This window comes from Streptomyces sp. NPDC050161 (assembly GCF_044460025.1).
Lineage (GTDB): Bacteria > Actinomycetota > Actinomycetes > Streptomycetales > Streptomycetaceae > Streptomyces.
Genome location: NZ_JBITJM010000011.1, coordinates 56,972 through 113,969 on the forward strand (window position 1 = coordinate 56,972; position 56,998 = coordinate 113,969).

Below are 56,998 nucleotides of genomic sequence, written 5' to 3' on the forward strand. Positions count from 1 at the left end.
AACCCCACCTACAAGGGCGCGGTGAAGCCCTTGAACGACAAGGTGGCGATGCGGTTCTTCGGCAGCTCGTCCGCCATGGAGAAGGCCCTGCGCAAGGGCGATATCGACCTGATGAACCGCGGTCTGTCGCCCAATCAGGTCAAGGGCCTGAAGAACTCCAGGGACGAGCACATCGCCCTCCAGGAGATGCCGGGCCAGGAAATCCGCTACCTCGCCTTCAACACGAAGGACCCGTCGGTCTCCGACCGGGCCGTACGCCAGGCGATGGCGCAGCTCGTCAACCGCTCCCAGATGCTGCGCGACGTCTACTCCTACGCCGGCGACCCGCTGTACTCCCTGGTGCCCACCGGCCTCACCGGCCACATCAACTCCTTCTTCACCAAGTACGGCAACCCCAGCGTCCCGGCCGCCCGCAAGATCCTTGAGCAGGCGAACATCCAGACCCCGGTGAAGCTGACCCTGACGTACACCGAGAACCACTACGGCGCCAGCACCGCCAAGGAGTTCGCAGCCCTGCAGAAGCAGCTCAACGCCAGCAAGCTCTTCGACATCGACGTCAACGGCATCAAGAACTGGCAGCAGTTCCGCACCGACTCGTCCGAGGGCAAGTACGCGGTCTACGGCATGGGCTGGTTCCCCGACATCCCGGACGCCGACAACTACATCGCGCCCTTCTTCGGCAAGGGGAACTTCCTCAACTCCCCGTACCACAACGCGAAGATAGAGCAGCTGATCCCCGCCACCCGGCAGCAGACCGACCGCAACGCCGCCGGCACCGGCTTCAAGGAGGTCCAGAACATCCTCGCCGATGACGTCCCGATACTCCCGCTGTGGCAGGGCAAGCAGTACGTCGCCGCCCGTGACGACATCACCGGTGTGGAATGGGCGCTCAACTCCTCGTCCGCGCTGCAGATCTGGGAGCTGGGCCGCGGCGTCGCCGACTGACCCACCGCGGGAGGCCCCGGCCGCACCCGCACCGCACGAAACGGCGGGGCCGGTCCTGATCCCAGGACCGGCCCCGCCGTCATGACCACCGCCCGCCGGCGGCCCGCGCCGCCTACTGCGCCCCGGGGCGCACCAGACCGCTCTCGTACGCGTAGACCGCCGCCTGCACCCTGTCGCGCAGCCGCAGCTTCGTCAGCACGTGTCCCACATGCGTCTTGACCGTCGTCTCGCTCACGAACAGATCCGCCGCGATCTCGGCGTTCGACAGGCCGCGGGCCACCAGCTTCAGCACCTCGACCTCGCGGTCGGTGAGTGTGTGCAGGGTGTCGGGCACCGATTCCTCGCCCGACGGGAGATGACCGGCGTACTTGTCCAGCAGCCGGCGCGTGATGCTGGGCGCCAGCATCGCCTCACCGGCGGCCACCACCCGGATCGCCTGTACCAGCTCGACGGCCGGCGCGTCCTTGAGCAGGAAGCCGCTGGCCCCCGCCCGCAGCGCCTCGACGACGTACTCGTCCAGGTCGAAGGTGGTCAGCACCAGCACCTTCGCCGGGCCGTCCTTCGCCGGACCGGTGATCTGGCGGGTCGCCTCCACCCCGTCCATCCGCGGCATGCGGATGTCCATCAGCACCACATCGGGCTGCAATGCCCGCACCTGGTCCAGTGCCTGCAAGCCGTCCCCGGCCTCGCCGACGACCGCCAGGTCCTGCTCGGCCTCCAGAATCATCCGGAAACCCGTACGCAGCAGCGGCTGGTCGTCGACCAGCAGGACGCGGATAGCCACCAAAGCTCCTTCGTTAGACCGGCTCCATTCTGCCCTGCTCAGAGCCGCTCCCGTCCGCCGGGCGGATCGTGAGCGGATAGACCGGGGGAGTGCCGCCGAACTCCGGGCAGTGCGCCTGATGGTCGCACCAGCCGCACAGCTTCGTCGGCCGCGGACGCCAGTCGCCGGACTCCGTCGCCTTCTCGATCGCCGCCCACAGCGCCAGCAACTTCCGCTCCACGCCCCGCAGTTCGGCCTCGCCCGGGTCGTACGTGATGACGTCGCCGCTGCCCAGATAGACCAGCTGCAACCGGCGCGGCACCACCCCGCGCAGCCGCCACATCACCAGCGCGTAGAACTTCATCTGGAACAGCGCGCCCTCGGCGAACTGCGGACGCGGCGCCTTGCCGGTCTTGTAGTCGACGATCCTGACCTCGCCCGTCGGCGCGACGTCCACCCGGTCGATGAAACCGCGCAGCCTCAGCCCCGAATCCAGCGCCGTCTCGACGTACAGCTCACGGTCCGCGGGCTCCAGACGCGTCGGATCCTCCAGCGAGAACCACCGCTCCACCAGCGCCTCGGCGTCCGCCAGCCAGCCGGCCAGCCGCTCGCCCTCCGGATCGTCGGCGAACAGCTCCGCCAGCTCCGGCCGCCTGCCCAGCAGCTTCTCCCACTCGCCCGCCACCATCGCGCGGGCACCGGGCGCCGTACGCTCCGCCGCCGGCGCATCGAAGAGCCGCTCCAGCACCGCGTGCACCACGGTGCCGCGGGTCGCCGCCGGGCTGGGCTTCTCCGGCAGCTTGTCGATCACCCGGAAGCGGTACAGCAACGGGCACTGCATGAAGTCGCTCGCCCGCGAGGGCGACAGCGCGACAGGACGCCCCGGCGACCGCTGCGCCCCGCGCTGCGCGCCGGGACCTTCCGCCCCCTGCCCGCCCTGCCCGTCCCGCGGCGCCGCCGCCCCGTCCGCCTCGGCAATCTCGGTGCTCGTTCCCATGACACCCGACCCTACGGCCAGGCACTGACAACGCCCGCCACCACGGCAGGGACCGGGGGCCCGCAGCGGAGCGGCCGGGCACGCTCCGCATACCATCGACGCCAGACCCCTTCGCGCTGCATGATCGAGAGATCACGCCGCACCGGCGCGAAGGCCGTATTCGACGAGGGGACACCGTGGACGAGAGCGGGAAGCCGCAGGACCCCCAGGAGTCCGTGCAGCCCCAGCCGCCCAACCCGCCCGAGCCGCCCGAGGGCCCCAAGAACTCCAAGGGCCGCAAGGCACCGGTACCGGGCCGCAAGAAGGGCGGCGGCATCCTCATGGGCCGCCCCTTCGGCGTGCCCGTCTACGTCGCGCCCAGCTGGTTCCTCGTCGCCGCCCTGATCACCTGGGTCTTCGGCGCCCAGCTCGAACAGGTCCTGCCCGAGCTGGGCGGCGCCCGCTATCTCGTCTCGCTCTTCTTCGCCGTCGCCTTCTACGCCTCGGTCCTCATCCACGAACTCGCGCACACCGTCGCCGCGCTCCGCTTCAAGCTCCCCGTACGCCGCATCCAGCTCCAGTTCTTCGGCGGCGTATCGGAGATCGAGAAGGAGACCGAGACCCCCGGCAGGGAATTCGTCCTCGCCTTCGTGGGCCCGCTCCTCTCCCTCGTCCTGTCCGGCGTCTTCTACGGCGGCATGCAGCTCGTCGAGGCCGGCACGGTCCCCGGCGTGCTGCTCGCGGGGCTGATGATCTCCAACCTCATCGTCGCGGTCTTCAACCTCCTTCCCGGGCTCCCGCTCGACGGCGGACGGATGCTGCGCGCCGTCGTCTGGAAGATCACCGGCAACCCGATGTCCGGCACCGTCGCCGCCGCCTGGATCGGCCGCGCGCTCGCCGTCACCGTCCTGATCGGCCTGCCGCTGCTCACCCACACCGGAGCGCTCGGCGGCCCCCGCCCCGACATCGGCAGCGCCGACTCCCTCACCGACGCCCTGCTCGCCGCGATCCTGGCCGCCATCATCTGGACCGGAGCGGGCAACAGCCTCCGGATGGCCCGGCTGCGCGAGCGCCTCCCCGAGCTCCAGGCCCGCACGCTCACCCGGCGCGCCGTCCCGGTGGAGAACGCCACCCCGCTCTCCGAGGCGCTCCGCCGCGCCAACGACTCCGGGGCCCGCGCCCTGGTCGTCGTCGACGGGCACGGCGAACCCACCGCCGTCGTCCGCGAAGCCGCCATCGTCGGCGTCCCCGAACACCGCCGCCCCTGGGTACCGGTCGGCACCCTCGCGCAGGACCTCAAGGACGGCATGCGGGTTCCGGCCGAACTGGCCGGCGAGGACCTCCTCGAATTCCTCCGCGCCACCCCGGCCACCGAATACCTCGTCGTCGAGGAGACCGGCGAGATCTACGGCGTGCTGTCCACCGACGACGTCGAGCGGGCCTTCGTCTCCGCCATGGCCCGCCACTCCTGACCCGCCCGCGCCCCCGACGGGACGCCCGCTGGTCCTGGGCGTCCGCCGGGCCCGGTAGGCTGGTCACATGTCCGAACCGACCGGTGCCGCCCGCCGTCGCGGGCCCTTCAAGGTCGGGGACCAGGTCCAGCTCACCGACCCCAAGGGACGCCACTACACCTTCACGCTCGAAGAGGGAAAAAGCTTCCACACCCACAAGGGAGCTTTCCCCCACGACGAGCTGATCGGTGCTCCCGAGGGCAGTGTTGTCCGTACCACCGGGAACGTCGCCTACCTCGCGCTGCGCCCGCTGCTCCCCGACTACGTCCTGTCCATGCCCCGCGGCGCCGCCGTGGTCTACCCCAAGGACGCGGGGCAGATCCTGGCGATGGCCGACATCTTCCCCGGCGCCCGCGTCGTCGAGGCGGGAGTGGGTTCCGGCTCGCTCAGCAGCTTCCTGCTGCGCGCCATCGGCGACCAGGGCATGCTGCACTCCTACGAGCGCCGCGAAGACTTCGCCAAGATCGCCACCCAGAACGTCGAGCGCTACTTCGGCGAGCCGCACCCGGCCTGGACACTCACCGTCGGTGACCTCCAGGACAACCTCTCCGACACCGAGGTCGACCGGGTCATCCTCGACATGCTCGCCCCCTGGGAGTGCCTGGAGGCCGTCTCCAAGGCGCTGGTCCCCGGCGGCATCCTCTGCGCATACGTCGCCACGACCACGCAGCTGGCCCGCACCGTCGAGGCGATCCGCGAACACGGCACCTTCAACGAGCCGTCGGCATGGGAAACCATGGTCCGCACCTGGCACGTCGAGGGCCTCGCCGTCCGCCCCGACCACCGCATGATCGGCCACACCGGCTTCCTGCTCACCGCCCGCCGTCTCGCCGACGGCGTCGAGCCCCCGCTGCGCCGCCGCCGGCCGGCCAAGGGCGCGTACGGCGACGACTACACCGGCCCGGGTTCCGCGTCGGGCGGCGCCAAGGACGCGCCGTCGGGCGAATCCGCCGAGCGCGGCTGACCGCCGACTTCAGGCCACCGAACCACCGGGCGCCGCCGACGAGTTCCCCCTTCGGGAACCGTCGGCGGCGCTCCTTCGTTTCCGGCGTAAAACTCCGGTCCGGCTGGTTCCTGGGCGTCTTGTCCTGTGGAACGATGCTGGGCACTCCCACCGCCACAGCACTTCACAGGAGTTACCTCGCGTGCAGCCCTTGGCAGGCCAGGATCTTTCGCACACCCAGCCCCGCCCCATGCACTGGCTCGCCACGGCCACCGCCGTCGCCGCGGTCGTCGCTGCGGCTTCCTTCGTCCAGCCCCCTGATGCGAAGGCCAATCCGACCGCATCGGGCCACCCCGCGGCGGCTCCCGACCCGCGAGCTGTGACCTTCCCCGTCGACTGCGGCCCGAACCGCCTCGACGTGGTGAAGAAGGTCTCAGGCGACCTCGACGGCGACGGCACGATCGAGACCATCGCGGCAGTCCGCTGCCACAGCGCCACCGGCACCCCGCCCAGCGGCGTCTACGTCCTCGCGCAGCCGACCGGCAAGGGGAAGACCCCCCGCATCGTCGCCACGCTCCTGGCGCCCTCCCAGCGGCTCGGCGTCCAGGACCTCTCCCTGGACGCCGGCGAGATCTCCGCATCGCTCCTGGGGTACTCCACGACCGACGTGCCGCGCTGCTGCCCCGATGTGCACACCACCGCCAAGTGGCAATGGAAGGGCGGGAAGTTCGTACGGAACGAACTCCCCGCCGCTGTCGGCACCGCGCGTATCTGACCGGTCACAGGACGTGCCCCGGAGGAGGCGGCGGCCCGGTGCCGTAACCGCCGTCTCCCCGCCGCCCGGCGGCTATTCCGCCTCCGGGCCGTAGACCTCCACCTGGTTGTCGACCCGGCGGACGTGGATGCAGTCCCCGGGGCACTCCTTCGCCGAGTCCCGTACGTCGTTGAGCAGCGGCAGCGGAACGGGCGTTGTCGCTCCCTTGTCCTGGAGCAGCTCGTCGTCGGAGCTCTTGACGTAGGCGAGTCCGTCGATGTCCAGCTCGAAGACCTCGGGCGCGTACTGCGCACAGATCCCGTCCCCGGTGCACAGGTCCTGATCGATCCAGACTTCAAGCTCTGGAGTGGCTTCTTCCTGCGCGGTCATCTCGCCTGCCGTTCCTGCGTACGTGAAGCGTTTTTGTCTAAGTGGTGCCAGCCCTGACGGGTGTTGACCGTCCCGACGATACAACCGGTCGCTTTCCGATGTTGTTCGGTGGGTATTCCCTTGGTGAGCGGACGTGCGCAAGGGTGAAGATCGGACACACCCCGACCGTCTTTTCGATCTAGGGGTTTCAACCCGCACCGGCCCAGGTAGGGTCAGGAAGCGTCCAGCTCCCCTTGGAGGAGGTGAGGACCGTGGCAGCCCACGACGACGACATCAACCGCGGCATCCGGCCGGGGCGGGGGTCTGAAGACCCCGCCGGCCAGGTCGCCTATCTCGAGCAGGAGATCGCCGTCCTGCGACGCAAGCTCGCCGACTCTCCGCGTCATACGAGGATTCTCGAAGAGCGGATCGTCGAGCTGCAGACCAACCTGGCCGGCGTTTCCGCGCAGAACGAGCGACTCGCCAATACTCTCCGAGAGGCCCGCGACCAGATCGTCGCGCTCAAGGAGGAGGTCGACCGGCTCGCACAGCCGCCGGCCGGCTTCGGCGTCTTCCTGCAGATGAATGAGGACGGCACGGCCGATATTTTCACCGGAGGCCGAAAGCTCCGGGTGAATGTCAGCCCCAGCGTGGAGACGCACGACCTCAGGCGCGGCCAAGAGGTCATGCTCAACGAAGCGCTCAATGTGGTCGAGGCCATGGAGTTCGAGAGCGCCGGGGACATCGTCACTCTCAAGGAAATCCTTGAGGACGGCGAGCGCGCCCTGGTCGTCGGGCACACCGACGAAGAACGGGTGGTGCGGCTCGCCGAGCCGCTGCTGGACATCACCATCCGCCCCGGCGACGCCCTGCTGCTCGAACCCCGCTCCGGCTACGTCTATGAAGTCATCCCGAAGAGCGAGGTCGAGGAACTCGTCCTCGAAGAGGTCCCGGACATCGACTACACCAAGATCGGCGGTCTGGGCGGCCAGATCGAACTGATCCGGGACGCGGTCGAGCTTCCGTACCTCTATCCCGACCTCTTCAAGGAGCACGAACTCCGCCCGCCCAAGGGCGTGTTGCTCTACGGCCCGCCCGGCTGCGGCAAGACGCTCATCGCCAAGGCGGTCGCCAACTCCCTTGCCAAGAAGGTCGCCGAGGTGACCGGCCAGCCCGCGGGGAAGAGCTTCTTCCTCAACATCAAGGGCCCCGAGCTCCTCAACAAGTACGTCGGCGAGACCGAACGGCACATCCGGCTGGTCTTCCAGCGGGCGAGGGAGAAGGCCAGCGAGGGCACGCCCGTCATCGTCTTCTTCGACGAGATGGACTCCCTCTTCCGCACCCGCGGCTCCGGTGTCAGCTCGGACGTGGAGAACACCATCGTCCCGCAGCTGCTCTCCGAGATCGACGGTGTGGAGGGCCTGGAGAACGTCATCGTGATCGGCGCCTCGAACCGCGAGGACATGATCGACCCGGCGATCCTGCGCCCCGGCCGCCTCGACGTGAAGATCAAGATCGAGCGTCCGGACGCGGAAGCGGCGAAGGACATCTTCTCGAAGTACCTCACCGAGCGCCTGCCACTGCACACCGACGATCTCGCCGAGCACGGCGGCTCCCGCAATGCGGCCGTCAGCGGAATGATCCAGTCGGTCGTCGAGCAGATGTACGCGGAATCCGAGGAGAACCGCTTCCTGGAGGTCACCTACGCCAATGGTGACAAGGAAGTCCTGTACTTCAAGGATTTCAATTCCGGCGCGATGATCGAGAACATCGTCGGGCGTGCGAAGAAGATGGCCATCAAGGCATTCCTCGAACACAATCAGAAGGGTTTGCGGGTCTCCCACCTCCTCCAGGCATGCGTGGACGAGTTCAAGGAGAACGAAGACCTGCCGAACACCACCAACCCGGACGACTGGGCCCGTATCTCCGGTAAGAAGGGCGAGCGGATCGTCTACATCCGCACCCTGGTCACCGGAAAGCAGGGCGCGGACACCGGCCGTTCCATCGACACGGTGGCGAATACCGGCCAATACCTGTAACACCGCTCTCCGGCTGCGGATGTCCTGCACGGGGCGTCCGCAGCCGGATGCATTTCCGGGGTCGCCGGGGCAGCCCCGGGCAAAGCGCCGGGCGGCGGTCAGGGAAACCGGACGGGAGCAATGACTGTAATGATCTCCCCAGCGCCGCAAAGGCGTTCTAGGCTCGTCAGTACCGCGGCGTCACGCTGTGCGGGAGCGGGGATCGCACACGGACCGGAAGCGCAGCGGTACTTGAGCGCCGACCCCATCCGGGGGCGCCGCCGGGCAAGGAGGGCCGCATGACCGTACGGCGAGTAATGGGGATCGAGACGGAGTACGGAATCTCCGTCCCCGGACACCCGAACGCCAATGCCATGCTCACCTCGTCCCAAGTCGTCAATGCCTATGCGGCGGCGATGCACCGGGCACGGCGTGCCCGTTGGGATTTCGAGGAGGAGAATCCGCTGCGGGACGCCCGCGGCTTCGACCTCGCCCGCGAGGCCGCGGATTCCAGCCAGCTCACCGATGAGGACATCGGCCTCGCCAATGTGATCCTCACCAATGGCGCGCGGCTGTACGTCGACCACGCGCACCCCGAATACAGCGCCCCGGAGGTCACGAATCCGCGGGACGCCGTGCTGTGGGACAAGGCGGGCGAGCGGATCATGGCCGAGGCCGCCGAGCGGGCCGGCCAGGTACCCGGCGCCCAGCCGATCCTCCTCTACAAGAACAACACCGACAACAAGGGCGCCTCCTACGGCACGCACGAGAACTACCTGATGAAGCGGGAGACGCCGTTCTCGGACATCGTGCGGCACCTGACGCCGTTCTTCGTCTCCCGCCAGGTCGTCACCGGCGCGGGCCGCGTCGGCATCGGCCAGGACGGGCGGGAGCACGGCTTCCAGCTCAGCCAGCGCGCCGACTACTTCGAGGTCGAGGTCGGCCTGGAGACGACGCTCAAGCGCCCGATCATCAACACCCGCGACGAACCGCATGCGGACGCCGAGAAGTACCGCCGGCTGCACGTGATCATCGGTGACGCCAACCTCTCCGAGATCTCGACCTACCTGAAGCTGGGCACCACCTCGCTGGTCCTCTCCATGATCGAGGACGGCTTCATCGCCGTCGACCTGGCCGTCGACCAGCCGGTCCGCGCCCTGCACCAGGTCTCGCACGACCCCGGTCTGCGACACCTCATCACGCTCCGCAGCGGCCGTACGCTCACCGCGGTCCAGCTTCAGATGGAGTACTTCGAGCTGGCCCGCAAGTACGTCGAGGACCGCTACGGCGCGGACGCGGACGAGCAGACGAAGGATGTGCTCACCCGCTGGGAGGACGTGCTCGGGCGGCTGGAGAACGACCCGATGAGCCTGTCCGGGGAGCTGGACTGGGTCGCCAAGCGGGAGCTGATGGAGGGCTACCGCCGCCGCGACGGCCTGGACTGGGACGCGGCGCGGTTGCACCTCATCGACCTGCAGTACGCGGACGTGCGGTCCGACAAGGGCCTGTACAACCGCCTGGCGGCTCGCGGCAGGATGAAGCGGCTGCTGGAGGAGCCCGAGGTCCAGCGGTCCCGGCTGCAGCCTCCCGAGGACACCAGGGCCTATTTCCGCGGTCGCTGCCTGGAGCAGTACGCGGACGACGTCGCGGCTGCCTCCTGGGACTCGGTGATCTTCGATCTGCCGGGCCGTGACTCTCTGCAACGGGTTCCCACTCTGGAGCCGCTGCGCGGGACGCGTGAGCACGTCAAGGATCTGCTGGACCGCTGCCGCACGGCCGAGGAGCTGGTGAGGGCGCTTTCCGGCCACTGAACCGGCAGGGATTCGCGGCTGATCCACGGCTGAAAAGGCCGCGGGGCGGGAATCATCGAGGTGACTCCCGGGCGTTGCAACAAGTGCAGGGCCGATGTCAGAGCCAGCTTGTAGGGTCGGATCTTGAGAGTCACATCGAGCGGGGCGAACCGAGCGGGGTGAGGGAAATGGCGACCAAGGACAGCGGCGGCGGGCAGCAGAAGGCCACGCGTTCCACCGAAGAGGTCGAGGAGCAGACGCAGGAGGCGGAGGCTTCCGACGACCTCAAGGAACGCCAGGAAAAGCTGTCGGACGACGTCGATTCGGTGCTGGACGAGATCGACGACGTGCTCGAAGAGAACGCCGAGGACTTCGTGCGGAGCTTCGTTCAGAAGGGCGGAGAGTAACCGGACCGTGGTCCGGGCGCGGCGCCGGTGGCGTTCTGCGGAGCGCCACCGGCCCGGTCCGGAGCGCCAAGGACCCATCCCACGGGGCCGTGCGGACCGCCTGGCGGCATGTCAGCCGGCCAGGTCCGCACGGCCGGTGAGGCCGCTGCAGCCCGGTTCGGGAACTCATGTGGATCACGGCCGCAGGACGGGTAGGGTCCGGGTCGTACAGTGCTTCAGCTGCATCGCAGCCTGGGACAATTCAAGCATCGGCCGGCCACCCGGAGGCGGACGGCCGAGTATCCGGAAGGAAACGTGTGGAAGCCAACACTCGTAGCACCGGGCGTCTACCAGCTGCCTTCCTGACGCCTGGATCCTCGTCGTTCATGGACTTCCTCGGCGAGCACTCTCCCGATCTGCTGCCGGGCAACCGCCCGCTGCCGCCCGTCCAGGGCGCCATCGAGGCACCGCACGGCACGACCATCGTGGCGGCGGCCTTCCCCGGCGGCGTGGTGCTCGCCGGTGACCGCCGGGCGACGATGGGCAACGTCATCGCACAGCGCGACATCGAGAAGGTCTTCCCGGCCGACGAGTACTCCGCTGTCGGCATCGCCGGCACGGCAGGTCTGGCCGTCGAGATGGTCAAGCTGTTCCAGCTGGAGCTGGAGCACTTCGAGAAGGTGGAAGGCGCCCAGCTTTCCCTGGAGGGCAAGGCGAACCGTCTCTCCACGATGATCCGGGGCAACCTCGGGATGGCCATGCAGGGCCTCGCCGTCGTGCCGCTGTTCGCGGGCTGGGACGTCGACCGGGAGAAGGGCCGCATCTTCTCCTACGACGTGACCGGCGGGCGGTCCGAGGAGCACGGCTTCGCGTCGACGGGATCCGGTTCCGTCTTCGCCCGCGGCGCCCTCAAGAAGCTGTACCGCGACGACTTCACGGAGCATCAGGCCGCCACAGCCGTCGTTCAGGCGCTCTATGACGCCGCTGACGACGATTCGGCGACCGGCGGCCCGGATCTGGCCCGCCGGATCTACCCGATCGTCACGGTGATCACCGAAGACGGCTTCAAGAGGTTCACCGACGCCGATGTCTCGGAGATCGCCCGTGCCATTCACGAGCGCCGCCTCGAACAGCCCGACGGCCCGCGCGCCGCGGTGCTCTGACGGGACGGACGGTCCGGAATGCGCGTGCCAGTGAGAGAGTCATTGACAGAAAGGGACGGATAACCGGTGTCGACGCCGTTCTATGTCTCACCCCAGCAGGCCATGGCCGATCGCGCCGAATACGCCCGCAAGGGCATCGCGCGCGGACGCAGTGTCGTGGTGCTGCAGTACACCGACGGCGTGGTATTCGTCGCCGAGAATCCCTCCCGGGCCCTGCACAAGGTCAGCGAGATCTATGACCGCATCGCTTTCGCGGCGGTCGGCAAGTACAACGAATTCGAGAATCTGCGGATCGGCGGTGTGCGCTACGCCGATCTGCGCGGCTACACCTACCACCGCGAGGACGTCACCGCACGCGGCCTCGCGAACGTCTACGCACAGACGCTCGGCACGATCTTCTCCAGCGCCGCCGAGAAGCCGTACGAGGTCGAGCTGATCGTCGCCGAGGTCGGCAGCGCCGCCGAGGACGACCAGATCTACCGGCTTCCGCACGACGGCTCGATCGTGGACGAGCACGGTTCGGTCGCGGTGGGCGGCAACGCCGACCAGATCAGCAGCTACCTCGACCAGCGGCACCGCGACGGCATGACGCTGGGCGAGGCGCTGAAGCTGGCCGTCGACTCGCTGTCGCGGGACAACAACGGCGGTGAACGCACCCTGACCGCCGAGCAGTTGGAGGTCGCGACGCTGGACCGCACGCGTCCGCAGCAGCGGAAGTTCAAGCGGATCCTGGGCCGCCAGCTCTCCCGGCTGCTGGATGAGCACGCCACGGCGTCCGGCACCGAGCCGGCCGCGGACGAAGCGGGCTCAGGGGACGCGGACACGTCCCAGGGGAGCGACGACGCGTCCGGCGAGAAGGACGCGAAGAACGCGAAGGGGCCGGAGAAGGGCTCCGAGGAGTAGTCGGCGCCGTACGGCGTCAGGGCAGCGCGTCCCGGTGGGTCACCGCCGGGGCGCGCTGTGCTGTGCGGGCGGCTCCGGGGGCGTACGCGTCACGCGGGCGCCGGGCCCGTGGAGCCGCGGGTGACCAGTTCGACCGGCAGGGTGCGGGCCGGGGCGGGGCGGCCGTCGAGCGCCGTCATCAGGGCGTGCATGCCGGCCGCGCCGAAGTCCTCGGCCGGCAGCCGTACGGTCGTCAGCTCCGGTTCGACGGCCACCGCCAGCGCCAGATCGTCGAAGCCGGTGACCGAGACGTCCTCCGGCACCCGCAGGCCGAGCCGCCGCACGGCCTTGCAGGCGCCGGCGGCCACGATGTCGTCGTCGCAGACCAGGGCCGTCGGGCGGGGCCCGGGGCCGGTCAGCGCGGTGTGCGCGGCCGTCAGGCCCGCCGTGACGCCGAGCGCGGTCGGTACCCGGCGCAGCTCGGCGCCGGGGATTTCGCCGAGCGCCCGGTCGAGCGTGCGGGCGCGCAGCGCGAAGGTCCAGGAGTCGATGTCGGCCGCGAGATGGCCGATCCGGCGGTGGCCGAGCCCGAGGAGATGGGTGGCCACCTGGCGGATGCCGTCGGCGATGTCGAGGTTGACGGTGGCGGCGGCCCGGTCGTCCTGCGGGTCGTTGTCCAGCATGACGAGGGGGAGTCCGGTGTCGCGGAGTGCGGCGAGCGCGTCGACGGCCATGGATGAGGCGATCACGCCGTCGAGGGTGGCGCGGGCCGAGCCGAACGGGTCGGGGGCCGGGCCGATGCCTTCGGGCGAGGGGTAGAGGACCACGCCGAAGCCGCGGTCGGCGGCGGCCCGGGACGCGCCGGAGTGGACCAGCGCGAAGAATTCCGTGGTGAGCGCGGGGACGACGAGGAGCGCGGTGCGGGTGTGGCCCATGCGCAGGCTGCGGGCCGCGAGATTGGGGCGGTACCCGAGGTCGAGGGCGGCGGCCCGGACGGACTCGGCCTTGGTCGGGGAGACCCGGCCGCGCCACTTCTCGCCGAGCACGAGGGAGACGGCGGCCTGCGAGACCCCGGCGGCCCGTGCCACGTCCCGGCTGGTGACGCGGGGTGCGGCCGACGGCTGCGCGCCGCGGTCAGGGGTCGTGTCGTTGCTGCTCACCGCTGGCTGTCTCCTGGTGGTCGGCCGGGCGGGCTGGACCGCCGCATGGCGCCATGATACGTATAACGCGCCACGTTATACGTATCATGTCCGGGCTGCCCGAGCCGGACGGAGAGGGGCCGGGATGGCCGCGGGATATGCGGAGCTGCTCAGGACCCGGCATGCCGCCCGGCTGCTGACCGGAACCCTGATCGGCCGGCTGCCGAACGCCACGGCTGCCCTGGCGGTGGTCCTCTTCGTCCGCTCCGAGGGCGGCAGTTACGCGCTGGCCGGCGCGCTCTCCGCCGTCTACGGCGTGTGCACCGCGATCGGCCAGCCGCTGCTCGGCCGGGCCGTCGACGTGTACGGCCAGCCCCGCGTCATGCTGCCCGCGGCCGTGGTCTCCGCCCTGGGGATGGCGCTGCTCGCCGTCGTGGGGATCGAACCGCTGTCCTTCGCCTACGCAGCCGCCGTGATCGCGGGGCTGTTCACGCCGCCTCTGGAGGGCGGGCTGCGGGCCCTGTGGCCGGGGGTGCTCAAGCGGCCCGAGCGGGTGCACGCCGCGTACGCGCTGGACGCGGTGGCGCAGGAAGTCATGTTCGCGGTGGGGCCGTTGCTGGTGACGCTGTGCGTCGCGGCCTGGTCGGAGCAGGTCGCGCTGCTGGTCATCAACGCGCTCGGCGTGCTGGGCGCGCTCTCCGTCGTCGTCTCCCCGCCGTCGCGGCAGTGGCGCAGCGGCCCGCGCGAGGCGCACTGGCTGGGTGCGCTGCGCTCGCCCGGCCTGCTGGTGCTGATCGGCTCGTTCTTCTTCGTCGGGCTGGCGCTCGGCTCCATAGCGGTGGCCGCGGTGGCGTACGCGGACGGGCACGGCGACGGCATGGTCTCCAGCTATCTGCTCTCCGCGCTGGGTGCCGGGGCGCTGGTGGGCGGCGTCGTCTACGGGGCCAGGGAGTGGCCGGGGAGTCCGGAGGGCCGGCTGCGGCTGCTCGTCACCCTCCTGGCGCTGGGGTATCTGCCGCTCGTCCTCACCCCTGGTGTGGCGGGGATGACGGCGCTGACCGGTATCGCCGGTGTGTTCCTGGCGCCGGCGCTGGCGTGTGCGTTCGTGGTCGTGGACCGGCATGCTCCGCACGGCACGGTGACGGAGGCGTTCTCGTGGCTGGTGACGACCTTCGGCGTCGGTTCGGCGGTCGGTGCGTCGGTGGTGGGGCCCGCGGTCGAGCGCGGTGGCGCGGCGGCGGGATTCGCGGTGGCGGGCGGCGGTGGAATCGCCGCGCTGCTGGTGCTTTTGTCGACGAAGCGATTTCTCGGGGATCCCGTGGCGCGGACGGTTGTTGCGGCCCCGGCGGAAAATGATCGAAACGGGGCCGTCGAACCCGGTTTCAGAGCACGCCATCAGGCGTAATGTTCAGTCATGGACCGCCGCATTTTCGGGCTGGAGAACGAGTACGGCGTCACGTGCACGTTCAGGGGACAGCGCCGACTGTCGCCTGACGAAGTGGCGCGGTACCTCTTCCGCCGTGTCGTGTCATGGGGCCGCAGCAGCAATGTCTTCCTGCGGAACGGCGCCCGCCTGTACTTGGACGTGGGTTCGCACCCGGAATACGCAACTCCCGAGTGCGACAACGTGACCGAGCTGGTCACTCACGACAAGGCCGGCGAGCGCATTCTCGAAGGTCTTCTCGTCGACGCCGAACGCCGCCTGCACGAGGAGGGAATCGCGGGCGACGTCTATCTCTTCAAGAACAACACCGATTCGGCGGGCAACTCCTACGGCTGCCACGAGAACTATCTCGTCGCCCGCCACGGGGAGTTCTCCCGGCTCGCGGACATCCTCATTCCCTTCCTCGTCACCCGTCAGCTGCTGTGCGGCGCGGGCAAGGTGCTGCAGACCCCGCGCGGCGCCGTCTACTGCGTCAGCCAGCGTGCCGAACACATCTGGGAAGGGGTGTCGTCCGCGACGACCCGTTCGCGGCCGATCATCAATACCCGGGACGAACCGCACGCGGACGCCGAGCGCTATCGCCGACTGCATGTGATCGTCGGCGATTCGAACATGTCCGAGACGACCATGCTGCTGAAGGTCGGGGCGACCGATCTCGTCCTGCGCATGATCGAGGCGGGCACCGTCATGCGTGATCTGACGCTGGAGAACCCCATCCGGGCGATCCGTGAAGTCAGCCATGACATCACCGGGCAGCGCAAGGTGCGGCTGGCCAGCGGGCGTGAGGCGTCGGCGCTCGAAGTCCAGCAGGAGTACTACGAAAAGGCGGTGGATTTCTGCGAGCGCCGCGGAATCCGCACGGGAACCGTCGAACGCGTCCTGGAGTTGTGGGGACGCACCCTCGAAGCAATCCGGGATCAGGAGCTCGACCGTATCTCCACCGAGATCGACTGGGTGATGAAACATCAACTCATCGAGCGATACCGCACAAAGAACAACATCACCATGTCCCATCCGCGAGTGGCGCAGATAGACCTCGCGTATCACGACATCCACCGCCGCAGGGGGCTCTATTACCTTCTGGAGCGGAAGGGGCAAGCGGCGCGGATCTGCAACGACTTGAAGATCTTCGAGGGCAAGTCGGTGCCGCCGCAGACCACCCGCGCCAGGCTGCGCGGCGACTTCATCCGCCGTGCCCAGGAGCAGCGTCGTGATTTCACGGTCGACTGGGTGCACCTCAAGCTCAATGATCAGGCGCAGCGGACGGTGCTGTGCAAGGACCCGTTCCGTTCGGTGGACGACAGGGTGGAGAAACTGATCGCCGGGATGTGACACGGGCCGTAGCAGGGTGTGCCGGGAGTGTAAGTGCTCCCGGCACATTGCTGTGTTGCGCCGGGAAACGTATGGGGGCACAGGTCGTAGAGTGGCGGACATTGGCCACCCACCCACGACCCCGAGTTGGACTGATGAACCCCACGAAGAACACCCGTCGCGCCGCCGCCGCTGCGCTGACCGTGCCCATCCTGCTGTTCACCGCCGCCTGCGGGTCCGATGACGGGAAGGGCTCTGCCGACGGCTCAGTCGTCAAGGTCGAGGGCAAGGCAGGGGCCGAGCCCAAGATCTCGGTGTCCAAGGACGCCAAGCCGGCCGACAAGGTCGTCACCAAGACCCTCACCGAGGGCAAGGGCGCCACCGTCAAGAAGGGTGACCTGGTCCGCCTGGACTACTCGGCCCAGTCGATGAAGGGCCAGAACCTCGGCAGCAGCTGGACCAAGCAGCCCGGCGCCAAGAAGGACGCGCCGCGCGCCCAGGTCGTCACCGAGGTCACCGAGCAGATGACCCAGCAGATGCTGCCCCCGAAGGTGCTGACCGCCGCCGCCGGGCAGAAGGTCGGTGGCCGCTTCCAGGTCGAGGGCACCGCCAAGGCGCTGATCGGCGCGGGCCTCAACCCGCAGGCCGGCATCAAGCCCGAGGACGGTCTGGTGTGGGTCGTCGACGTGGCCGGTGTGAAGAAGGTCGACAAGAAGGCCAAGGCCGAGGGCGAGCAGGCGGCTCCCGAGAGCGGGATGCCCGAGGTGAAGGCCGCGGACGCCAAGGCCGCGTCGATCACCGTCCCCAAGGGTGAGAAGGCGCCGAAGGACCTCAAGCAGCAGGTGCTGATCAAGGGCAAGGGCGCCGAGGTGAAGGCCGGCGACGGGCTGATCGCGCAGTACACCGGCGTGAAGTGGGAGGACGGCAAGAAGTTCGACTCGTCCTGGGACCACGGCGGTGCGACCGCGTTCCAGATCGGCACCGGACAGGTCGTCCAGGGCTGGGACCAGGCGCTGGTCGGCAAGCACGTCGGCGACCGCGTCGAGATCGTCATTCCGCCGAAGCTGGGCTACGGTGCCAGCCCGCAGCACGAGCTGGCCAAGAACACCCTGGTCTTCTCGGTCGACATCGTGGGCACGGTCTGACCTGGGTCTGCCAGACTGTTGCGGTCATCGCAATGATTCGTAAGTAGGAGCACATTCGTGAGCATCGACAAGCCCGAGATCGATTTCCCCGAGGGCCCGGCTCCCACCGATCTGGAGATCGTGGACCTGTGGGAGGGTGACGGGTCGGTCGCCAAGGCCGGGGACAATGTCTCCGTGCATTACGTCGGCGTCTCCTTCAGCACCGGCGAGGAATTCGACGCGAGCTGGAACCGCGGCACTCCGCTGAAGTTCCAGCTGGGCGCCGGCCAGGTCATCCCCGGCTGGGACAAGGGCGTGCAGGGCATGAAGGTCGGCGGGCGCCGCCGGCTGACCATCCCCGCGCACCTGGCGTACGGCGAGCGCGGTGCCGGCGGCGGCCGTATCGCCCCGGGCGAGACGCTGATCTTCGTCTGCGACCTGGTCTCCGTCTGAGACCACCGCCGACCCACCGAGGGCCCGTGCCGACCGGCGCGGGCCCTCGGCGCGTCGGGCCACCGCCTTCGGGCCCGCCCCTCCGGCTTTTGCCCTGAGCACGCCGGGCGGTACGGTCAACGGTCGGGAGATCCACGAGAGAGGGTGCCGATGGCGATTGCCAAGGCCGAGCGGCTGATGAACCTGGCACTGTGTCTGCTGGGTACGCGTCGTCCGTTGACCAAGCGCGAACTGCGGTCGTCGATCGAGGCATACGTCGAGTCCTTCGGCACCGGCGACGGGCCGGCGAGCAGCGACGAGTCCTTCAACCGGATGTTCGAGCGGGACAAGGACGACCTGCGGGAGCTGGGCCTGGTCATCGAGACCGTCGACGGCCTGGAGGGCGACGTCGGGTATCTCGCCCGCCGCGACAGCAACCGCCTGCCCCCGATCACCCTCGACGCGGAGGAAGCCGCGGCGCTCGGCCTCGCCGCCAAGATCTGGCAGCAGGCCCGGCTGGCCGGTGCGGCCAGCGGCGCCCTGCAGAAGCTGCGGGCCGCCGGCATGCCGCTGGCCGCCGAGACCGAGGACATCGACGCGCCGCACAGCGCGCTGGAGCCGCGGATCCCGGCCCACGAAGCCGCCTTTGAACCGCTGATGCTGGCCTGCCGCGACCGCCGCCCGGTGGTCTTCGACTACCGCAAGTCCAACGCCGCGCACCCCGAACGCCGTCAGGTCGAGCCGTGGATCCTGGAGTGCTGGCGCGGCCACTGGTACGTCGCGGGCTGGGACCGCGACCGCAAGGCCGAGCGGGTCTTCCGGCTCTCCCGCATCACCGGCAAGGTCCGTTCCAGGCAAGGGGCGTTCACCGCGCCGGTGCCCGATCACGTCACCGTCCGCGAGACCGTCGAGAGCTGGGCGGGGGAGACCGCCACCGGCAGCGCCAGGATCAAACTGCGGGCCGGGCACGGCTATCCGCTGCGCGCCCGCGCGCTGACCGTCCGCGCACTCGGCGACGGCTGGGACGAGCTGGAGATCCCCAACGGCCACGGACTCGACGCCTGGCTGGTGGAGTTCGGGCCCGACGTGGTGGTGCTGGAACCGGCCGAACTGCGGGCCGACGTCATCGACCGGCTGCGCGCCGTGGCCAAGGGCTGAGAGGGACACGAGAACCCATGGCTACCAACGCGATCGACCAGACCCGCCGGATGCTGTCCCTGGTGACGTATCTGCGTGAGCGCCCCGGCGCGCGCGTCGGCGACGTCGCCCGCGCCTTCGGGATCACCGAGGACGAGCTGATCGCCGACCTCGACGTGCTGCCGATGTGCGGGACGAGCTTCCGCGGCGGCGATCTCCTCGACATCGACACCGACGGCGACCGGATCTGGTGGCACAACCCCGACGACGTCGCCGAGCCGCTGCGGCTGGCCGCCGACGAGGCCACCGCGCTGCTCGTCGCCGCCCGCGCCGTGGCCACTCTCCCCGGGCTGCGCGAGGGCGACCGGCAGGCACTGCTGCGCGCCACCGCCAAGCTGGAGGCGGCGGCGGGCGAGGCGGCCGGAGCCAGCTCCCGGCTCTCGGTGACCTTCGAGTCCGAGGGCGGTGTCTTCGCCGACGTGGACCGCGCCATCGCCGAACGGCGCCGGCTGTGGCTGCGCTACTACTCGCCGGCCCGCGACGAGCTGACCGAGCGTGAGGTGGACCCGATCCGGCTGTTCGCCGTCGGCCACACGTACATGGAGGCGTGGTGCCGGCTCTCCGAGGCCCGGCGCACCTTCCGCCTCGACCGGGTCGCCGAGATCAAGCTGCTCGACGCGCCCGCCGACCCGCCGCCCGTCGAACTGCGCGACCTCTCGGAAGGGCTGGTCCAGCCGGCGGCCGAGGACCCCGAGGTCACCATCGAGGTCGGGCCCGGGGGCCGCTGGGTCGCCGAGTACTACCCGCACGACAGCGCCGACGAGTTGCCGGACGGCGGGCTGCGCATCACGCTGCGCACCCCCGACCCGGCCTCGCTCCGCAGGCTGGCGCTGCGCCTCGGCCGCGACGGCCGGATCGCCGCGCCCCAGGACCTCGCGGACAGCGCGCGGCACGCCGCGGCCAAGGCGCTCGCCGCGTACGGCGAGTGAGCGCGGCGCCGCGCGAACCGTAAGGAGGCAGCGAAGGATGACGACCACGATGGCGACCGGAACCCTGGCCCACCCGACCTCTCCGGTGCTCTTCAAGGCGGCCTGCCCCGACTGCCGGGGCCGCTTCGAGCTGGCGTCGGACGCCTTCCGGCTGGCCATCGGTGCCAGCAGCCGCACCACGTTCTACTCCTTCACATGCCCCGACTGCGGTCGCGCGGTGCGCAAACCGGCCGGTGAGCGGATCATCGAGCTGCTCACCGGCGGCGGGGTGCGGACCCTGCGGCTGCACATCGGCTGACCCCCGCGCCCGACCGGAACCGGACGGTCCGGTGCGGTACGACACCGGCGGAATCCCCTCGCACCCCCGATAGGCTCGCCCCATGCTCTGGCCCATGATCGCTATCGCCCTCGGCTTCCTCGGCATCGCCGTGCTCGGCGTCCTCGCCGTCCGCGTCTTCGTCGAAGTGCGTCGGCTGGCCCGCCAGGTGGGCACGGCGTCGGAGCGGATCCAGCGGGCCGCGCAGGATCTGGAGCGGGCCGCGACCCCGCTCGCCGCCGCCGCACCCGCGGGAAAGCGGAACGAACGGCAGGGAGATCGGGCGGGGGGTTGACGGGACGCAGGAGCCGTACGCATGGACGGTAGGCTGGGGTGCGCAGGGCCGGAGAGCGCGGCGCGGCCCGTGTCCGGAAGTGCGCACAGGGGTTGCCGTACGTTCACCCGTGAGCGCTACGATCACTGGAAGCACGGCGGGCGGACGGTGTCCGGCCAAGTCAGGTAGTCCCTCAGCCGCCTCGGTGAGAAGGTAATTGCTTATGTTTGGAAAGTTCGGTTGGCCCGAGCTCGTTTTGATTCTCGTCGTCGTGATTCTTCTGTTCGGCGCCAAGAAGCTTCCCGACATGGCCCGCTCACTCGGTAAGTCCGCCCGCATCCTCAAGAGCGAGGCCAAGGCGATGAAGGCGGAGGGCGCCAAGAAGGACGAGGCCCCCGCCGACCCGCCGCAGGACGACACACAGGCCGCACCCCGGACCATCAAGGCCGCACCCGGCGATGTGAGCAGTTCGCGACCGGTCAACGAGACCGATCAGACCGCGAAGCGCTGACCGAGGGCCTGACTGCGACGGCGGCAGGGCCGCTGCGCGCTGCATGAGATGAGGACGAGGGTTGCTGAAGTCTGCCCCCAAAAAGCAGAAGCGGGAGAGGGATCCCGAGGGCCGCATGCCCCTCGTGGAGCACCTGCGTGAGCTGCGGAACCGGCTGGCCAAGGGAATCCTGGCGATCATCGTCGCGACGATCGTCGCCGCGTTCTTCTACGAAGCGATCATCAACGTCTTCACCAAGCCGGTCCTGCAGACGGTGGGCTGCGACTCGCTCTTCACCGACCTCGCCAAGCAGGAAAAGGGTTCGCGCTGCGCGAGCATCGTGATGATGGACCTCCTCGGTCCCTTCACCCTCGCGCTCAAGGTGTCCCTGGTGGCCGGTGTCATCCTGTCCGCGCCGGTCTGGCTGTACCAGCTGTGGGCCTTCCTGGCCCCGGGGCTGCACCGCAACGAGAAGAAGTACGCGCTCGGCTTCGTCGGCGTCGGCTTCCCGCTCTTCCTGGCCGGCGCGTACTTCGCCTACCAGGTGCTGCCGACCACGGCGAAGGTGCTCATCGGCTTCACGCCTGAGGGTGTCGGCAACCTCCTGACGCTGGACAAACTGCTCGACCTGATCCTCCGCATGGTGATCGTCTTCGGCCTGTCCTTCGAGCTGCCGCTGCTGCTGGTCATGCTCAACTTCGCCGGCATCCTCACGGGTAAGCGGATGCTCGGCTGGTGGCGCGGCATGATCATGGGCATCACCGTCTTCTCGGCCATCGCCACACCGAGCACCGACCCGCTGTCGATGCTCCTGCTGGCCGTGCCGATCTGCGTGCTCTACTTCGCCGCGGTGCTGGTTGCGCTGTCCAACGACGCCAGGCGGCGCCGGCGGACCGAGACGCAGCCCGACGACGACGAAGCATCCGACCTGGACCTGACGCCGGAGAGCATCGGCGAGATGGAGCCGGTGGCCGCGCCCGGGGAGCTGACGGAGCGGGGCAGCGACGGGGACGGCGAATCCGGCGGGCGGCGCCGCGGGGATCTCGACGACGTGACGTGACGGGTCCGCGCGACCCGGCCGATGCGCCCTGACCTGACCGGGAGCGCGGACGGCCGGGGCGCGGGCCGGGCGGCCGGGAAATTTTCCGGTCGGCTGTCAGAGGTGGCCGGTAGGCTCGTGAGCACGATGACCGAGGACATGTCCCCTGCTGAGCGCTATGCCGCCGCCAAGCTCCGTGCGGCCGAGCAGGCCACCGCACTCGCCCCTTTCCGAGAGATGTACGACTTCGCCCTGGATCCGTTCCAGATCGATGCCTGCCGGGCCCTGGAAGCCGGGAAGGGCGTGCTGGTCGCCGCCCCCACCGGATCGGGCAAGACGATCGTCGGCGAATTCGCCGTCCACCTGGCCCTCCAGCAGGGCCGCAAATGCTTCTACACCACGCCCATCAAGGCGCTGTCCAACCAGAAGTACCAGGATCTGGTGCGGCGTTACGGCGCCGACAAGGTCGGCCTGCTGACCGGCGACAACAGCGTCAACTCCGAGGCGCCGGTGGTCGTGATGACCACCGAAGTGCTGCGCAACATGCTCTACGCGGGCTCCCGGTCGCTGATCGGACTCGGCTATGTGGTCATGGACGAGGTGCACTACCTCTCCGACCGCTTCCGGGGTGCCGTCTGGGAAGAGGTGATCATCCATCTTCCCGAGTCCGTGACCCTGGTGTCACTGTCGGCCACGGTCTCCAACGCCGAGGAGTTCGGCGACTGGCTCGACACCGTCCGCGGTGACACCGAGGTCATCGTCTCCGAGCACCGCCCGGTGCCGCTGTGGCAGCACGTCCTGGCGGGCCGGCGGATGTACGACCTGTTCGAGGAGCGGGACGGGCAGGGCGGTGGCCGCCGCGAGGTCAATCCCGATCTGGAGCGGCTGGCCAGGATCGAGAACAGCCGGCCCACGTCGGGCAAGGACAAGCGGCGCGGTCGCAATATGCGCGAGGCGGACCGCGAGCGTGAGCGGCGGCAGCGCAGCAGGATCTGGACCCCCAGCAGAGCCGAGGTCATCGACCGTCTCGACAACGAGGGCCTGCTGCCCGCGATCACCTTCATCTTCAGCCGCGCCGGGTGCCAGGCGGCCGTCCAGCAGTGCCTGTACGCGGGCCTGCGCCTCAACGACCAGGAGGGCCGCGAGAAGGTCCGCCGCATCGTCGAGGCACGCACCGCCGGGATCCCCGACGACGACCTTCACGTGCTGGGCTACTTCGAGTGGCTGGAGGGCCTGGAGCGCGGCATAGCGGCGCATCACGCCGGCATGCTGCCGACCTTCAAGGAGGTCGTCGAGGAGCTGTTCGTCCAGGGTCTGGTCAAGGCCGTCTTCGCCACCGAGACGCTGGCGCTCGGCATCAACATGCCCGCGCGGTCCGTGGTCCTGGAGAAGCTCGTCAAGTGGAACGGCGAGCAGCACGCCGACATCACGCCGGGCGAGTACACCCAGCTCACCGGCCGGGCCGGGCGGCGCGGGATCGACGTCGAGGGGCACGCCGTGGTGCTGTGGCAGCGCGGCATGAACCCGGGTGCGCTGGCCGGGCTCGCGGGGACGCGGACGTACCCGCTGCGTTCGTCCTTCAAGCCGTCGTACAACATGGCGGTCAACCTCGTCTCGCAGTTCGGCAGGCACCGCTCGCGTGAGCTGCTGGAGATGTCGTTCGCCCAGTTCCAGGCGGACAAGTCGGTGGTCGGCATCTCGCGGGAGGTGCAGAAGAACGAAGCGGGCCTGGAGGGGTACCGCGCCTCGATGACCTGTCATCTGGGCGACTTCGAGGAGTACTCCGCCCTGCGGCGGAAGCTGAAGGACCGCGAGACGGAGCTGGCCAAGCAGGGCGCGGCCCAGCGGCGGGTGGCGGCTGCCGCGGCGCTGGAGAAGCTCAGGCCGGGCGATGTCATCCACGTGCCGACCGGCAAGTACGCCGGGCTCGCCCTGGTGCTGGATCCCGGCATGCCGTCCGGCCGCACCGACCGGCACCGCGGCTACGAGGCGCAGGACGGCCCCAGGCCGCTGGTGCTGACCGCCGAGCGGCAGGTCAAGCGGCTGGCGTCGATGGACTTCCCGGTGCCGGTGGAGGCGCTGGACCGGATGCGTATCCCCAAGTCCTTCAACGCCCGCAGCCCGCAGTCCCGCCGCGATCTGGCCTCCGCGCTGCGCACCAAGGCCGGTCACCTCGTCCCGTCCCGACACCGCAAGCCGCGCTCGGAGGCGATCGACGACAAGGAGATCGCGCGGCTGCGCAAGGACATCAGGGCGCACCCCTGCCACGGCTGCGACGAGCGCGAGGACCACGCCAGGTGGGCCGAGCGGTATCACCGACTGCTACGGGACACCCGCCAGTTGGAGCGCAGGATCGAGGGGCGTACGAACACCATCGCGCGCACCTTCGACCGGATCTGCGCGCTGCTGACCGAGCTGGACTACCTGGAGGGCGACACCGTCACGGACGAGGGCCGCAGGCTGGCCAGGCTCTACGGCGAGCTGGACCTGCTGGCCAGTGAGTGCCTGCGGGAAGGCGTCTGGGAGGGCCTCGGACCTGCGGAACTGGCCGCCTGCGCCTCGGCGTTGGTGTTCGAGGCCCGTCAGGCCGACGACGCGACGGCGCCCAAGCTGCCGGCCGGCCGGGCGCGGGACGCGCTGGGGGAGATGGTGCGCATCTGGGGCCGGCTGGACGCGCTGGAGGAGGACCACAAGATCAGTCAGGCGGAGGGGGTCGGCCAGCGGGAGCCGGACCTCGGGTTCGCCTGGGCCGCCTACCGCTGGGCCTCCGGCTTCGGGCTCGACGAGGTGCTGGTCGAGGCGGACATGCCGGCCGGTGACTTCGTCCGCTGGTGCAAGCAGCTGATCGACGTGCTCGGCCAGATCGCGGCGGCGGCGCCGCCCGGCGGCACGGTCGCCCGTACCGCGCGCAAGGCCGTGGAGGGTGTGCTGCGCGGCGTGGTCGCGTACTCGTCCGTCGGCTGACGCCTCTGCGCCCGGCGCCCGTCCTTCCGGTATCCGGAGGGGCGGGCGCCGTTGTGCGGACCCGTCGGGCCAGGTGTGACCGGCCGCCGCGCGAGGTACGCAACGGGTGCCGGACGCAGCGGAGACGGGAGCGGACATGACGCACAGCGCGGGCAGCGACGCCGGGGGCGGGGCACGGATACGGCGCTTCGGGAAGGTGATCAGGCTCCGTCCCGAGCACCGCGAGCGATATCTGCGGCTGCACGCCGAGGCGTGGCCCGCGGTCCTCGCGACCCTCACCGCCTGCGGCCTGCGCAACTACTCGATCTTCCTGGAGGGCGATCAGCTCTTCTCGTACGCCGAGTACGTCGGCGATGACTACGCGGCGGACATGGCCGCCATGGCCGCCGATCCCGCCACCCAGGAGTGGTGGAAGCTGACCGACCCGTGCCAGGAGCAGACCGCGGGCGCGGTGCCGGGGGAGTGGTGGACGCCGATGCGGGAGATCTTCCACCACGACTGAGCGGTGGTCAGGGGCGGGCGCACCGCCCGCCCCGCCGGTCAGCCGGTCGTGGCGCCGGGTGCGTACAGGCCGTCCACCCAGTTCCGCCAGGCGGTCCGGGTCTGCTCCGGGTCGGGGTGCGGGGCGGCGTGCGGGGAGTCGTCGGCGAAGAGGTGGAGGGAGATGCCGACCGGATGGCCGAAGGCGTTGCGGCCGAAGAAGCGGTAGAGGCCGTGGTCGGTGCGCAGGCCCAGGAAGTGGTCGGTGCGGTAGTCGACGACCGTGTCGAGGGGCTCGGCGCCGGGGAGTTGGACGCGCAGCCGGTCGCCTGCGGTGACCGTGCCGGTGACGCCGAGTGCGCCCAGCAGGAGGGTGAACGCGTCGGGGGTCTGTGAGCTCTGCGGGCCCGGCACCTCGATGAAGGTGGCAGGACGGCCGCCGAAGTACCGCAGGTACTGGCCGAGGGTGTGCAGGTAGAAGTCGGTGTGCAGGGCGACGCCGTCGTACTGGTCGTCCCAGTCGGACGCGTCCAGGACGCCGCTGTGGACGTAGCGCAGCACGGCCGTACCGCCGTCGCGGGCCTCGATCAGGTACTCCAGCGCGTTGAACCAGCCGTCGTCGCCCGTGGCATGGACCGCGAAGCGGCGCGGCGGATCCCAGGCGGTGACGCCGTCGTCCTCGGGGGTGTGGCCGCCGACGGCGGGGACGTCCTCCTTGGGGAACATCCACGCGCCGGTGTCCGCGGTCACTGCGGCGAACACCTCTTCGGGTGTGGCCGGCAGTACGACCTCCCGGCGGATCTCGAATTCCTTGCCCATGGGTTACTCCTCGGTGGACGGCTGATCCGGCGCGGACGGCGGTGTGGGGCCGGGGTGCCGGGTGATGCTGGGGTGCAGGGCGATGACGAGCCGGTGCGGGCGGCCCCCGGAGGCGTGCTCGTCGTGGTATTTGGCCGCCAAGTGGCGTACCGACGCGCTCAGTTCCTCGGCGAAGGCCGCCCGGTCGGCGGCCGACGCGAAGCGGATCTCCCCGTCGACGGCGAAGGTCGCCAGCCGCTGGTCGGCGGTGCGGGCGCGGCGGATCAGCTCGCCGGTCTCGCGCACCAGCCGGGCGGCGAGGGCAAGCAGCCAGCGGGCGGACAGCGGGTCGGGCGCGCGCGCCGGATCGGGGGCCACCGCGGGCAGGGCGGCGGGTGAGATCACGTAGGAGGCGGCCGTGGCCTGCATGATCCGTTCGGTGACGTTGCCCTTGCGGCGCTCCTCGACCAGCTCGATCAGGCCGTGCCGTTCCAGGGCGCGCAGGTGGTAGTTGACCTTCTGGCGGGACAGTCCGGCCGTCGCGGCCAGGGTCGTCGCCGAACCCGGTGCGGCCAGGGCGGCCAGCAGCCGCGCGCGCACCGGGTCGAGCGAGACACCGGCGGCGGCCGGGTCGTCGATCACTGCTACATCGATCACCCCATCAGAGTGCGACCGAAAATAATTATTGTCAAGGAGTGGGATGTTGTCGGTGTGGGGTGGTGGGTGAGGCTCCGGTCGGCCGGCTCACGGAGAGCGTGGTGGTCGGCACGGTGCTACGTGGTGCTCACGGCCATGCGCCGGCTCGTGCACATGGAGGCGTCGGCGCATGCATACGGCGATGGCACCCGCTGAGGGGTGCCATCGCCGTAGGGGGGTGACGGGCGGTCAGGGACCGCCGTGCTTCAGGATGCGGCAGCCGCGGTCTCCTGCTCGGCCTCGACCTGCTGGTTCCAGTCCCGCTTGGACGCCTGCCAGCCGTCCTCGTCATGGCCGTTGCGCCAGTAGCCGGAGATCGACAGCGCCTCGCGCGGGATCTCCCGCTCGACCCGCAGCAGCCGCCGCAGCTCCTTGACGAAGCCCGCCTCGCCGTGCACGAACGCCTGCACCTGCCCGGCGGGGAAGTCCAACGCGCTGACGGCGGCGACCAGTTCGCGGCCCACGGGGGCGTCGCCGCGGTGCAGCCAGGTGATCTCCGCGCCGGCCGGTGCGGACAGTTCCTGCTGCTCGGCGGGGTCGGCCACCTCGATGAAGGCGTGCACCGGCACACCGGCGGGCATCCGGGCGAGCGAGGCCGCGATGGCGGGCAGCGCGCTCTCGTCTCCGGCGAGCAGGTGCCAGTCGGCCGTGGCCTCCGGGACGTACGCGCCGCCGGGGCCGAGGAACAGCAGCTCATCGCCCGGCTTCGCGGCGGCGGCCCACGGCCCGGCCAGCCCCTCGTCACCGTGCACCACGAAGTCGACGGCCAGCTCGCCGGTCTCGGCGTCCCAGGAACGGACGGTGTACGTACGGGTCTTGGGCCACTGGTCGCGCGGCAGCTCGGCACGGATCTGCGTCATGTCGAACGGCTCGGGGTAGGAGATGCCGGGCAGCGGGAAGACCAGCTTGATGTAGTGGTCGCTGTAGGCGCCCGCCGCGAACGCGGCCAACCCCGTGCCGCCCAGGACGACGCGCACCATGTGCGGGGTCAGCTGCTCGGTGCGCCGGACCTCGGCGCGGTGCAGCGTCTGCTTCTTGCGGGCCGGTCGCTCTGCTGCCACGGCTGTCTCCCCTGACGCGATAATGAGTTAGGTATACCTAACCTAACAGCTCATGCCCGGAGTGTGTCGAGCAGCCGTTGCAAAGATCCCCCCAAACCCCACTGGGCGGCGAGCGCTTCCAGCCGCTCGGGGTCGGCCGGTTCGCGGGGCAGCGCCTGATCGACGTCCGGGATCCCGACGTCGGTGGCCACCCGTACGACGGTCGGGGCGACGGCGAGGTACGGCCGGGCGTCCGTCAGGCGCTTGCGCTGGACCGGGGTCAGCTTCGATGCCGGATCGTCGGCCGCCGCCATGATCCCGGCGAGGTCGCCGTACGCGTCCAGCAGCTTGGCGGCGGTCTTCTCGCCGATGCCGGGCACGCCGGGCAGCCCGTCGCTCGGGTCGCCGCGCAGCAGCGCCAGATCGGCGTAGCCGGAGCCGTCCACCCCGTACTTCTCGCGCAGCAGCGCCTCGTCGGTGATCTGGAGGGTGCCGACGCCCTTGAGCGGATAGAGGATGCGGACGCCGCGCCGGTCGTCGACGAGCTGGAAGAGGTCGCGGTCGCCGGTGACCACGTCCACCGGCCCCGCCGCCCGGCCGGTGAGGGTGCCGATGACGTCGTCGGCCTCGTAGCCGGCGGCGCCGACCCGGGCGATGCCCAGCGCGTCGAGGACCTGCTCGATCACCGGAACCTGCGGGGACAGGGTGTCGGGGATCTCCTCCTCGTCCGGCCCGGGGGATCCGGCGGGGGCCTCCGTGGCGACCCGGTGCGCCTTGTAGGAGGGGATCAGGTCGACCCGCCACTGGGGGCGCCAGTCGAAGTCCATGCAGGCGACCAGGTCGTCGGGGTGATGGTCCTGGACGAGCCGGGCGATGAAGTCCAGCAGCCCGCGCACCGCGTTGACCGGGGTGCCGTCGGGTGCCTTGACCGAATCCGGTACGCCGAAGTAGGCGCGGAAGTAGAGGGAGGCGGTGTCGAGAAGCATCAGGCGTCGAGTCACATCTCGCATGATGCCCCATACCTCAAACGCCCCATGGATGTGAAGTGGATCACGGCACGGTTTGAGCCAGATAAAGAGGGGCAGGCGCGCACCCGGAGAGGACCCGGTAAGCGCTTCAACTTTTTTACCGGTAAAGGCGGGCGGATCCCGTTCCGCTCCACGACCTGCCTACGGGGGTGGCAGGTCGTTTCTCGTGCAACAAGAGAGGTGTATGTGTCCAGGCTTCAAGCCGAGCACCTGTACATGGTGTTCGGAAGACGACCGAAGGACGCGGTGCGCAGGCTCGAAGACGGAGCCGACCGCGACGAACTGCGCGCCGAGGGCACGACCGCCGCGGTGATCGACGCGTCGATCGAGGTGGACGAGGGCCAGATCTTCGTCGTCATGGGTCTGTCCGGGTCCGGTAAGTCCACGCTGCTGCGGACCCTGAACGGGCTGCTGGAGCCGACCGCGGGAACCGTACGGTTCGACGGCCAGGACCTGACCTCGCTCAGCGACAAGGAACTGCGCAAGGTCCGCTCCGAGAAGATCTCCATGGTCTTCCAGCACTTCGCGCTCTTCCCGCACCGCAGCGTGCTGGAGAACGCCGCCTACGGCCTTGAGGTGCAGGGCGTCCCGCGCGCCGAGCGCGAGAAGCGCGCCTACGAGGCGCTGGAGCTGACCGGCCTCAAGGGCTGGGAGAAGTCCTGGCCCGACGAGCTGTCCGGCGGCATGCAGCAGCGCGTCGGCCTGGCCCGCGCGCTGGCCACCGACGCGGACCTGCTGCTGATGGACGAGTCCTTCAGCGCGCTGGACCCGCTGATCCGCCGGGACATGCAGGACCAGCTGCTGGAACTGCAGAAGACCCTGAAGAAGACCATCGTCTTCATCACCCACGACCTCAACGAGGCGATGCGCCTCGGCGACAAGATCGCGGTCATGCGGGACGGCCGGATCGTGCAGATCGGCAGTGCCGAGGACATCCTCGTCACCCCGGCCAACGACTACGTCGCCTCCTTCACGCAGGACGTCGACCGCACCCGGGTGCTGACCGCGGGCGCGATCATGACCGACGTGGACGAGGCGCTCGGCGGCACGGCACCGGACGGCACGAAGCTCGCCACCGCCGGTGACCTCCTCGCCGCCGCCCCCGCGACGGTCGGCCTCGACACCCCCATCGTCGACCTGTTCACCCCCTGCTCCACCAGCACCGTCCCGGTCGCCGTCACCGACAAGGCGGGCGAGCTCGTCGGCGTCGTACGGGCCGACCGGCTGCTGGCCGTCCTCGGTGAGGGCGGCGACGAGACGGCCCCGGCCGCGGTCCCCGCCCCCGCGGACCACGACACCAAGGGCAAGGTGATCACCGGTGCCTAGAGTTCCCATAGGCAGCTGGGCCAGCGACGCCGTCGACTGGCTCACCGCGCACGTCTCCTGGCTCTTCGACTTCGTCACGACCGTGCTGAACGGGTTCTACACCGGGATCCACGCGGTCCTGGCCGGGCCCGAACCGCTGATACTCGCCGGCATCTTCGCGGTCATCGCCTGGTGGCTGCGGGGTCTGCCGGCCGCGCTGCTGACGTTCATCGGCTTCGCGCTGATCGACTCGATCGAGCAGTGGGACGAGACCATCTCGTCACTGTCGCTCGTCCTGGTGGCCTGCATCATCACGATCGCGGTCGCCGTTCCGCTCGGCATCTGGGCGGCCCGCAGCCGCGCCGTCGGCGGGGCGCTGCGTCCGGTACTCGACCTGATGCAGACGATGCCCGCGATGGTCTACCTGATCCCCGGCATCCTCTTCTTCGGGCTCGGCGTCGTCCCCGGCATCGTGTCCACGATCGTCTTCTCCATGCCGCCCGCGGTCCGCATGACCGAGCTGGGCATCCGGCAGGTCGACGAGGAACTGGTCGAGGCGGCCGAGGCGTTCGGCACGCACCCGCGGCGCACGCTCTTCCGCGTGCAGCTGCCGCTGGCGCTGCCCACGATCATGGCCGGTATCAACCAGGTCATCATGCTGGCGCTGTCCATGGTCGTCATCGCCGGTACGGCCGGCGGCGGCGGACTCGGCGGTTCCGTCTACAACTCGCTCAGCTCCGTCGACGTGAAGCTGGGCGCCGAGGCCGGTCTGTCGGTCGTCATCCTCGCCGTGTACCTGGACCGGATGACCGGTGCGCTCAACCAGCGGGTCTCGCCGCTCGGCCGGCGTGCCCTGGCCAAGGCGCAGGCCGCGCTCGGCGGGCTGAAGTTCCTGCGCTGGAAGCCCGCCACCTCGCTCGCGACCGTCGGCGTCGTCGTGCTGGCGCTGGTCGCCGGCGGGATGGGCTACTTCAACAAGAGCGGCGGCAACGGCACCGGCGGCAGCGACGGCGACGGCCGCTCGATCAGCCTGGGGTACGTCAACTGGGACGAGGGCCGCGCCACCACGTACCTGTGGAAGGAGATCCTCGAACAGCGCGGCTTCAAGCCCAAGCTCCAGGCGCTGGACGCGGGACCGCTCTTCGCCGGTCAGGCCCGCGGCGACATCGACGTGCAGTCCAACGCCTGGCTGCCGACGACGCACGAGACGTACTGGAAGAAGTACAAGGACCAGCTGGAGGACCTCGGCGCCTGGTACGACAAGACGTCGCTGGAGATCGCGGTCCCGTCGTACATGAAGGACATCAAGTCCCTCGACGACCTCAAGGGCAAGGGCGGCGAGTTCAAGGGCAAGATCACCGGCATCGAGCCGGGCGCCGGCGAGATGAAGATCCTCAAGGACAAGGTCCTCAAGGACTACGGCCTGTCCGGCGAGTACTCCGTGCAGGACTCCAGCACCTCGTCGATGCTCGCCGAGCTGGACCGCTCCATCCGCGCGAAGAAGCCGATCGCGGTCACCCTGTGGTCCCCGCACTGGGCGTACAACAAGTACGACCTCACCAAGCTCAAGGACCCCAAGGGCGCCTTCGGGTCCGGTGACAGCCTGCACATGCTGGGCCGCAAGGGCTTCTCCAAGGACGAGCCGCAGGTCGCCCAGTGGATGAAGAACTTCCACCTGGACGAGGAGCAGCTCACCAGCCTGGAGAACGAGATCAAGCAGGCCGGCAACGGTCACGAGCAGGACGGCGTGCGCAGCTGGCTCAAGAAGAACCCGGGTCTGGTCGACAAGATCGCCCCGTCCAGCCACGTCTCCTACGCCAAGGGCAAGGACGCAGGCAAGGCCCCGGAGATCGGCTACCCGGCGTGGGACGAGGGCATCGCCACCACGTACCTGTGGAAGAACGTCCTGGAGAAGCGCGGCTACCGGCCGAAGCTGCACAACCTCGACGTCGGCCCGATGTGGACCGGCCTGTCGACCGGGCAGATCGACGTGGAGACCGACGGCTGGCTCCCGGTCGCGCAGAAGCAGTACTGGGACAAGTACAAGAAGGATCTCGTCGACCTCGGGCCCTGGTACGACAAGACCTCGCTGGAGCTCGCGGTGCCGTCCTACGTCAAGGACGTCAAGACCCTCGACGACCTGGCGAAGCACAAGGACGAGTTCAAGGGCAAGATCATCGGGATCGAGCCGGGTACCGGCGAGATGAAGCGCCTCAAGAGCACCGTCGCCCCCGCGTACGGTCTGGAGGACTTCCAGGTCACCGAGGCCGGGACCAGCGCCATGCTCGCCGAGCTGCAGCGGGCCTACCAGAAGCGGGAGCCCATCGCGGTCGTCCTGTGGTCCCCGCACTGGGCGTACAGCAAGTACGACCTGACCAAGCTCAAGGACCCCAAGGGCACCTGGGGCGCCAACAACCACATCAAGACGATCGGCAACAAGAGCTTCCCCGAGAAGTTCCCCGAGTTCGCCGGCTGGTTGAAGAACTGGAAGATGACCCCCGATGAGCTGAGCTCCCTGGAGAAGGACATCCAGGACGCCGGCAAGGGCAACGAGGACAAGGGCGTCCAGAAGTGGATCGACGCCCACCCGGGCATCGTCGACAAGATGGCCCCGGTGAAGTAGCCCTCAGCGGCACGCACTTCACGACGGCGAGCCCCGCCCCCGGCATCCGGCCGGGAGCGGGGCTCGCCGCATGCCGGGCCCGCGCCGCGACCGGCTCCGCCGTCACCCGGCCGGTCCGTCCGATGGCGTAAGGCCGCCGTCCCCGCGTCGCGCCGCCCGGCGCCCGGTGGTGTGCTCGAAGGGCGCCGGTTCCTTCTGCACGGCCACCGGGGCCGTGGCCGGCGCGGGAGAAGACCGTGAGACCAGCGCACATCTCCGCGGCCGTGCTGTCCGCCGTCGCCGCCCTGACGCTCTGCGCCCCCGCCGCTTCGGCGCGGGTCGTCCCGGATCCGATGGCGGCCGGTGAGCGGGTGACCGTCGGCGACGACGGGCGGTGCACGGGGGAGGGGACGGCGCGGGCGCGGTCGACGCTGTTCGGCACCGTGCCGCTGCGGCCTTCGGACCGGGGCAGGGCCGGGGTGGCGACCGTCGCGCGCGGCGCCACGGCCGGCCGCTACACCGTCACCGTCGACTGCGGCGCGGGCGGCCCGCGCCACACCGAGACGGTCACCGTGCGCGGCGTCAGGACCGCGGGGATGAGCGTGACGCAGGCGGCCGGCGGCCTGGCCCTGCTGGTCCTGGTGGGCGGCGCGGCCCATGTGCTGCGCCGCACCCTGAAGACGTATCTGTGGGACGCGCGCCGGGGCACGTAACGGGTGTCCCGCAGGCGGCAGTTGCGTACCGTGGGGCCATGACCGGTCACAGTTCCCCGCGCCGGGTGGTGTCCCTGGTGCCCTCGCTCACCGAGTCGGTGGCCGCCTCGGCGCCGGATTTGCTGGTCGGGGCCACCGACTGGTGCAGCCACCCGGAGGGCCTCGACGTCGTCCGCGTCGGCGGCACCAAGAACCCCGATACGGCCCGTATCGCCGCGCTCGCCCCCGATCTCGTGCTGGCGAACGAGGAGGAGAACCGCCCGCAGGACCTCGACGCGCTGCGGGCCGCCGGTCTCGACGTGCTGGTCACCGAGATCCGCACGCTGGACCAGGCGCTGAGCGAGCTGGACCGGGTGCTCGCCCGCTGCGGACTGCCGCGTCCCGACTGGCTGGACGCGGCCGGGGACGCCTGGCGCGGACTGCCGCCCCGGGCCGCGGAGTCGACCGCGATCGTGCCGATCTGGCGGCGGCCCTGGATGGTGCTCGGCCGTGACACCTTCGCCGGTGACCTGCTGGCCAGGATCGGCGTCCGGCAGCTCTACGCCGGGCACGCCGAGCGCTATCCGCGGATCCCGCTGCCCGAACTGGCCGCGAGCGGCGCCGACCTGGTCGTGCTGCCCGACGAGCCGTACCGCTTCACGGCCGACGACGGCCCCGAGGCGTTCCCCGGGCTGCCCGCCGCGCTGGTCAGCGGGCGCCATCTCACCTGGTACGGACCGTCGTTGGCGACCGCCCCCGAGGTGCTGTCGGCCGCGCTGGGCGCGGCCCGCTGACGTCCCGGCGGCCGTCGGCCTGCCTCAGCGCGCCGCCGACCGCTCGCGCGCCGCGGCCACCAGCGCCGCCATCAGCCGGTCGTCGTCGCCCGCCTCCGGGTGCCACTGCACGGCGAGCGTGAACGCCCGCGCGTCCGGCAGCTCCAGGGCCTCCACGGTGCCGTCGTCGGCATGCCCGGAGGGGAGCAGCCCGCGCCCGATCCGGTCCACGGACTGGTGGTGGTAGGTCGGCACGGACACCGGCTCGGGCAGCACCGCGGCGAGCGCCGTCCCCGGCACCGGCTCGACCGCGTGCCGCTCGAAGACGCCGGGCGGCCCGGCGTGCCCGTCGAGGTGCTGGACGAGGGTGCCGCCCCGCAGCACGTTGAGCAGCTGGAGGCCGCGGCAGACGCCGAGCAGCGGTACGCCGCCGTCCAACGCCGCCTCGATCAGGGCCAGTTCCCAGGTGTCCCTGGCCTCGTTGGGCGGCCCGGTCCTGGGGTGCGGATCGGCGCCGTAGCGGGCCGGTGCCACGTCCGCGCCGCCGGCGATCACCAGGCCGTCCAGCCGGGCGACGGCGCCGGCCGCGGCCTCGGCGGTGTCGGGCGGCAGCAGGGCGGCGAGCCCGCCCGCGCGCTGGACCATCCGGTGGTAGCCGGCGGGCAGCACCGCGGCGGGCAGCGTCCACACGCCCCACCGTGCCTCGTCCTCCAGGTAGGTGCTGATGCCGATGAGCGGCCGGGACATCGGGTCCTCCGTGCGTGGGTGCGGGTCGGTACGGGTGCGGGGTGGCCGGGGGCGGCCGGACGGTGTCAGTCGCGGGTCAGCTCGGCCTCGGCGGCGGCCAGCGCGGCGAACTCCTCCTCCGGTGCCGCGGCCACCAGCCGGTGCCGTGAGTAGCAGGCGAAGTAGGCGAGCGCCACGACGTACACGCCGAGGGCGATGAGCGCGGCGTCCTTGTCGACCAGGAACGTCGCCACCAGCGCGGAGCAGGCGAGCACGAAGGCGACGGACGAGGTGAGCATGCCGCCCGGGGTGCGGTACGGGCGGTGCAGGGCGGGCTCGCGGCGGCGCAGCACGAGGTGCGAGAGCGCCATCAGGGCGTAGGAGATGGTGGCGCCGAACACCGCGACGTTCAGCATGCGGGCGCCGTCCCCGGTGGCCGCCGCGAGGCCGAAGCCGAGCGCGCCGGGAACCAGGAGGCCGAGGTAGGGCGCCTTGCGGCGGCTGGTCAGGGAGAGGAAGCGGGGCAGGTAACCGGCCCGGGAGAGGGCGAACAGCTGCCGCGATCCGGCGAAGATCAGCGAGAAGAAGGACGCCACGAGCCCTGCCAGGCCCGCGTAGTTGACGATCCGGCTGACGGTCGTCGGCTCGCCGTGCGGCTGGAGCGCCTGCACCAGCGGATCGCCCACGGACTGGATCGCCGCCGAGCCGCGCGCGCCGGTCGCCGCGGTGAAGGTGATCAGCGCGAGCAGCAGCAGGACACCCATCGCGGCGGCCATCGCCTTCGGCAGCACCCGGGCCGGGTCCTTGGTCTCCTCGGCGGCCAGCGGCACCCCTTCGACGCCGAGGAAGAACCACATGCCGAACGGGAACGCGGCCCAGATGCCCAGCACGCCGAACGGCAGCCAGGAGGATGCGCCGAACGCGCCCTCCCGGACCGGGATGTCGTTGAGTGCGTCCACGTGGAAGTCGCTGAGCGCGGCCAGCGCGAAGACGAGCAGCGCGGCCACGGCGACGGCGGTGACGACCAGGCTGAAGCGCAGCGCCTCGCCCACGCCCCACAGGTGGATCCCGATGAAGAGCACGAAGCAGGCGAGGTAGACGGGCCAGCCGGAGTGCAGGCCGAACAGGCCGAGGGATTCGACGTAGTCGCCGATGAAGATCGAGATCGCGGCCGGCGCCAGGACGTACTCGATGAGGATCGCCGTGCCGGTCAGGAAGCCGCCCCAGGTGCCCAGCGCGCGCCGGGCGAAGCCGTAGCCGCCGCCCGCCGTCGGCAGGACCGAGGCCAGCTCCGCGAGGGCGAAGACCAGGCAGGTGTACATCAGGCCCATCAGGACGGCGGCGATGGCCAGGCCGCCGAAGCCGCCCTGGGCCAGGCCGTTGTTCCACCCCGAGAAGTCGCCGGAGACGACGTAGGCGACGCCCAGGCCGGTGAGCAGCAGCGGTCCCGCGCTGCCGCGGCGCAGCGAACGGCGCGCCAGGTAGGTGTCGTCGGTGGATGTCCCGCCGCCCGGGGAGGTCACGGGCGGTGCGCTCTGCGATTCCGTACTGTCGGCCATCAGCCGCTCCTGCCTCGCCGTGGGTGCTGCGGACCGGTGCGGATCCGAAGCAAAGGTTCAGCGGCATACCTTTGCCGGGTTCTTCGCTCCCGCGCAAGACCTGTGCGGTTACGGACCGGTTACCCGGCCGGTCCTGTCAGGAAGCCGCGCAGCAGTGCCGCGGTGCCGCCGCAGTGTTCACGCGCCACCTCGCGCGCCCCGTCCGCGTCGCCGTCCAGGACCGCTTCGACCAGGACGCCGTGCTGGGTCTGCGAGTGTTCCAGGTTGCGCACCAACAGCGGGATGCAGTCCAGCAGTTCGTTCACGCTCGCCCGCACCGCAGCGTACTGCGCCGCGAGCGAGGGGGAGCCGGACAGCTCGGCGAGGGTGAGGTGCAGCATCGTGTCGCACCTGCGGTAGTCGGTGAGCGGCGCGTCCCCGGTGGCGGCCAGCGCGTCCCGCAGCCGGGTGCCCTGCTCGTCGGTCAGGCCGTGGCTCGCGCACAGGCCGGCCGCGCCGGACTCCAGCACCTCGCGGAAGCGCAGGGTGTCCTCGACGTCGATCCGCTCGATCCGGCGCCGCAGCCCCGCCTCGCCCGGTCCTGCGGTGCGCACCCGGACGAAGGTGCCGCCGTAGCGGCCCCGCCTGCTCTCCACCAGGTCCTCGTCCTGGAGCACCTTCAGCACCTCGCGCAGGGTCACCCGGCTGATGTGCAGCCGCTCCGCCAACTCCCGCTCCGCGGGCAGCCGTTCGCCCTGCGGTACCAGGCCGAGCCGGACGACCTGGAGTATCTGCTCCAGCGCCTCCTCGAAGCCGTTGCCCGCCCGCACCGGCCGCAGTACGGGTGCCAGCCGGTCAGCCGCACCGTCCATCTCAGCCCCTTCCCAAGCAATGGTTCATGTGCATACCTTATGACCTCCGGATGCAGCGACAGGAGGCAACACCGTGGCACACCGCACGCCCCCGCTCTCCGTCGAAGAGCTGAAAATGCTCGTCGACGCCGGGGAGATCGACACTGTCGTCCTCGCCTTCACCGATATGCAAGGGCGCCTCCAGGGCAAGCGGTTCGCCGCCCGCTACTTCCTCGACACCGTCCTGGAGCACGGCACCGAGGGCTGCAACTACCTCCTGGCCGTGGACGTCGACCTCAACACCGTCGAGGGCTACGCCATGTCCTCCTGGGAACGCGGCTACGGCGACTTCGCGATGCACGGCGACCCCGCCACCCTGCGCCGCACCCCCTGGAACCCCGGCACCGCCCTGATCACCGCCGACCTCGCCTGGCACGACAACTCACCCGTGGTCGCCTCCCCGCGGCAGATCCTCCGCCGCCAGCTCGACCGTCTCGCCGAGCACGGCTGGCGCGCGTACGCGGGCACCGAGCTGGAGTTCATGGTCTTCAAGGACACCTACGAGGACGCCTGGTCGCGCGGGTACCGGCAGATGAACCCCGCCAACCAGTACAACGCCGACTACTCCGTCCTCGGCACCGGCCGGGTCGAACCGCTGCTGCGCCGCATCCGCAACGAGATGGCCGCGGCCGGGATGACCGTCGAGTCCGCCAAGGGCGAGTGCAATCTCGGCCAGCACGAGATCGTGTTCGTCTACGACGAGGCGCTGGCCACCTGCGACCAGCACAGCATCTACAAGACCGGCGCCAAGGAGATCGCCGCCCAGGAAGGCATGTCGCTCACCTTCATGGCGAAGTACGACGAGCGCGAGGGCAACTCCTGTCACATCCACCTCTCGCTCCAGGACGCCGACGGCCGGCCGGTACTCGCCGACGAGGACGGCCCGTACGGCATGTCCCGCATCATGCGGCACTTCCTCGCCGGCCAGGTGGCCGCGATGCGCGACTTCACGCTCCTCTACGCGCCCAACATCAACTCCTACAAGCGCTTCCGGCCCGGATCCTTCGCGCCCACCGCCGTCGCCTGGGGCCCCGACAACCGCACCTGCGCCCTGCGGGTGGTCGGCCACGGCCGCGCGCACCGGCTGGAGAACCGGCTGCCGGGCGGCGACGTGAACCCCTACCTCGCCGTCGCCGGCATGGTCGCGGCCGGCCTGTACGGCATAGAACACGAGCTGGAACTCCCCGACGCCACCACAGGCAACGCCTACACCGGCGACGCCGCACACGTCCCCACCACGCTGCGCGAGGCCGCCGAGCTGTGGGAGCACAGCCCGATCGCCCGCGCCGCCTTCGGCGACGAGGTCGTCGACCACTACCGCCACATGGCCCGCGTCGAACAGGACGCCTACGACGCGGCCGTCACGGACTGGGAGCGCTTCCGCTCCTTCGAGCGCATGTAAGGAACCGTCACGTGCTGCACGAGCTGGACATCATCAACCCGGCGACCGAGGACACGGTGGCCACCGTCCCCACCACCTCGCCCGCCGAGGTCGACGCCGCGGTCCGGCGGGCCGCCGCCGCCCAGGAGAAATGGGCGGCCCTGCCGCCCGGCGACCGGGCCCGCCTGCTGCGCCGCTTCGCCGATGTCGTCGACACCCACATCGGGCCGCTCGCCCAACTCGAACTCATCGAAGCGGGCCACCCGTTGGGCAACGCCACCTGGGAAGCGGGCAACGTCCGCGACCTGCTGCACTACGCGGCCGGGGGAGTGGAACGCCTGACCGGCAGTCAGATCCCGGTCGCCGGCGGCATCAACGTCACCTTCCAGGAACCGCTCGGCGTCGTCGCCGTCATCGCCCCCTGGAACTTCCCGATGCCGATCGCCGCCTGGGGCACCGCCCCCGCCCTCGCGGCCGGCAACGCCGTCCTCCTCAAGCCCGCCGAGACCACCCCGCTCACCGCGCTGCGGCTCGCCCAGTACGCGCTGGACGCCGGGCTGCCCGAAGGGCTCTTCCAGGTCCTGCCGGGCGAGGGGCCTGTCACCGGCACCGCGCTGGTCGACCACCCCGGCGTCGCCAAGGTCGTCTTCACCGGCTCCACCACCACCGGACGGCAGATCGCCGCCCGCTGCGCCGCGCAGACCAAGCGCCTCACCCTCGAACTCGGCGGCAAGAGCCCCAACATCGTCTTCGCCGACGCCGACATCGAGGCAGCCGCCGCAGCCGCCCCCGGCTCCTTCCTCGACAACACCGGACAGGACTGCTGCGCCCGCAGCCGCATCCTCGTCCAGCGCACGGTCTACGACCGCTTCATGGAGCTGCTGGAGCCCGCCGTCAAGGCGTTCACCGCGGGCGACCCCGCCGACCCCGCCACCGACATGGGCCCGCTGATCTCCGCGGCCCAGCGCGAGCGGGTACGGTCCTACGTCCCCGAGGGCGCCCCCGTCGCCTTCCGCGGCGAGGCCCCCGAGGGCAAGGGCTTCTGGTACCCCGCCACCGTCCTGGAGGGCAGGCCCGACGACCGCAGCGCGGTGGAGGAGATCTTCGGCCCGGTCGCCGTCGTCCTGCCCTTCGACGACGAGGCCGACGCCGTCCGCATCGCCAACGCCACCGACTACGGCCTGTCCGGCTCCCTGTGGACGGGCGACGTCGGCCGCGCGCTGCGCGTCTCGCGCGCCGTCGCGGCCGGCAACCTCTCCGTCAACTCCCATGCCAGCGTGCGCTATTCGACCCCCTTCGGCGGGTTCAAGCAGTCCGGGCTCGGCCGTGAACTGGGCCCCGGCGCGCTGGCCGCCTTCACCGAGACCAAGAACGTCTTCATCAGCACCGAGGAGAGCAAGTGACCGACCAGACCCCCGTGTGCCGCCGCCTGGTGGGCCGTACCGCCGTGATCACCGGAGCCGGCAGCGGCATCGGCCTGGCCACCGCCCGCCGGCTGGCGTCCGAAGGCGCCCACGTCGTCTGCGCCGACATCGACCCGGTGGCGGGCAAGGCCGCAGCCGACGAGGTCGGCGGCCTCTTCGTCCAGGTCGACGTGACCGACGCCGAGCAGGTCGAGGCGCTCTACAAGGCCGCGTTCGACACCTACGGATCCGTCGACATCGCCTTCAACAACGCCGGCATCTCCCCGGCCGACGACGACTCCATCCTCACCACCGGGCTCGACGCCTGGAAGCGCGTCCAGGAGGTCAACCTCACCTCCGTCTACCTCTGCTGCAAGCACGCCCTGCCCTACATGCAGCGCCAGGGCCGCGGCTCCATCATCAACACCGCGTCCTTCGTCGCCGTGATGGGCGCCGCCACCTCGCAGATCAGCTACACCGCGTCCAAGGGCGGCGTGCTGTCCATGTCCCGCGAACTGGGCGTGCAGTTCGCCCGCGAGGGCATCAGGGTCAACGCGCTGTGCCCGGGGCCCGTCAACACCCCGCTGCTCAAGGAGCTGTTCGCCAAGGACCCGGAGCGGGCCGCGCGCCGCCTCGTGCACGTGCCGGTCGGCCGGTTCGCCGAGCCCGAGGAGATCGCCGCCGCCGTCGCCTTCCTCGCCAGCGACGACTCCTCCTTCGTCAACGCCGCCGAGTTCCTCGTCGACGGCGGCATCGCCGGGGCGTATGTCACACCCGTGTGACCTGCCTCGATAAGGTCGCATGATCACACCGGGGCCGGTACCGCAGTGGTGCCGGCCCCGGTGTCCTCCTGCCCCCTCTGAACAACGGAGTTCTCATGCGCCACAGGCACGCCCTCGCCCTGGGCCTCACCGTGACCGCGCTCCTCGCCGGCAGCGTGCCGGCGACCGCGGCCACCCCGACCCGCTCCGCCGCCCAGGACACCGCGGCGGCCCGGCCGGGCACGAACTGCCCGCAGCTCTCCAGAGACCTGCCGTGGTACGGCCACAACCGCGCCAAGCTGCAACGCGCCATCGACGAGCGCGGCACCTGTAGCCACCCCGGACTCGCCCACGGCCACGGCCGGGCCCCCGTCGCCGCGTTCGACTGGGACAACACCATGACCAAGAACGACGTCACCGACGCGACGATCAACTGGTCCCTGCGGCACGACAAGATCCTGCGCCCCGCCCGCTGGAGCGACACCAGCAAGTGGCTCACCCCCGAGGCCGACCGCGCCCTCACCACGGCCTGCGGCACCTCCGTACCCGTCGGCAAGCCGCTGCCCACCTCCACCGACGCCGACTGCGCCGACGAGATCCTGGAGATCCGCGGCGAGGGGAAGACCATGAGCGGCGCGGCGGCCTTCGCCGGCACCTGGAACCACCGGCGCACGGTGCCCCAGTACGCCTGGGTGCCGCAGCTGTTCGCCGGCCACACCGACGCCGGAATCCGCCGGATCGCCGCCGCCGGACGCAAGGCCGCGCTCGCCGCGCCCGTGGGCAGCACCGTGAAGATCGGCACCCACACGCTCCCCGCCTACGTGCGCTACTACGAGCAGCAGAAGGACCTGGTCCGCACCCTGCGCCGGGCCGGCTTCGACGTCTACATCGTCTCCGCCGGATCCGAACCCGTCGCCGAGGTCTGGTCCCGGTCCGTCGGCTTCGACCGCGCCCACACGATCGCGATCCGCAGCGTCATGAAGAACGGCAAAATCACCTACGGCATGCAGGGCTGCGGTGACGTGCCCACCGGCCAGGGCGAGGCGATCCCCTACATCGACGGCAAGCGCTGCTTCATCAACCAGGAGATCTTCCACATCAAGGGCGCCGAAGCCTGGCGCAAGCAGGACCCCGCGCACCGCATCGCGCTCGGCGGCGGTGACGCCGACACCGACGTCACGTTCGTCAACGACGCCACCAGCGCCCACCTGGCCATCAACCGCAACAAGACCGAACTGATGTGCCGCGGCTACGACAACGCCGACGACCGCTGGGTGATCAACCCGATGTTCATCGAGCCGCTGGGCCGCAAGTCCGGCGCCTACCCCTGCGCCACCGAGGGCTACACCAACACCGACGGCGTCCCCGGTCCGGTCCGCCGCCCCGACGGCACCGTCGTGCCCGACCAGCACGACCGCATCCACGCCTGACCCCGCAGCGCGGGCCGCGCCGACGCCGCGCGGCCCGCGCTCACAGGAACGTACGCCCCTCGCCCCGGTACGTCGGCACCGTCTCCACCACCCGGTCGCCCGCGACCAGATGCAGCCGCGCGAACCGCTCGCACAGCTCACCGGCCTTCGCGTGCCGGAACCACACCCGGTCGCCGATCGGCAGCAGGTCGGCCGCCGCCCCCAGCAGCGGCGTCTGCACCTCGCCCGCACCCTCCTGCGGGTCGTAGCGCAGCCCCGCGGGCAGATGCGGCTCCGGCAGCCGGTCCGCGCCCGCGGCGCCCGACGCCGGATAGCCGCCGCCCAGCACCGTCACGACACCGGGCCCCGGACGGCGCACGACGGGCTGCGCGAACAGCGCCGCCGGACGCCCGCTGAACGAACGGAAGTTGTCGAACAGACGCGGCACGTACAGGCCCGAACCGGCCGCGATCTCGGTGATCGCCGCCTCCGCCGCCGTGTGCTGCACACTGCCGGTACCGCCGCCGTTGACGAACTCCAGGCGCGGCGCCACCGCCCGCACCGCCCGTACCGCCTCCCAGCGCCGCTGCGCCAGCTCCTTGCGCGCCGCCGCCTGCATCACCCGCACCGCCCGCGAGAACACCGGCTTGCCGGACACCTCGTCGCCGACCCCCGCCACGTGCCCCTCGTACGCCATCAGCCCCACCAGCCGGAACCCGGGGCGGGTGGCCACCACGCGGGCCAGTTCGGCCAGTTGGGACGGCCGGCGCAGCGACGACCTGCGCGCCCCGACCCGGACCGCGCCGCCCATCAGGCGGTACGAGGTGTCGAGCTCCAGGCACACCCGGACCTCCGCGCCGCGGCCGGCCGGACGGGACGCGTCGATCAGGTCCAGCTGCGCGGGGTCGTCGACCATCACCGTCACCGCAGCGGCGAGCCCGGCGTCCGAGGTCAGCTCGCCGAAGGCCGTGCGGTCCGCCGACGGGTACGCCAGCAGGATGTCGGTGAATCCCGAACGCGCCAGCCACAGCGACTCGTCGAGGGTGAAACTCATGATCCCCGCGAAGCCGTCGCGCGCCAGCACCCGCTCCAGCAGCGCCCGGCAGCGCACCGATTTGCTCGCCACCCGGATCGGCTTGCCCTTCGAGCGGCGCACCAGATCGGCGGCGTTGGCGTCGAAGGCGTCCAGATCGACGAGGGCCAGCGGAGCGTCGAGGTGCGCGGTCGCCCGGTCGTAACGGGCTTTGTCGCCATACGCGTCGGCGGGGTAGTGGGACATGGCGGCAGCCTGCCAGAGACGCCTACCACTGGGTAGGGGGGAGATAGCGACAGAACGGACACGGGGTTGGAGGCCCGCCCGCGCCAGCCCGTAGAGTGGCGGTACGCCGCAACCAGCAGGTCAGCGGCGGTTTGTGTGGATACGGACCACCTTGCCCCGATTGTTGGTCGGGTGCGGGGAGAGCGGCGCGAGGGGGCGCGGGTGAGCACCGAGGCCGACTGTGCCGGAACGCGGAACACCCCTCCGATACCCCCGCCACCGCAGGCCCCGCCCGCCCCGCCGCGGGCACCGGAACGGACCGCGACCCCCGTCGCGCGTGCCGGGGAACGCCCCGAGGGACGCCCCAGGACTCCCGCGCAGCCGCAGCCGTCGGGCCAACAGGCCCCGCCCGCACCGCTCGTGGACACCGACACCGACGACGACCCGCGGACCGCGGTCCTGCGCAGGGTGCCGGCCGACGCCCCCGTCCCGTCGCTCGACCGGACCTCGGCCTCGGCGTCCGCCCCGGCAGCGGAACCGGCCCCTGCGCCTGCCCCGTCCGACGAGGAGCCGCAGCCCGGCGAGGACTCCAGGACCGCGGTCCTGCGCACGGTGCCGTCCGACACCCCCGTGCCCTCGCTCGACCGGACCTCGGCCTCGGCGTCCGCCCCGGCAGCGGAACCGGCCTCTGCGCCCGCCCCGTCCGACGAGAAGCCGCAGCCCGGCGACGCGTCACGCACCGCCGTCCTGCGCACGGCGCCGCCCGCGCCCGCCCCGGAACGGGCTCCCGCACCCGCCGCCGGCCGGGCCACCGCCCCGCAGCCCGCAGCCGCGCCCGCCGGTACCCCGCCGCGCCCCGGGACGCCGCCCGCCGTGCCGCCACGCCCGGAGCGCGCGCCCGCCGTGCCCCCGGCCGCGCCGCCCGCCCGCAGGCCCGCGCCCTTCCGCGACACCGCCGCCTTCCACCTCGCCCGCAGCCAGGACCTGTGGACGGCCCGCACCGAGTCCGCCCGGAGCACCGGGAACGCCGACGGCGCCGCCCCGTCACGCACCCGCGCCGCGACGCCGCCCGCCGGCGCACCCCCCGCACCCACCACCCCCCGCACCACAGGACTCCCAGGCCCCAGGGCCCCGCTCCCGCCCGCCCACCTTCCCCCCGCCCCGCCCCGCACCTCCCTGCTCGTCCCGGCCCGCGGCCCCGCCCCGCGCGTGCTCGCCGCCGTGATCTGCCTGGTACTCGGCGTCGGCCTCATCGGCGGCGCGGTGGCCGGGAGTTGGCTCACCGACGACACCGACACCCGCCCCACGGCCGAGGTCACCTTCGCCAAGGGCCGCGACGCCTGGCGCAACACCCCCGTCGACGCGCTCTTCCCGCGCACCGTCGACGGATTCGGCATCGGCCCCGGAGGCGCCGACCGCCGCTGGACCCGGATCGCCCTCGCCCCCGACAGCGGCTGCGCCGACGCCTACGACCCGCCGCTGGCCAAGGCGCTCGCCACGGCAGGCTGCACCCGCCTGCTGCGCGCCACCTACATCGACGCCACCCGCACCGACCTCATCACCGTCGGCGCCCAGATCGCCAAGGCCGACCAGGACACCCTCAAGGCCCTGCACACCCGCTTCACCACCCAGGGCCTGGACCGGCGCGCGGGCCTGCTGCCCCGCACGTACCCGGCCGACGGCACCCCCGCCGCGGACTTCGGACCCGAACGGCGCGCCAGCTGGAGCATCCGCGTGCTCACCGACATACCGGTCATCGTCTTCGCCGTCTCCGGATTCGCCGACGGACGCACGGTCGACACCCCGCAGCCCGCCACCGCGGCCACCACGGCAGGCGCCACCACCGCCCCCGCCGAATCCGGTCTCGGCCACGACGCCAAGGACCTCGCCGACCGCATCGAGGCCACCTTCCGCAAGGCATCGGGCAGCATCACCCGGACCACGGAGGCGTCGTCATGACCGGAGCCCTGCTGCGCGGCGCCGCCGTCGCGCTCGGCTCGGCCGCGCTGGCCGTGCTGCCCGCCGTACCGGCCCGCGCCGACGGCATCCGCGCCCAGGAATGGGCACTGGAGGCGATCCACGCCCAGGAGGCATGGCAGACCACCAAGGGCGACGGCATCACCGTCGCCGTCCTGGACACCGGCGTCGACGCGAGCCACCCCGACCTCAAGGGCCAGGTGCTGCCCGACCGCGACCTCGTCGGCTTCGGCGCGGCGCAGGGCGACCCGGCCTGGGCCACCCACGGCACCGGAATGGCCGGCATCATCGCAGGTCACGGCCATGGACCCGGACGCGTCGACGGCGTGCTCGGCGTCGCGCCGCAGGCCCGCATCCTGCCGGTGCGGGTGATCCTCGAAGACGACGACCCGCAGCGCAAACGCGCCCGCGCCGAACGCTCAGGGGCACTCGCCGACGGCATCCGCTACGCCGCCGACCACGGCGCCGACGTCATCAACCTCTCCCTCGGCGACGACAGCGCCTCCGCGCACCCCGAACCCCGCGAGGACGCCGCCATCCAGTACGCCCTGGGCAAGGGCGTACCGGTCGTCGCCTCCGCGGGCAACGGCGGCAAGGAGGGCAACCGCGCCTCCTACCCCGCCGCCTACCCCGGCGTCATCGCCGTGACCGCGGTCAACCGCTACGGCATCAGGTCCAGGTTCTCGACGAAGCACTGGTACGCCGCCGTCTCAGGACCCGGCGAACAGGTCGTCACCGTCAACCCCGACCGCACCTACTACGAGGGCTGGGGCACCAGCGCCGCGGCTGCCTTCGTCTCCGGAAGCGTCGCGCTCATCCGCTCCGTCCACCCCGACCTCAGCCCGGCACAGATCAGGCAACTGCTGATCGACACCGCGCAGGACCGCCCGGACGGGGGCCGCGACGACGAACGGGGCGCGGGTCTGGTCGACCCCGCAGCCGCCATCGAGGCGGGCGACGACATCGAGCCCACCGCCCAGAAACCGGCACCCGCCGCGCACGCCGAGCGCTACTTCGGCAACGGACCGGTCGCCGAGCCCGCGAAGACCGGCTCGGCCGGCTGGCTCCCCTGGAGCGCCGCCGCCGCGGGAGCGGGCCTGCTGGCCGCCGCCTTCGTGCTCTGGCGCGACCGCCACGGCCACCGCTGACCTGCGTACACCCGCCCCCGGCGGCGCCCGGCCCGGCCGCTAGGCTCACCCCCGTGGCGCAGAAGAACATTCCGGACCCCGGTTTCTCCGACGACGACGGCTCCGCCGACCCGGCCCTGGAGGCCGCGCTGGCCGCCTATGACGACGACCGGAGCACCGAACCCCGGCTCCTGGAGGCGCTGTCGGGCGCCCGCGTCCTGGTCCCGGTCGTCGCGGTGCTCGGCGAGAGCGAGACCGGACCCGACGGCCTGCGCCGGGAGAAGACCAGCGACATGGCCGTCCCCACCCTCCAGGCACCCGACGGCCGTCGCGCGCTGCCCGCCTTCACGTCGATGGACACCCTCAAGCGCTGGCGGCCCGACGCCAGGCCGGTGGCGGTGCCGCTCCAGCAGGCGCTGCTCGCCGCCTCGCACGAAAAGGCCGACACCGTCGTCGTCGACCTGGCGGGACCGGTGACCTACCAGCTCACCGGCGCCGCCCTGCGCGCACTCGCCGAGGGCAGGCAGAGCGCCGACCCGCGCACCGACCCCGCCGTCACCGACGCGCTGCGCACCCTGCTCGCCGCCGAGCCCGCCGTCCTCGTCGCCCACCTCGCACCGTCGGCCGAGACCGACGCGACCCTCGCGCTCGGCCTGGCACCCGACGCCCCGACCGCCGAGGTCGCGCAGCGCCTGGCGCAGGCGCTGGCCACCGACGACGCCCTGCGCGCCCGGCTCGTACGCGGCCTCGACCTGGCCCTGCTGCCGCCCGGCGCCGGTCCGGCGGAGGAGCCGTTCTACCGCCGCTGACCCGCCTCCGGGTTCTTCCTCCCGCCGCCGGACTCCTCCTCGCCAACGGGCGCGTCGCGCTCCCCGGGCCCACAATGCGAGAAGAGCGCAAGATCCACGCGAGGAGAGCCCACATGGAGACCACGGAGACCCGCACGGTCATATCCGAATTCCTCGGCACGCTGCTCCTGGTGTTCTTCGGCGTCGGCGCGGTGGTGCTGGCGGGCGAGTACATCGGCACCTTCGGCATCGCGCTGAGCTTCGGTTTCGTCATGCTGGCACTTGCCTACGCCCTCGGGCCGATCTCCGGGTGCCACATCAACCCGGCGGTGACGCTCGGCATGCTGCTGGCCCGCAGGATCGATGTCCGTACGGCCGTCGAGTACTGGATCTCCCAGGTACTGGGCGGCATCGTGGGCGCCGCCCTGCTCTTCCTGGTGGCCAAGCAGATCCCGGGCCTGCAGACCCACGAGTCCTTCGGCAGCAACGGCTGGGGGGACCGCTCGGCCGTCCACCTCAACACCGGCGGCGCCTTCGTCACCGAGCTGGTGCTGACCTTCCTCTTCGTCTTCGTCGTGCTGGCGGTGACGCACAAGGTGGCGGTGATCGGCTTCGACGGCCTGCCGATCGGCCTGGCGCTGGCCACCGTCCACCTCGTCGGCATCCCGCTGACCGGTACGTCCGTCAACCCCGCGCGCAGCATCGGCCCCGCGCTCTTCGCCGGCGGCGCCGCGATCACCCAGCTGTGGATGTTCATCGTGGCCCCGCTGCTCGGCGGCGCCCTGGCGGCCGTGGTGCACCAGTTCACCCACCCGCCCCAGGAGCCGCGGCTGATCGCCGACGAGGTCGCGGCGAAGGAACACACGCCCTGACGGCGGCACCCCGGAACGCAGCGGGCCCCGGCCGGTTCACCCCGGCCGGGGCCCGCTGCGTCTTTCGCCCGATCAGCCGTAGACGGGACCGGTGAACTTCTCGCCGGGGCCCTGGCCCGGCTCGTCCGGGACGACCGACGCCTCGCGGAAGGCCAGCTGGAGCGACTTCAGCCCGTCCCGCAGCGGCGCCGCGTGGTACGAGCCGATCTCCGTGGCGCTGGCCGTCACCAGGCCGGCCAGCGCGTGGATGAGCTTGCGCGCCTCGTCCAGGTCCTTGTGCGTCTCGCCCTCCTCGGCGAGGCCGAGGTTGACCGCGGCCGAGCTCATCAGGTGGACCGCCACCGTCGTGATCACCTCGACCGCCGGCACGTCCGCGATGTCACGGGTCATCGCGTCGAAGTCCGGGTTCGCCGGGTCGGGGGTGCCGGGCTGCTGCTGCGGAGTCTGGTCGCTCATGTCGTGGGACTTCTCTTCCTGCTGAGGGGATCGCGTCCACCCTATGACCCGCGCGGCACGGCCCTTTCCCCGGCCGGGAAGGGGAGCGGACGCACGGGTGGGTCCGCACCCCTTGACTCGTGTATTCTGGTGTTCCGACCGGCCGGACACTCATGTGACCGGCCCACAAGTGGAGGCTCCGATCTCCCACCCGACCGACCTCACGGTTGGCGGGTCACGGTCCGGCTGCGCCCCGCGGAGACCTTCGCGGCGGTGCTCCTGATCCATTCACGGAGCCCCGCCTGTGTCCCGTCCGGGGCGTTTTTCATGTACCGGCGCGGTAGGTCACACCGAAAAAGACGTTACGCGGCAGTCCGCCAGGCCGTCGCGTGGTGCTACCGAGGAGGATCCATCAGCGCCGAGCCCCGCATCAACGACCGGATTCGCGTCCCTGAGGTGCGACTCGTCGGTCCCAGCGGCGAGCAGGTCGGCATTGTGCCGCTTGCGAAGGCCCTGGAGCTTGCGCAGGAGTACGACCTCGACCTCGTCGAGGTGGCCGCGAACGCACGTCCGCCGGTCTGCAAGCTCATGGACTACGGAAAGTTCAAGTACGAGTCGGCCATGAAGGCCCGTGAGGCGCGCAAGAACCAGGCGCACACGGTCATCAAGGAGATGAAGCTCCGGCCGAAGATCGACCCGCACGACTACGACACCAAAAAGGGTCACGTCGTTCGGTTCCTCAAGCAGGGTGACAAGGTCAAGATCACGATCATGTTCCGTGGTCGCGAGCAGTCCCGCCCCGAGCTGGGCTTCCGGCTGCTGCAGCGGCTCGCGTCCGACGTGGAGGACCTCGGCTTCATCGAGTCGAATCCGAAGCAGGACGGCCGAAACATGATCATGGTCCTCGGTCCGCACAAGAAGAAGACCGAGGCGATGGCCGAGGCCCGCGAGGCGCAGGCCGCCCGCAAGGCGGAGCGCCAGGGTGGGGTTCCCTCCGAGGAGTCCCACGAGGAGCCCGCCGAGGCGTGATTCCTGGGCGTGAGCCCCGGACCTGCGCCGGGGCGCCCGCCCCGGACACCAACCGAAACATTCTGACGCTCCCGGGCCGGCCCGGCCGGTGGGGGCGCCACTGACGAGGAGAGAACGGCGCATGCCGAAGAACAAGACCCACAGCGGTTCCAAGAAGCGCTTCAAGATCACCGGCTCCGGCAAGGTGCTCCGCGAGCGCGCCGGCAAGCGCCACCTGCTCGAGCACAAGTCGTCCCGTCTGACGCGTCGCCTCACCGGCAACGCCGAGATGGCCCCGGGCGACGCCGCGAAGATCAAGAAGCTTCTCGGCAAGTGAGTCGTCGCGCCCCTCACCGCAGGTGGCGCGCGATCAGGACCGGGACTAAATCGAACCGGGCCGTGTGACGAACAACCACGGCCCCGCTACAAGGAGTTAACAAGTGGCACGCGTCAAGCGGGCGGTCAACGCCCACAAGAAGCGCCGGGCGATCCTCGAGCAGGCCAGCGGCTACCGCGGTCAGCGCTCGCGCCTGTACCGCAAGGCCAAGGAGCAGGTCACCCACTCCTTCGTCTACAACTACAACGACCGCAAGAAGCGCAAGGGCGACTTCCGTCAGCTGTGGATCCAGCGCATCAACGCCGCTGCCCGCGCCAACGGCATGACCTACAACCGCTTCATCCAGGGTCTGAAGGCCGCCAGCATCGAGGTGGACCGCAAGATCCTCGCGGACCTCGCCGTCAACGACGAGAACGCGTTCGCCGCGCTCGTCGAGGTCGCCCAGAAGGCGCTCCCGAGCGACGTCAACGCTCCGAAGGCCGCCTGAACACCGGTCTGACGCACGTGGTGAAGCGGACCCGCAGGCCCCGGCCTGCGGGTCCGCCGCCGTTTACCGGACCGGCGGCGCCACACCCGCCGCCCGCCCCGCACCGTACGAAAGAAGCGAGTCGCCGCCCATGGGCACCCCCGAGCTGATCTCCCCGCGTTCCCCGCGCGTCGCCGCCGCCCGGCGGCTGGCCCGCCGCGCCTTCCGCGGCAAGGAACGCCGGTTCATCGCCGAGGGCCCGCAGGCCGTACGGGAGGCCATTGCCCACCGCGTCGGCGGCGAGCCCACCCTCGTCGAGCTGTTCGCCACCGTCGAGGCCGCCGAGCGGCACGCCGAGATCATCGCCGCCGCGCACGCCGCGGGGGTCCGCGTCCACCACGCCGACGACCGGACCGTCGCCGACATCTCCCAGACGGTCACCCCGCAGGGCCTGCTCGGCGTCTGCCGGTTCCTGGACACGCCGTTCGACGACATCCTCGCCGCCGGGCCGCAGCTGATCGCGGTGCTCGCCAACGTCCGCGACCCCGGGAACGCCGGCACCGTCCTGCGCTGCGCCGACGCGGCGGGCGCCGACGCGGTGGTGCTGACCGACGCGTCCGTCGACCTCTACAACCCCAAGTCCGTGCGCGCGTCGGTCGGTTCGCTCTTCCATCTGCCGGTGGCCGTCGGCGTGCCGGTGGAGCGGGTGATGGAGGGGCTGCGCGGCGCCGGTGCGCGGCTGCTGGCCGCCGACGGCGCGGGCGAGCGTGACCTCGACGCCGAACTCGACGCCGGCGCGATGAGCGGCCCCACCGCCTGGATCTTCGGCAACGAGGCGTGGGGCCTGCCGGAGGAGACCCGGGCCCTGGCGGACGCCGTGGTGCGGGTGCCCATCCACGGCAAGGCCGAGAGCCTCAACCTCGCGACGGCCGCCGCGGTCTGCCTCTACGCCTCGGCCCGCGCCCAGCGCACGGCCGGCGGCTGCCGCGGCGCGTCACCCGCCTGAGGGGTGTCCGCCGGATCGCCCCGGCCCCTACGGCCGTTGCTAGTAGGGTGACGTGCCCGGGGCCCGGAGGGGGAAACAGGGGATGAGCGTGAGGACTTCCGGTGCTGCCGCCGCTGCGGACATCCGCCCGCAGGACCACGATTCCGCGTCGGCCGCGGCCCGTCCCGACCGCACCGCGGCGGACCTCGGCCTCGGCCCCGACGACCTGCCCGACGGACTCGTCGTCGCCGACGAGGACGGCCGCGTCATCTGCTTCAACTCCGCCGCCGCCAGGATCACCGGCACCGACCCGCAAGACGCGCTCGGCAGGCCCCTCGACCAGGCGCTGCCGCTCCAGGACGTCGAGGGCCGCCGCTGGTGGCAGCTCACCGACCCCTACGGCGGCCTCGCCATCCGCCGCGGCCAGCCGGAGCGCAATCTGCTGCTGGGCGGCCGTGAGGTGCTGGTCTCGGCGCGCTACGTCCGCAGCGTCCCGACGGGCCCCGTCCGGCGGCTGATCGTCGCGCTGCGCGGCACCGAGGCCAGGCGCCGTACGGAGCTGAGCCACGCCGAGCTGATCGCCACCGTCGCGCACGAACTGCGCTCGCCGCTGACCTCCGTCAAGGGGTTCACCGCCACCCTCCTCCAGAAGTGGGAGCGCTTCACCGACGACCAGAAGCGGCTGATGCTGGAGACCGTCGACGCCGACGCCAACCGCGTCACCCGGCTGATCGCCGAGCTGCTGGACATCTCGCGCATCGACTCCGGGCGTCTTGAGGTGCGGCGGCAGCGGGTCGACATGGTCGCGGCGGTGCGCCGGCACGTCCAGGCGCAGACCACGGCGGGCCAGGCCCCGGAGCGCTTCATGATCCGGCTCCGCGAACCGCTGCCCGATCTGTGGGCGGACCCGGACAAGGTGGACCAGGTGCTGGGCAACCTCCTGGAAAACGCGGTGCGGCACGGCGCGGGGACCGTCACCATCGAGGTCACAGCGGCAGGGCGGGCGAGCCACACGGAAGGAACCGCGGTCACCGTGAGCGATGAGGGAACCGGCATCCCCGAGGAGTCGATGAGCCGCGTCTTCACCCGCTTCTGGCGGGGCAGCAAACGCGGCGGCACCGGCCTCGGCCTGTACATCGTCAAGGGCATCGTCGAGGCGCACGGCGGGACGATCACCGTCGGCCGGGCCCCTGCGGGCGGTGCCGAATTCCGCTTTGTCCTGCCCGTCGCCACCCCGGCCTTCATGGCGTAGGGGATCGCGGCGGGCGCCCCCGGGCCGGGGCTCGGAACAGCCCTGTCGGCCCCTCCCCTTAGACTTGCCCTTTGGCACCTTTGGCGCACAGGTATCGCGGGCACAGCGCGGGCTCGGATCCGAGGTTTGTGATCGAAGAGCCGAGGCGAAGCGAGCCAAGCCAAGCCAGACCACCGGAAGCACGGGAAGAGATGTCCGCACCCAATAAGTCGTACGACCCTGTCGAGGTCGAAGCCCTGAAACCGGAAGAGATCGCCCGGCGGACGGACGAGGCGCTCGACGCCATCGCCGCCGCGGCCGATCTGGAGGCGTTGCGCGAGGTGAAGGCCGCGCACGCGGGCGACCGTTCGCCGCTCGCGCTGGCCAACCGCGAGATCGGCGCACTGCCCCCGCACGCCAAGGCGGACGCCGGCAAGCGCGTAGGCCAGGCCCGTGGCCGGGTGAACCAGGCGCTCAAGGTCCGCCAGGAGGAGCTGGAAGCGGAGCGCGACGCACGCGTGCTCGTCGAGGAGGCGGTGGACGTCACGCTGCCCTACGACCGGCAGCCATCCGGCGCCCGGCACCCGCTGACCACCTTCATGGAGCGGGTCGCCGACGTCTTCGTGGCGATGGGCTACGAGGTGGCCGAAGGCCCCGAGGTCGAGGCCGAGTGGTTCAACTTCGACGCGCTCAACTTCGTGCCCGACCACCCCGCGCGCCAGATGCAGGACACCTTCTTCGTCCAGGGTGAGGGCACCAAGGGCGACGAGTCCGGTGTCGTGCTGCGCACCCACACCTCGCCGGTCCAGGCCCGTACGCTCGTCGACCGCGAGCCGCCGGTGTACGTCGTCTGCCCGGGGCGGGTCTACCGCACCGACGAGCTGGACGCCACGCACTCGCCGGTCTTCCACCAGATCGAGCTGCTCGCCGTCGACGAGGGCCTGACCATGGCGGACCTCAAGGGCACCCTCGACCACATGGTCCAGGCGCTCTTCGGGCCCGGCATGACGACCCGGCTGCGGCCGAACTACTTCCCGTTCACCGAGCCGTCCGCCGAGATGGACATGGTCTGCTACGTCTGCCGTGGCGCGTCCGTGGGCAACCCCGACCGGCCCTGCCGCACCTGCTCCAGCGAAGGCTGGATCGAGCTGGGCGGCTGCGGAATGGTCAACCCCAAGGTGCTGATCGCCTGCGGCGTGGACCCCGAGAAGTACAGCGGGTTCGCGTTCGGGTTCGGTATCGACCGGATGCTGATGTTCCGGCACAACGTGGAAGACATGCGCGACATGTTCGAGGGCGACGTCCGGTTCACCCGGCCGTTCGGGATGGAGATCTGATGCGTGTCCCGCTTTCCTGGCTGCGGGAGTACGTCGACCTGCCGACGACCGAGTCCGGCCGTGACGTACAGGCCAAGCTCATCGCGGTCGGCCTGGAGGTCGAGACCGTCGAGCGGCTCGGCGAAGGACTGAAGGGCCCGCTCGTCGTCGGTCAGGTGCTGACCATCGAGGAGCTGGAGGGCTTCAAGAAGCCGATCCGCTTCTGCACCGTCGCCGTCGGCGACGCCAACGGCACCGGCGAGCCGCAGGAGATCGTCTGCGGCGCCCGCAACTTCGCGGTCGGCGACAAGGTCGTCGTGGTGCTCCCCGGCGCCGTGCTGCCCGGCGACTTCAAGATCGCCGCGCGGAAGACGTACGGCAAGAAGTCGCACGGCATGATCTGCTCGGGCGACGAGCTGGGCATGGGCGACGACGGCACCGGCGGCATCATCGTGCTGCCCCCGGAGACCGAGGTCGGCACCGACGCCATCGAGCTGCTCCAGCTCGTCGACGAGGTGCTGGACATCGCCGTCACCCCGGACCGCGGCTACTGCCTGTCGATGCGCGGCGTCGCCCGCGAGACCGCCACCGCCTACGGCCTGCCGCTGCGCGACCCGGCGCTGCTCGACGTGCCGCCGCCGAACTCCTTCGGCTACACCGTCCAGGTCGCCGACCCGCTGGGCTGCAGCCGCTTCACCGCCCGTACGGTCACCGGTCTGAACCCCGAGGCACGCTCCCCGATCTGGCTGCAGCGCCGCCTGCAGAAGGCCGGGATGCGTCCGGTCTCGCTCGCCGTCGACATCACCAACTACGTGATGCTCGAACTGGGCCAGCCGCTGCACGCCTACGACCGCTCCACCGTCGACGGGCCGATCGGCGTCCGCCGTGCCACCGGCGGCGAGCAGCTGACGACCCTCGACGGCACCAAGCGGGTGCTGGACACCGAGGACCTCGTCATCACCGACAACCGCGGCCCCATCGGCCTCGCGGGTGTCATGGGCGGCGCCAACACCGAGATCGCGGGCGGCACCACCGACCCGGAGACCGGTGAGGTGCACGGCACCACCGACGTCGTGATCGAGGCCGCGCACTTCGACGCGCTCTCCATCGCCCGTACGGCCCGCCGTCACAAGCTGTCGTCGGAGGCGTCCCGGCGCTTCGAGCGTGGTGTGGACCCGGCCGCGGCGTCGGCCGCCGCGCAGCGGACCGTCGACCTCCTGGTGCTGCTCGCCGGCGGCACCGCCGAGCCCGGCGTCACCGAGATCGTCTCGCCCAGCGGGCCGCGCACGATCACCATCTCCGCCGACCACCCGGACAAGGTCGCCGGCGTCGGCTACGGCCGGGAGACCGTCGTCCGCCGCCTCCAGCAGGTCGGCTGCGACGTCTACGGGCAGGACGAGCTGGTCGTCACGGTGCCGTCCTGGCGGCCCGACCTGAGCGAGCCGAACGACCTGGCCGAAGAGGTCATCCGGCTGGAGGGCTACGAAAACCTGCCCTCCACGCTCCCGCTGCCGCCCGCGGGCCGCGGCCTGACCGAGCGTCAGCGGCTGCACCGCAGGGTCGGCAGGGCGCTGGCAGGTGCGGGCTACGTCGAGGCCCTGAACTACCCGTTCACCGGCTCCGCCGTGCTCGACCAGCTCGGCATCGCGCCGGACGACCCGCGGCGCAACACCGTCACCCTCGTCAACCCGCTCTCCGACGAGGAGCCCGATCTGCGCACGACGCTGATCCCGGGCCTGCTCGGCGCGCTGCGGCGGAACGACGGCCGGGGCACGCACGACCTCGCTCTCTTCGAGACCGGCCAGGTCTTCAGGCCGACCGGTGACGAGAAGCCGGCCGTCCGGCTGCCCGTCGACCGCCGGCCGACCGACGAGGAGATCGCCGGGCTGAACGCCTCGCTCCCGCAGCAGCCGCGGCGCGTCGCCGTGGTGCTCGCCGGGGCCCGCGAGCAGGCCGGCTGGTGGGGCAAGGGCCGCCCGTCGACCTGGGCGGACGCCGTCGAGGCCGGGCGCACGGTCGCCCGCGAGGCCGGCGTCGAGCTGACCGTCCGCCAGGACCAGCAGGCGCCCTGGCACCCGGGCCGCTGCGCCGCGCTGCTCGCGCAGATCGACGGCGAGGAGGTGCTGGTCGGCAACGCCGGTGAGCTGCACCCGCGGGTCATCAAGACGCTGGGGCTGCCGGAGCGCACCTGCGCGATGGAGATCGACCTGGACCGCGTCGAGCGGGCGGCCGAAGGCCCGCTGCGCGCACCGCGGATCTCCACCTTCCCGGTCGCCACCCAGGACGTCGCGCTCATCGTGGACGACACGGTGCCCGCCGCCGACGTGGAGGCGGCGCTGCGCGCGGGCGCGGGTGAACTCCTGGAGTCGCTGCGGCTGTTCGACGTGTTCAGCGGCGAGCAGGTCGGCGCGGGCAAGAAGTCGCTCGCCTACGCGCTGCGCTTCCGTGCGGCCGACCGCACGCTGACCGCGGACGAGGCGTCGGCGGCCCGTGACG

Annotated in this window: 53 protein-coding genes (2 of these 53 cut by a window edge); 40 read left to right on the forward strand and 13 right to left on the reverse strand. The window is 71.1% G+C overall.

Annotated elements, in window-relative coordinates:
• A protein-coding gene (locus ACIBK8_RS19310) for an ABC transporter substrate-binding protein (protein ID WP_399043058.1) crosses the window boundary here: on the forward strand, window positions 1–945 show its 3' portion. The gene continues 660 nt to the left of window position 1, outside the view; only the last 945 of its 1,605 coding nucleotides appear in the window; its start codon lies off the left edge, out of view; the stop codon is at window positions 943–945.
• Window positions 946–1,057: 112 nt separating this feature from the next.
• Here the strand turns inward: ACIBK8_RS19310 and ACIBK8_RS19315 are convergent, their stop codons facing one another.
• The gene (locus tag ACIBK8_RS19315) at window positions 1,058–1,729 is read right to left on the reverse strand and encodes a response regulator (protein ID WP_393686210.1); all 672 of its coding nucleotides are present in this window, start codon (window positions 1,727–1,729) and stop codon (window positions 1,058–1,060) included.
• A gap of 13 nt (window positions 1,730–1,742) precedes the next feature.
• Window positions 1,743–2,705, reverse strand: coding sequence for a RecB family exonuclease (locus tag ACIBK8_RS19320; RefSeq protein ID WP_399043059.1), 963 nt, complete (start codon window positions 2,703–2,705; stop codon window positions 1,743–1,745).
• A gap of 176 nt (window positions 2,706–2,881) precedes the next feature.
• Here ACIBK8_RS19320 and ACIBK8_RS19325 point away from each other — a divergent pair, with 176 nt between their 5' ends.
• From ACIBK8_RS19325 to ACIBK8_RS19335, 3 genes are all read left to right on the forward strand, one after another.
• Window positions 2,882–4,156, forward strand: coding sequence for a site-2 protease family protein (locus tag ACIBK8_RS19325; protein WP_399043060.1), 1,275 nt, complete (start codon window positions 2,882–2,884; stop codon window positions 4,154–4,156).
• A 67-nt stretch (window positions 4,157–4,223) separates the two neighbouring features.
• The gene (locus ACIBK8_RS19330; protein WP_399043061.1) at window positions 4,224–5,159 is read left to right on the forward strand and encodes a tRNA (adenine-N1)-methyltransferase; all 936 of its coding nucleotides are present in this window, start codon (window positions 4,224–4,226) and stop codon (window positions 5,157–5,159) included.
• Window positions 5,160–5,340: 181 nt separating this feature from the next.
• Complete coding sequence (locus tag ACIBK8_RS19335; protein ID WP_399043062.1) at window positions 5,341–5,913, forward strand: hypothetical protein; 573 nt, start codon at window positions 5,341–5,343, stop codon at window positions 5,911–5,913.
• A gap of 72 nt (window positions 5,914–5,985) precedes the next feature.
• Here the strand turns inward: ACIBK8_RS19335 and ACIBK8_RS19340 are convergent, their stop codons facing one another.
• Window positions 5,986–6,282 (reverse strand): ferredoxin, encoded by a 297-nt coding sequence (locus tag ACIBK8_RS19340; RefSeq protein ID WP_393686203.1) that lies wholly within the window; start codon window positions 6,280–6,282, stop codon window positions 5,986–5,988.
• A 251-nt stretch (window positions 6,283–6,533) separates the two neighbouring features.
• Here ACIBK8_RS19340 and arc point away from each other — a divergent pair, with 251 nt between their 5' ends.
• The 5 genes from arc (at window position 6,534) to prcA (ending at window position 12,521) form a co-directional block, all read left to right on the forward strand.
• A complete protein-coding gene (gene arc / locus ACIBK8_RS19345) occupies window positions 6,534–8,300 on the forward strand; it encodes a proteasome ATPase (protein WP_399043063.1) in 1,767 nt (588 codons plus the stop codon).
• A 278-nt stretch (window positions 8,301–8,578) separates the two neighbouring features.
• Window positions 8,579–10,090, forward strand: coding sequence for a depupylase/deamidase Dop (dop, locus tag ACIBK8_RS19350; RefSeq protein ID WP_399043064.1), 1,512 nt, complete (start codon window positions 8,579–8,581; stop codon window positions 10,088–10,090).
• Window positions 10,091–10,257: 167 nt separating this feature from the next.
• Window positions 10,258–10,476: a ubiquitin-like protein Pup gene (locus ACIBK8_RS19355; protein WP_399043065.1), complete on the forward strand. Its 219-nt coding sequence runs from the start codon at window positions 10,258–10,260 to the stop codon at window positions 10,474–10,476.
• A 296-nt stretch (window positions 10,477–10,772) separates the two neighbouring features.
• Entirely contained in the window at window positions 10,773–11,618 is an 846-nt protein-coding gene (gene prcB, locus ACIBK8_RS19360) for a proteasome subunit beta (RefSeq protein ID WP_393686197.1), read from the forward strand.
• Window positions 11,619–11,684: 66 nt separating this feature from the next.
• On the forward strand, window positions 11,685–12,521 hold the full coding sequence (gene prcA / locus ACIBK8_RS19365) for a proteasome subunit alpha (protein ID WP_399043066.1): 837 nt from the start codon (window positions 11,685–11,687) through the stop codon (window positions 12,519–12,521).
• 89 nt (window positions 12,522–12,610) lie between these two features.
• Here the strand turns inward: prcA and ACIBK8_RS19370 are convergent, their stop codons facing one another.
• The gene (locus tag ACIBK8_RS19370; RefSeq protein WP_399043067.1) at window positions 12,611–13,660 is read right to left on the reverse strand and encodes a LacI family DNA-binding transcriptional regulator; all 1,050 of its coding nucleotides are present in this window, start codon (window positions 13,658–13,660) and stop codon (window positions 12,611–12,613) included.
• Between the two features lie 124 nt (window positions 13,661–13,784).
• On the opposite strand from ACIBK8_RS19370, the gene ACIBK8_RS19375 reads away from it, so the two are divergent.
• From ACIBK8_RS19375 to ACIBK8_RS19430, 12 genes are all read left to right on the forward strand, one after another.
• Window positions 13,785–15,044, forward strand: coding sequence for an MFS transporter (locus ACIBK8_RS19375; protein ID WP_399043068.1), 1,260 nt, complete (start codon window positions 13,785–13,787; stop codon window positions 15,042–15,044).
• Between the two features lie 9 nt (window positions 15,045–15,053).
• A complete protein-coding gene (pafA, locus tag ACIBK8_RS19380; RefSeq protein ID WP_227048622.1) occupies window positions 15,054–16,415 on the forward strand; it encodes a Pup--protein ligase in 1,362 nt (453 codons plus the stop codon).
• Window positions 16,416–16,549: 134 nt separating this feature from the next.
• Complete coding sequence (locus ACIBK8_RS19385; protein ID WP_399043069.1) at window positions 16,550–17,539, forward strand: FKBP-type peptidyl-prolyl cis-trans isomerase; 990 nt, start codon at window positions 16,550–16,552, stop codon at window positions 17,537–17,539.
• Window positions 17,540–17,596: 57 nt separating this feature from the next.
• On the forward strand, window positions 17,597–17,971 hold the full coding sequence (locus ACIBK8_RS19390; RefSeq protein WP_399043070.1) for an FKBP-type peptidyl-prolyl cis-trans isomerase: 375 nt from the start codon (window positions 17,597–17,599) through the stop codon (window positions 17,969–17,971).
• A 150-nt stretch (window positions 17,972–18,121) separates the two neighbouring features.
• A complete protein-coding gene (locus ACIBK8_RS19395) occupies window positions 18,122–19,108 on the forward strand; it encodes a helix-turn-helix transcriptional regulator (RefSeq protein ID WP_399043071.1) in 987 nt (328 codons plus the stop codon).
• Between the two features lie 17 nt (window positions 19,109–19,125).
• Window positions 19,126–20,076 carry a helix-turn-helix transcriptional regulator gene (locus tag ACIBK8_RS19400; protein ID WP_399043072.1) on the forward strand — a complete coding sequence of 317 codons (951 nt, stop codon included), beginning with the start codon at window positions 19,126–19,128 and terminating at the stop codon, window positions 20,074–20,076.
• A 37-nt stretch (window positions 20,077–20,113) separates the two neighbouring features.
• Window positions 20,114–20,374 carry a hypothetical protein gene (locus ACIBK8_RS19405; protein WP_393686181.1) on the forward strand — a complete coding sequence of 87 codons (261 nt, stop codon included), beginning with the start codon at window positions 20,114–20,116 and terminating at the stop codon, window positions 20,372–20,374.
• An 82-nt stretch (window positions 20,375–20,456) separates the two neighbouring features.
• A complete protein-coding gene (locus tag ACIBK8_RS19410; protein WP_393686179.1) occupies window positions 20,457–20,687 on the forward strand; it encodes a hypothetical protein in 231 nt (76 codons plus the stop codon).
• A gap of 202 nt (window positions 20,688–20,889) precedes the next feature.
• Window positions 20,890–21,177: a Sec-independent protein translocase subunit TatA gene (tatA, locus tag ACIBK8_RS19415; RefSeq protein WP_399043073.1), complete on the forward strand. Its 288-nt coding sequence runs from the start codon at window positions 20,890–20,892 to the stop codon at window positions 21,175–21,177.
• A gap of 61 nt (window positions 21,178–21,238) precedes the next feature.
• The gene (gene tatC, locus ACIBK8_RS19420) at window positions 21,239–22,216 is read left to right on the forward strand and encodes a twin-arginine translocase subunit TatC (protein ID WP_399043074.1); all 978 of its coding nucleotides are present in this window, start codon (window positions 21,239–21,241) and stop codon (window positions 22,214–22,216) included.
• A 126-nt stretch (window positions 22,217–22,342) separates the two neighbouring features.
• Window positions 22,343–25,159, forward strand: coding sequence for a DEAD/DEAH box helicase (locus tag ACIBK8_RS19425; protein ID WP_399043188.1), 2,817 nt, complete (start codon window positions 22,343–22,345; stop codon window positions 25,157–25,159).
• 136 nt (window positions 25,160–25,295) lie between these two features.
• A complete protein-coding gene (locus ACIBK8_RS19430) occupies window positions 25,296–25,661 on the forward strand; it encodes an L-rhamnose mutarotase (RefSeq protein ID WP_399043075.1) in 366 nt (121 codons plus the stop codon).
• Between the two features lie 38 nt (window positions 25,662–25,699).
• Here the strand turns inward: ACIBK8_RS19430 and ACIBK8_RS19435 are convergent, their stop codons facing one another.
• The 4 genes from ACIBK8_RS19435 to ACIBK8_RS19450 form a co-directional block, all read right to left on the reverse strand.
• On the reverse strand, window positions 25,700–26,458 hold the full coding sequence (locus ACIBK8_RS19435) for an SRPBCC domain-containing protein (RefSeq protein ID WP_399043076.1): 759 nt from the start codon (window positions 26,456–26,458) through the stop codon (window positions 25,700–25,702).
• Window positions 26,459–26,461: 3 nt separating this feature from the next.
• Window positions 26,462–27,094, reverse strand: coding sequence for an ArsR/SmtB family transcription factor (locus ACIBK8_RS19440; protein WP_399043077.1), 633 nt, complete (start codon window positions 27,092–27,094; stop codon window positions 26,462–26,464).
• Window positions 27,095–27,339: 245 nt separating this feature from the next.
• Window positions 27,340–28,194 (reverse strand): siderophore-interacting protein, encoded by an 855-nt coding sequence (locus tag ACIBK8_RS19445; RefSeq protein WP_399043078.1) that lies wholly within the window; start codon window positions 28,192–28,194, stop codon window positions 27,340–27,342.
• Window positions 28,195–28,244: 50 nt separating this feature from the next.
• Window positions 28,245–29,159, reverse strand: a complete 915-nt coding sequence (locus ACIBK8_RS19450) for a 5'-3' exonuclease H3TH domain-containing protein (protein WP_399043189.1) — start codon at window positions 29,157–29,159, stop codon at window positions 28,245–28,247.
• A 228-nt stretch (window positions 29,160–29,387) separates the two neighbouring features.
• Between ACIBK8_RS19450 and ACIBK8_RS19455 the strand changes: the two genes are divergently transcribed.
• The 4 genes from ACIBK8_RS19455 to ACIBK8_RS19470 all read left to right on the forward strand — a co-directional run bounded on the left by ACIBK8_RS19455 (window position 29,388) and on the right by ACIBK8_RS19470 (window position 34,594).
• Entirely contained in the window at window positions 29,388–30,527 is a 1,140-nt protein-coding gene (locus ACIBK8_RS19455) for a glycine betaine/L-proline ABC transporter ATP-binding protein (RefSeq protein WP_399043079.1), read from the forward strand.
• On the forward strand, window positions 30,520–33,129 hold the full coding sequence (locus tag ACIBK8_RS19460) for an ABC transporter permease/substrate binding protein (RefSeq protein ID WP_399043080.1): 2,610 nt from the start codon (window positions 30,520–30,522) through the stop codon (window positions 33,127–33,129). Before ACIBK8_RS19455 ends, ACIBK8_RS19460 begins: the two co-directional genes overlap by 8 nt.
• Before the next feature lie 236 nt (window positions 33,130–33,365).
• Window positions 33,366–33,821, forward strand: a complete 456-nt coding sequence (locus ACIBK8_RS19465; RefSeq protein ID WP_399043081.1) for a hypothetical protein — start codon at window positions 33,366–33,368, stop codon at window positions 33,819–33,821.
• Between the two features lie 38 nt (window positions 33,822–33,859).
• A complete protein-coding gene (locus tag ACIBK8_RS19470; protein ID WP_399043082.1) occupies window positions 33,860–34,594 on the forward strand; it encodes a helical backbone metal receptor in 735 nt (244 codons plus the stop codon).
• Window positions 34,595–34,618: 24 nt separating this feature from the next.
• Here ACIBK8_RS19470 and ACIBK8_RS19475 read toward each other — a convergent pair whose 3' ends face one another.
• From ACIBK8_RS19475 to ACIBK8_RS19485, 3 genes are all read right to left on the reverse strand, one after another.
• On the reverse strand, window positions 34,619–35,320 hold the full coding sequence (locus ACIBK8_RS19475) for a gamma-glutamyl-gamma-aminobutyrate hydrolase family protein (RefSeq protein ID WP_399043083.1): 702 nt from the start codon (window positions 35,318–35,320) through the stop codon (window positions 34,619–34,621).
• A gap of 65 nt (window positions 35,321–35,385) precedes the next feature.
• Window positions 35,386–36,858 (reverse strand): ethanolamine permease, encoded by a 1,473-nt coding sequence (gene eat / locus ACIBK8_RS19480; protein WP_399043084.1) that lies wholly within the window; start codon window positions 36,856–36,858, stop codon window positions 35,386–35,388.
• Window positions 36,859–36,977: 119 nt separating this feature from the next.
• A complete protein-coding gene (locus ACIBK8_RS19485; RefSeq protein WP_399043085.1) occupies window positions 36,978–37,709 on the reverse strand; it encodes a FadR/GntR family transcriptional regulator in 732 nt (243 codons plus the stop codon).
• Window positions 37,710–37,782: 73 nt separating this feature from the next.
• Between ACIBK8_RS19485 and ACIBK8_RS19490 the strand changes: the two genes are divergently transcribed.
• The 4 genes from ACIBK8_RS19490 to ACIBK8_RS19505 all read left to right on the forward strand — a co-directional run bounded on the left by ACIBK8_RS19490 (window position 37,783) and on the right by ACIBK8_RS19505 (window position 42,723).
• Complete coding sequence (locus ACIBK8_RS19490; protein ID WP_399043086.1) at window positions 37,783–39,150, forward strand: glutamine synthetase family protein; 1,368 nt, start codon at window positions 37,783–37,785, stop codon at window positions 39,148–39,150.
• 11 nt (window positions 39,151–39,161) lie between these two features.
• Window positions 39,162–40,532, forward strand: a complete 1,371-nt coding sequence (locus ACIBK8_RS19495) for an aldehyde dehydrogenase family protein (RefSeq protein WP_399043087.1) — start codon at window positions 39,162–39,164, stop codon at window positions 40,530–40,532.
• Window positions 40,529–41,314, forward strand: coding sequence for a 3-oxoacyl-ACP reductase (locus tag ACIBK8_RS19500; protein ID WP_399043088.1), 786 nt, complete (start codon window positions 40,529–40,531; stop codon window positions 41,312–41,314). The genes ACIBK8_RS19495 and ACIBK8_RS19500 overlap by 4 nt, the downstream gene beginning before the upstream one ends.
• A 95-nt stretch (window positions 41,315–41,409) precedes the next feature.
• Entirely contained in the window at window positions 41,410–42,723 is a 1,314-nt protein-coding gene (locus tag ACIBK8_RS19505) for a haloacid dehalogenase-like hydrolase (protein ID WP_399043089.1), read from the forward strand.
• 40 nt (window positions 42,724–42,763) lie between these two features.
• On the opposite strand, the gene ACIBK8_RS19510 is transcribed toward ACIBK8_RS19505, so the two are convergent.
• Window positions 42,764–43,981 carry an amino acid deaminase/aldolase gene (locus ACIBK8_RS19510; RefSeq protein WP_399043090.1) on the reverse strand — a complete coding sequence of 406 codons (1,218 nt, stop codon included), beginning with the start codon at window positions 43,979–43,981 and terminating at the stop codon, window positions 42,764–42,766.
• 399 nt (window positions 43,982–44,380) lie between these two features.
• Between ACIBK8_RS19510 and ACIBK8_RS19515 the strand changes: the two genes are divergently transcribed.
• The 4 genes from ACIBK8_RS19515 to ACIBK8_RS19530 all read left to right on the forward strand — a co-directional run bounded on the left by ACIBK8_RS19515 (window position 44,381) and on the right by ACIBK8_RS19530 (window position 48,724).
• Window positions 44,381–45,919 carry a hypothetical protein gene (locus ACIBK8_RS19515; RefSeq protein ID WP_399043091.1) on the forward strand — a complete coding sequence of 513 codons (1,539 nt, stop codon included), beginning with the start codon at window positions 44,381–44,383 and terminating at the stop codon, window positions 45,917–45,919.
• Window positions 45,916–47,085 (forward strand): type VII secretion-associated serine protease mycosin, encoded by a 1,170-nt coding sequence (gene mycP, locus ACIBK8_RS19520; protein WP_399043092.1) that lies wholly within the window; start codon window positions 45,916–45,918, stop codon window positions 47,083–47,085. The genes ACIBK8_RS19515 and mycP overlap by 4 nt, the downstream gene beginning before the upstream one ends.
• Before the next feature lie 53 nt (window positions 47,086–47,138).
• Window positions 47,139–47,873, forward strand: coding sequence for an SseB family protein (locus ACIBK8_RS19525; protein ID WP_393686145.1), 735 nt, complete (start codon window positions 47,139–47,141; stop codon window positions 47,871–47,873).
• Between the two features lie 113 nt (window positions 47,874–47,986).
• A complete protein-coding gene (locus ACIBK8_RS19530) occupies window positions 47,987–48,724 on the forward strand; it encodes an MIP family channel protein (protein WP_399043093.1) in 738 nt (245 codons plus the stop codon).
• A gap of 72 nt (window positions 48,725–48,796) precedes the next feature.
• Here ACIBK8_RS19530 and ACIBK8_RS19535 read toward each other — a convergent pair whose 3' ends face one another.
• Complete coding sequence (locus ACIBK8_RS19535) at window positions 48,797–49,180, reverse strand: DUF1844 domain-containing protein (RefSeq protein ID WP_393686142.1); 384 nt, start codon at window positions 49,178–49,180, stop codon at window positions 48,797–48,799.
• Window positions 49,181–49,486: 306 nt separating this feature from the next.
• On the opposite strand from ACIBK8_RS19535, the gene infC reads away from it, so the two are divergent.
• From infC to pheT, 7 genes are all read left to right on the forward strand, one after another.
• On the forward strand, window positions 49,487–50,188 hold the full coding sequence (gene infC / locus ACIBK8_RS19540; protein ID WP_393686140.1) for a translation initiation factor IF-3: 702 nt from the start codon (window positions 49,487–49,489) through the stop codon (window positions 50,186–50,188).
• Between the two features lie 121 nt (window positions 50,189–50,309).
• On the forward strand, window positions 50,310–50,504 hold the full coding sequence (gene rpmI / locus ACIBK8_RS19545) for a 50S ribosomal protein L35 (protein WP_215182940.1): 195 nt from the start codon (window positions 50,310–50,312) through the stop codon (window positions 50,502–50,504).
• A 103-nt stretch (window positions 50,505–50,607) separates the two neighbouring features.
• Window positions 50,608–50,991 carry a 50S ribosomal protein L20 gene (rplT, locus tag ACIBK8_RS19550; protein WP_030278319.1) on the forward strand — a complete coding sequence of 128 codons (384 nt, stop codon included), beginning with the start codon at window positions 50,608–50,610 and terminating at the stop codon, window positions 50,989–50,991.
• A 130-nt stretch (window positions 50,992–51,121) separates the two neighbouring features.
• Complete coding sequence (locus ACIBK8_RS19555) at window positions 51,122–51,976, forward strand: TrmH family RNA methyltransferase (RefSeq protein ID WP_399043094.1); 855 nt, start codon at window positions 51,122–51,124, stop codon at window positions 51,974–51,976.
• An 82-nt stretch (window positions 51,977–52,058) separates the two neighbouring features.
• Window positions 52,059–53,207, forward strand: a complete 1,149-nt coding sequence (locus ACIBK8_RS19560; protein ID WP_399043095.1) for an ATP-binding protein — start codon at window positions 52,059–52,061, stop codon at window positions 53,205–53,207.
• Between the two features lie 191 nt (window positions 53,208–53,398).
• Complete coding sequence (gene pheS, locus ACIBK8_RS19565) at window positions 53,399–54,523, forward strand: phenylalanine--tRNA ligase subunit alpha (protein ID WP_399043096.1); 1,125 nt, start codon at window positions 53,399–53,401, stop codon at window positions 54,521–54,523.
• Window positions 54,523–56,998, forward strand: partial view of a phenylalanine--tRNA ligase subunit beta gene (gene pheT / locus ACIBK8_RS19570; protein WP_399043097.1) — the 5' portion only. It continues 50 nt past the right edge of the window; the window shows 2,476 of its 2,526 coding nt (coding positions 1–2,476); it begins with the start codon at window positions 54,523–54,525; its stop codon lies off the right edge, out of view. The genes pheS and pheT overlap by 1 nt, the downstream gene beginning before the upstream one ends.

Coding starts and splice junctions, on each gene's coding strand:
- ACIBK8_RS19355 (WP_399043065.1), top strand. CDS start 10,258: ATGGCGACCAAGGACAGCGGCGGCGGGCAGCAGAAGGCCACGCGTTCC.
- ACIBK8_RS19430 (WP_399043075.1), top strand. CDS start 25,296: ATGACGCACAGCGCGGGCAGCGACGCCGGGGGCGGGGCACGGATACGG.
- pafA (WP_227048622.1), top strand. CDS start 15,054: ATGGACCGCCGCATTTTCGGGCTGGAGAACGAGTACGGCGTCACGTGC.
- tatA (WP_399043073.1), top strand. CDS start 20,890: ATGTTTGGAAAGTTCGGTTGGCCCGAGCTCGTTTTGATTCTCGTCGTC.
- ACIBK8_RS19560 (WP_399043095.1), top strand. CDS start 52,059: ATGAGCGTGAGGACTTCCGGTGCTGCCGCCGCTGCGGACATCCGCCCG.
- eat (WP_399043084.1), bottom strand. CDS start 36,858: ATGGCCGACAGTACGGAATCGCAGAGCGCACCGCCCGTGACCTCCCCG.
- ACIBK8_RS19340 (WP_393686203.1), bottom strand. CDS start 6,282: ATGACCGCGCAGGAAGAAGCCACTCCAGAGCTTGAAGTCTGGATCGAT.
- ACIBK8_RS19330 (WP_399043061.1), top strand. CDS start 4,224: ATGTCCGAACCGACCGGTGCCGCCCGCCGTCGCGGGCCCTTCAAGGTC.
- ACIBK8_RS19435 (WP_399043076.1), bottom strand. CDS start 26,458: ATGGGCAAGGAATTCGAGATCCGCCGGGAGGTCGTACTGCCGGCCACA.
- ACIBK8_RS19475 (WP_399043083.1), bottom strand. CDS start 35,320: ATGTCCCGGCCGCTCATCGGCATCAGCACCTACCTGGAGGACGAGGCA.
- ACIBK8_RS19470 (WP_399043082.1), top strand. CDS start 33,860: ATGACCGGTCACAGTTCCCCGCGCCGGGTGGTGTCCCTGGTGCCCTCG.
- ACIBK8_RS19485 (WP_399043085.1), bottom strand. CDS start 37,709: ATGGACGGTGCGGCTGACCGGCTGGCACCCGTACTGCGGCCGGTGCGG.
- ACIBK8_RS19385 (WP_399043069.1), top strand. CDS start 16,550: ATGAACCCCACGAAGAACACCCGTCGCGCCGCCGCCGCTGCGCTGACC.
- ACIBK8_RS19410 (WP_393686179.1), top strand. CDS start 20,457: ATGCTCTGGCCCATGATCGCTATCGCCCTCGGCTTCCTCGGCATCGCC.
- rpmI (WP_215182940.1), top strand. CDS start 50,310: ATGCCGAAGAACAAGACCCACAGCGGTTCCAAGAAGCGCTTCAAGATC.
- ACIBK8_RS19405 (WP_393686181.1), top strand. CDS start 20,114: ATGACGACCACGATGGCGACCGGAACCCTGGCCCACCCGACCTCTCCG.
- ACIBK8_RS19510 (WP_399043090.1), bottom strand. CDS start 43,981: ATGTCCCACTACCCCGCCGACGCGTATGGCGACAAAGCCCGTTACGAC.
- ACIBK8_RS19425 (WP_399043188.1), top strand. CDS start 22,343: ATGACCGAGGACATGTCCCCTGCTGAGCGCTATGCCGCCGCCAAGCTC.
- ACIBK8_RS19320 (WP_399043059.1), bottom strand. CDS start 2,705: ATGGGAACGAGCACCGAGATTGCCGAGGCGGACGGGGCGGCGGCGCCG.
- ACIBK8_RS19505 (WP_399043089.1), top strand. CDS start 41,410: ATGCGCCACAGGCACGCCCTCGCCCTGGGCCTCACCGTGACCGCGCTC.
- ACIBK8_RS19450 (WP_399043189.1), bottom strand. CDS start 29,159: ATGCTTCTCGACACCGCCTCCCTCTACTTCCGCGCCTACTTCGGCGTA.
- infC (WP_393686140.1), top strand. CDS start 49,487: ATGTACCGGCGCGGTAGGTCACACCGAAAAAGACGTTACGCGGCAGTC.
- ACIBK8_RS19530 (WP_399043093.1), top strand. CDS start 47,987: ATGGAGACCACGGAGACCCGCACGGTCATATCCGAATTCCTCGGCACG.
- dop (WP_399043064.1), top strand. CDS start 8,579: ATGACCGTACGGCGAGTAATGGGGATCGAGACGGAGTACGGAATCTCC.
- ACIBK8_RS19400 (WP_399043072.1), top strand. CDS start 19,126: ATGGCTACCAACGCGATCGACCAGACCCGCCGGATGCTGTCCCTGGTG.
- ACIBK8_RS19535 (WP_393686142.1), bottom strand. CDS start 49,180: ATGAGCGACCAGACTCCGCAGCAGCAGCCCGGCACCCCCGACCCGGCG.
- ACIBK8_RS19375 (WP_399043068.1), top strand. CDS start 13,785: ATGGCCGCGGGATATGCGGAGCTGCTCAGGACCCGGCATGCCGCCCGG.
- pheS (WP_399043096.1), top strand. CDS start 53,399: ATGTCCGCACCCAATAAGTCGTACGACCCTGTCGAGGTCGAAGCCCTG.
- ACIBK8_RS19555 (WP_399043094.1), top strand. CDS start 51,122: ATGGGCACCCCCGAGCTGATCTCCCCGCGTTCCCCGCGCGTCGCCGCC.
- mycP (WP_399043092.1), top strand. CDS start 45,916: ATGACCGGAGCCCTGCTGCGCGGCGCCGCCGTCGCGCTCGGCTCGGCC.
- ACIBK8_RS19395 (WP_399043071.1), top strand. CDS start 18,122: ATGGCGATTGCCAAGGCCGAGCGGCTGATGAACCTGGCACTGTGTCTG.